The organism is Bacillus sp. 275, assembly GCF_001999205.1.
In the GTDB taxonomy this organism is placed as follows: Bacteria; Bacillota; Bacilli; order Bacillales; family Bacillaceae; genus Bacillus; species Bacillus velezensis.
In genome coordinates this window covers 57,672-115,342 of the sequence record NZ_CP019626.1, presented here as the reverse complement: position 1 = coordinate 115,342, position 57,671 = coordinate 57,672, and the positions used below count along the sequence as shown (strand labels likewise).

Below are 57,671 nucleotides of genomic sequence, written 5' to 3'. Positions count from 1 at the left end.
ATGCTTGGTCCGACGAAGAAATGGACGGCGTTTTAAAGAAAGTCGGCAAAGGGTATACCATCCAGCGCTATAAAGGTCTGGGAGAAATGAACGCAGACCAGCTCTGGGAAACGACGATGAATCCCGAATCGCGAACGCTCGTCAGAGTCAAGATCGACGATGCGGCACGGGTAGAGCGCCGTGTAACGACATTAATGGGAGACAAAGTAGAACCGAGAAGAAAATGGATTGAAAAAAATGTTGCCTTCGGATTAGATGAGGAAAGCAATATTTTAGAAAATGAAAACTTGTCGGTCGCTGAGGAGGTTTAATAGTGGCACAGCCAGAATTATTTCATGATTTACCTTTAGAAGAAGTAATCGGCGACCGTTTCGGACGCTATAGTAAATACATTATTCAAGACAGGGCGCTGCCTGATGCTCGTGACGGTTTAAAGCCGGTGCAGCGGAGAATTTTATACGCCATGCACGCAGACGGAAATACTTTCGATAAAAATTTCCGTAAAGCGGCGAAAACGGTCGGAAACGTTATCGGTAATTATCATCCGCACGGTGACAGCTCCGTTTATGAAGCGATGGTGCGGATGAGCCAGGATTGGAAAGTGCGGAATGTCCTGATTGAGATGCACGGCAACAATGGAAGCATTGACGGTGATCCGCCGGCTGCCATGCGTTATACGGAAGCGAGATTATCTTCTATCGCATCAGAGCTTTTGCGTGACATTGATAAAAATACGGTTGAATTCGTTCCGAACTTTGATGACACTAGTAAAGAACCGGTTGTTTTGCCCGCCATGTTCCCTAACTTGCTTGTCAACGGATCAACCGGGATTTCAGCGGGCTATGCGACTGATATTCCCCCTCATCATCTGGGTGAGGTCATTGATGCCGTCATTAAACGGATTGAATCTCCGGATTGCACCGTCGATGACTTGATGCAGGTGATTAAAGGGCCCGACTTTCCGACAGGAGGCATTATTCAAGGAGTCGACGGCATTCGGAAGGCTTATGAAACCGGGAAAGGCAAAATTATTATCCGCGGCAAGGCTGAAGTGGAATCCGTAAGAGGCGGACGGGAGCAGATCGTCATTACAGAAATTCCGTTTGAAGTAAACAAAGCCAATCTCGTAAAGAAAATGGATGAATACCGCATAGACAAAAAAGTCGAAGGCATTTCTGAAGTCCGGGATGAAACTGACCGCACGGGGCTTCGGGTGGTCGTTGAGTTAAAGAAAGAAGCCGATGCAAAAGGCATTTTGAATTTCTTATATAAAAACACTGATCTGCAGACAACTTATAACTTTAATATGGTCGCCATACATAACCGCCGGCCGATGCTGATGAGTCTTACGGCCATCCTGGATGCGTATATTTCCCACCAGAAGGAAGTGGTGACAAACCGCTCCGTCTTTGAATTGCAAAAAGCAAAAGAGCGGCACCACATCGTTGAAGGACTGATGAAGGCACTGTCTGTGTTAGATGAGGTCATAGCCGTCATCCGGGCAAGCAGCGACAAGAAAGATGCGAAACAAAACTTAATGTCTAAATTCACATTTACGGAGCCGCAGGCCGAAGCGATCGTATCCTTGCAGCTGTATCGTCTGACAAACACGGATATTACGGCGTTAAAAGAGGAAGCGGAAGAGCTCAGCAAGAAAATTCAGGAGCTCGAAGCCATTTTAAGTCATGATAAAAAGCTGTTAAAAGTCATTACAAGCAGCCTGAAAAAATTGAAAAAGACCTATGCTGACAGCAGACGGTCTGTCATTGAAGAAAAGATTGAGGAAATTAAAATCAATCTTGAAGTCATGGTAGCCTCTGAGGACGTATATGTGACAGTCACAAAAGACGGCTATGTAAAACGAACAAGCCAGCGGTCATTTGCCGCTTCTAACGGCCAGGATTTCGGTATGAAGGATACTGACAGGCTGATTCACCAATTTGAAATGAACACAACGGATGTTCTCCTGCTCTTTACCAATAAGGGAAGCTATGTTTATTGTCCGGTTCACCAGCTTCCCGATATCAGGTGGAAAGACATGGGGCAGCACGTAACGAACATCATCACGATTGACCGTGATGAAACCATCGTGAAAGCTATACCGGTAAAAGAATTTGATCCATCTTCATATTTATTGTTTATGACGAAAAACGGCATGGTGAAAAGAACTGAAATGACGCATTACAAAGCGCAGCGTTACTCGAAAGCGCTTGTTGCCCTTAACCTTAAAGGGGACGACGAGCTGATTGATGTTCATGTCACAGACGGCGGCTGCCAGCTGTTTATTGCCACCCGCCTCGGGTACGGTTTATGGTTCGGTGAAGATGAAGTAAATGTAGTCGGTGCCCGTGCGGCCGGCGTAAAGGGCATAAATGTAAAAGACGGTGATACCGTCGTATCAGGACAAATTCTGCATGAGACAGATTCGCTTGTCCTTGTCACACAGCGGGGAGCAATCAAGCGGATGAACCTATCTGAATTCGAAAAAACATCCAGGGCGAAGCGCGGTGTCATCATGCTGCGTGAGCTTAAAAAGAACCCGCATCGCGCAGTCGGCGTATTCGCGTGCGCTTTAGCCGACATGATCGCTGCGGAAACAGAAAAAGGCGAGAGAATCGAAATCGCCGTGAAGTCCTTGCGGGCGAATGACCGATACAGCAACGGTTCCTTCTTTACCGATGAAGATGAGACAGGGCCGGTAACAGATGTATGGCGTATCCCCGCATCTGATGTTTAAGAGTAAAATGAAAATAAAAAACCTCCGCTCATGGGACTGACCCCCGTTTTTGAGACAGGGATCAAAACACCTTTAAGCAGCCAGCTGTCGGTATGTGACCGGCGGCTGGTTGTTTAGTTTCGTTTGAATACGAATGTTGTTATAATAGTATATATAGGTTTCGACAGTTTGCTCTACGATGGTCGTCGTAGTGCTTTCCAACCTGTCGAGGTAGAACGTTTCAGACTTTAGTGAGGAATGAAACGATTCGATGGAGGCATTATCAGCGGGTGTCCCTTTACGGGACATGCTCATGGTAATGCCTTTTGTTTTAACAGCTTTCTGATACTCATAAGATGTATAAACAGAACCTTGGTCACTATGTAACACGCAGTTCTCTGGGAGTACGGGCAGCTGATCAAGTGTGTGTAAGACAAAATCTGTGTCCTGTCTATCGCCAATCGTAAAAGCAATCACTTCTCCATTGTATAAATCCAATATACTGGAAAGATACAATTGTTTCTGCCCATAAGGCAAATATGTGATATCCGTTACTAGCTTTTCCAGAGGGCGATCAGACTGAAAGTTCCGATCTAATATATTCTCGGCCACGGCATATGGCTGCCCATTCTTCTTGCGCTTTTTCACCTTAACCCGGCATTGCCACTGGTTTTTCTGCATAATGCGCTGAACCGTTTTATGATTAATACGCATTCCCTTTTTTAATATGGCTGTGATTTTCCGATAGCCATATCGATACTTATGTTCTCGGCACAACGTGCCGATTTGTTTTTCTAAATGGTATTTAGGGTTATCTTTCATCAGATTCTTCTTCCAACGATAATAAGATGCTCGTGAGATACCTAAATGAATACAGATATCCTGTATGGTCATTGTGCCGCGCAATGCTTCTACAAGCTCGACTGGCGTTTCGCTATCAGCTTCCTTTCCAATTCGTTGTACTTTTTTAACACTTCATTCTTTTGTCTCAGATAACGATTTTCTGCCTGCAGTTTCTCTAATTCGGAAGAATACTCTGGACCTTTTCCATAAGAATATTGCTTTCCGACAGGTTGTTCGAATCGATGTGTGTCCCCAGCTTTATACCACCTGACCCATGTCTGCACCTGCGTCTTATTCTTTATATTCAATTCCTGCATGATCTCCTTCACAGGCACGCCCGCCAATCTCATTTCTACAGCCTTCTGTTTGACTTCAACCGGATAACTCACTCTTGCCCTCATAGAAAAACACCTCCAAGTCTAATTTCGGATAACAACGATCCGTTTTCAAACTTGAAGGTGTTTTTTGTTTGTCTCATATTATGGGGTCAGTCCCCATTGAGCGGAGGTTTTACTATTTAGCTTTCATGGCTGCCGAATAAGTCAGTGATAGCGTGAACGACTTCGATTCCCTGCCATACAAATAAATTCAATGCAGTGAATGAAAACAACCCTAAAATCACCATTCGTAAGATAAACAACATGTTTAACAACCTCCTCATTTTATGTTACATAGATAGGCGATGTTGAACATGAAGCTCATCGAAATACGAGGACTGATAAAATTTAGCGATTAAAAAGCTTTTCTTTCGCTGTCTTCTCCGGGAAGCGGGGCGTCTCCTGTCTGATATCACGATCAGTGAGACAGAAGCGGCAAAAAGCGCCGTCAAGATATATGAGCCCGTCAGCGATTTTTTCTCATCATCAGCATTTTGGCCGGCCTTCATTTCGTGCATTTCCTGCTGGTCGGCTACCGCTTTAAAATGATGAGCAGTATCGAACGCATGGGGAATGGAGAGCAAATGAAAGCTTGCAATCGCTAAAAATAAAATAGAAGCTTTTAAAAACAAGATTTTTTTCAAATGTTCTCCCCCCTTCATAAGTCTGAATATTTTTATTATAATACCCTAATTTAAATGTAAAGTAAACATATTTATTAAATTTAAAAAATTATTATCCTGGTTAAGTATATACCATTCCATCCATCTTTTCATCTCTTTTTTCTTAAAGACCTATTTGTTATGATATGCACGCATTCCAAATGACGTGACAACATTTTTCGGGCTGTAAGATAAAAAACGGGGCATGACAGCAAAAGACGTGATGAAGAAACCGAAACATTTTCTTAAAAAAACTTCTCAACCACTGTTGTTGTGATATAATAATACTCGTTGTGTTAAAAGATCTAACATATGCAGCAAAAATGACAGTAAAAGATATGTAAAAGGGAGGTTAAACATGGAGGCTTTCATCAGTGAAATCATAAATGTTCCAAATGATTTTATTTGGAAGTATCTTGTTTATATTTTAGTCGGGATCGGATTGTACTTTACGTTCCGTTTTCGCTTTATTCAATTCCAATACTTTATTGAAATGTTCAGAATCGTCGGGGAGAAGCCGCAAGGAAATAAAGGAGTGTCTTCAATGCAGGCATTCTTTATCTCAGCCGCTTCTCGTGTCGGAACCGGAAACTTGACCGGCGTCGCGCTGGCGATTGCAACAGGCGGTCCCGGCGCAGTATTTTGGATGTGGATCGTAGCGATTGTCGGTATGGCTTCCAGCTTTGTGGAAAGCACCTTGGCGCAGCTGTATAAAGTGCGTTCCGGTGACGAATTCCGCGGTGGTCCGGCATATTACATGGCAAAGGGACTGGGCGCCCGCTGGCTCGGTATTTTATTCGCCGTATTGATTACCGTTTCTTTCGGACTTATCTTTAACGCTGTGCAGTCAAATACGATTTCTGTCGCGTTTGACGAAGCATTCCATGTGAATAAAACAGTTATCGCAGTCATTTTAGCTGTATTAACGGCTTTCATTATATTCGGCGGTCTGAAACGTGTTGTTTCCGTCTCGCAATTAATCGTTCCGGTTATGGCGGGACTGTATATTCTGCTTGCGCTGTATGTCGTGATTGTAAATATTACGGCGGTACCTGAGCTGTTTGCTGCGATTGTGAAAAATGCGTTCGGTCTTGAGCAGATCGTCGGCGGAAGCTTAGGAAGCATCATTATTATCGGTGCGCAGCGCGGCCTGTTTTCAAACGAAGCCGGTATGGGAAGCGCGCCGAATGCCGCAGCGGCTGCACATGTTTCGCATCCGGCTAAGCAGGGATTAATTCAGACGCTCGGCGTGTTTTTTGATACATTTATTGTTTGTACATCGACTGCCTTTATCATTTTATTGTACAGCTTTACGCCTAAAGGCGACGGCATCCAAGTGACACAAACCGCATTGCAGCACCACCTCGGCGGCTGGGCCCCGACATTTATTGCGATTGCGATGTTTTTATTCGCATTCAGCTCTGTCGTCGGCAACTATTACTATGGTGAAACGAATATTGAATTTATTAAAACAAGCAAAACATGGCTTAATATTTACCGCGTATTCGTTGTAGTGATGGTGGTGTACGGATGTTTGGCTGACTTCCAGATCGTCTGGGACATGGCAAACTTGTTTATGGGACTCTTGGCTCTCATTAACTTAGTGGCAATCTTACTGCTGAGTAATGTAGCCTACAAGATCTATAAGGATTATGCCGCTCAGCGCAAAAAAGGTCTTGATCCCGTATTCAAAGCCGAGAACACCCCGGAGCTCAAGCATATTGAAACATGGGCGGAAGAAGAAGGTACAAGCCCCGAACGTAAGACTGCTCACTGAGGAAACATGCATACAATTTTCAAAAAACTCCTTACATTTTGTTGTGAGGGGTTTTTTATGTGAAAAATCGGGTTATTTTTACTGAAAACAGATTTTTTTGAATTTATTGTATTTTTCTCTTGCGTGTGTAAGGGTTTTCATATAAAGTTTTACTAAACCGGTTTACCAAACCGATTTAGTCTTAAAAGAAAGGAGTATTGATGTGGCTTCTGATTATGGCATTTTTACGATCGGTGACGCGATGATCACTTTAAATCCCGCAAGCACAGGACCTTTGCGTTTTGTTACCCATTTTGAACGAAAAGCAGGAGGAGCTGAACTGAATTTTGCGATTGCATGCGCCAGATTGAATCTGCACTCAAAGTGGGTCAGCAGACTGGGGAAGGATGAGTTCGGCAGAGTGATTTATCAGTTTGCCAAAGGAGAAGGAATTGATGTGACTGACGTCTCCTATGTTGAAGGCTTTCCTACATCTTTAAATGTCAAAGAGATCAGAAATGACGGTTCAGGCAAGACGTTTTATTATCGTTTCAATTCACCAATTCTGACTCTTGCACCGGAAGATATAACAGAGAATATGTTTGACGGCATTCACATCGTTCATCTTACCGGTGTGTTCCTCGCGCTTGATAAGAAAAATCTTGAAATTGCTGAAAGGGTGCTTTCCCTCGCCAAAGCAAGGGGGATTCCCGTATCTTTTGATCCGAATATCAGGCTGAAGCTGTGGACGATCGAGGAGGCGCGTGCGGCATTTCATCAAATCTTTCCGTATACTGATATTCTTCTGGCGGGCCGGGACGAAATGAAACAGCTGACAGGTATAGGGGAAAATGAAGCATTAGCCCGGTTTGCAGAGACCTATTCAATCAGTCAGCTTGTCATAAAGAACGGTGAAGCAGGTTCTGCGCTGTATCATGATCATAAGTGGGTTCACAAAGAGGCTTTCCCGGTTGCGCCTGTTGACACGGTAGGAGCGGGTGACGGCTTTAATGCCGGCTACCTGTACAGTTATCTGCATGGTTTTGAACCGGAAAAACGTCTGGAGTTTGCCAATGCGGTCGGTGCGCTCGTCACCACAGTTTCCGGTGACAATGAAGGGCTTCCCTATCTAGAAGAGGTTCTGTCATTTGTAAACAAAGAGACTGTGATTGAACGGTAGCAAGCACAACTTAAAAAGCGGGTGAGAAAATGAAAGCGGTTCAAGTACGGAAAGCATTTGATCTGGTGGTGACGGAATGTGAGAAACCGTCTGTTGTCCACGCGGATGATGTTCTTGTCAAGGTGAAGCGGGTCGGAATTTGCGGATCAGATTTGCATATTTATCATGGGACAAATCCGTTAGCGTCCCTGCCGAGAGTAATCGGACATGAAGTCACAGGGGAAGTCGCAAAGACCGGTTCTCATGTCCGGCGTTTCAAGCCGGGTGACCGGGTAGTGGTTGAACCGATATCTTATTGCGGAACATGCTATGCCTGCCGGAAAGGACGTCCGAACGTCTGCAAAGCGCTTTCGGTGTTCGGCGTTCATGAAGATGGCGGGATGCGGGAATATATCGTGGTTCCGGAAAAGCAGCTGCATGCCGTTTCCCCCGATCTGCCCTGGGAGGAAGCGGTCATGGCAGAACCATATACGATCGGCGCCCAGGCCGTTTGGAGAGGCCGTGTCGAGAAGGAAGATACCGTTTTGATTCAGGGAGCGGGACCGATCGGAATCTGCATATTAAAAATGGCAAAGTTCAAAGGCGCTTCTGTCATGATAACCGACTTGAATGATGAACGCTTGGCATTCGCTGAAAAAAACGGTGCGGACGTTACCGTCAACGCGCAAAAAGAAGATCTCGTTTTGCGGGTGAACGAATGGACAAAAAATGAAGGCGCCAATGTCGTCATTGATGCCGTCTGTCTCCCCTCAACGTTTGAAACGTCCATTGACGCGGTGTCTCCGGCCGGTCATGTGGTTGTGCTTGGTTTTGATGAGAGGACTGCCGGCATTTCTCAGCTTCCGATCACAAAAAAGGAAGTCACGATAACCGGTTCAAGATTGCAGACGAATCAGTTTCCGTACATTACAGACTTACTGAATAAAGGCCTGTTAACGCACGGCGGTCTTATTACACATACATTTTCAGCAGATGACGTCCATCAAGCATTTCAGTTGATCGAACAGCACCCGGGCAAGGCGGGAAAAGCAATCATTACGTTTGATTAAAGGAGGAGCGAGAATGCTGCCTAAGTACGCCATTTACGAAAAACTTCTGCATGCACAAGTGGTGGCTGTCATAAGGGGACAAAACAGCCAAGAGGCGCTTGAAGTTTCAAAAGCGGCCATTTCAGGAGGTATCAGCGCCATTGAGCTTACATACACAACTCCTGAAGTGGAAGATGTCTTTAAGGAACTCCGGCATCAAGATATTCTTCTTGGAGCCGGTTCTGTAATGGATACAGAAACGGCGAGACACGCCATTTTATCAGGCGCCTCATTTATCGTCAGCTCTCATTTTGTAAAAGAGATAGCATCTCTATGCAACCAGTACAGCGTACCGTATCTTCCGGGATGCATGAGCGTGTCTGATATGGCTTTGGCGCTCGAAGCCGGATGTGATATGGTAAAGCTGTTCCCCGCTAATTCGTTTGACCCTTCATTTATCAAGTCGGTCAACGGCCCTCTGCCGAATGTCCGCATTATGCCGACCGGGGGTATCTCATTAAACAGCATGAATGACTGGCTCTCTGCCGGAGCGGTCGCGGTCGGTGTGGGAAGCGACTTGACAAAAGCATATCAAAAGGGCGGCTATGAAGCTGCCGTATCCCTCAGCAAAGAATACGTCTGCCGAAAAAACGAATATACGGGGGTGTAACATGAATATCACGTTTCGCTGGTACGGCCAAGGTAATGATACGGTGACCCTTGAACATGTCAGACAAATTCCCGGGGTCAAAGGCATCGTCTGGGCTCTTCACCAGAAGCCCGCGGGTGAAGTATGGGAAAAGGAGGACATTGAGGCGGAAGTCAGATACATTCAATCCTATGGGTTTCATGCAGAGGTCGTGGAAAGCGTGAATGTTCATGAAGCCATTAAACTCGGTCATGAAGAACGCGGACAATATATTGAGCACTATAAACAGACCATTCGCAATCTGTCCGAATTCAGCGTGAAAGTCATCTGTTACAATTTCATGCCGATATTTGACTGGACGCGTACCGATATGTTCCGCGCGCTGGAAGATGGGTCAACCGCTTTGTTTTTTGAAAAAGCGAAAGTGGAAAGTCTCCCTCCGGAGGAACTGATCCGCACGGTTGAAAAATCTTCTGATTTGACGATTCCCGGGTGGGAACCGGAGAAAATGGCCCGGATCAAGGAACTGTTTGAGGCCTATCAAACGGTCGGTGAAAAACAGCTTTGGGCCAATCTAGAATTTTTTTTACATGAAATCCTTCCTGTAGCGGAGGAACACGGCATTCAAATGGCCATTCATCCGGATGATCCGCCCTGGTCAATTTTTGGCCTGCCCCGTATTATCACCGGTGAGAAAAGTTATGAAAAGCTGCGAGAGATTTCAGATTCACCCGCCAACTGTATTACGTTGTGCACGGGTTCGATGGGAGCGGATCCCGCCAATGATATGGTGAAGATCGCCAAACACTATGCGGGAGTTGCGCCGTTTGCCCATATACGAAATGTGAAAATCTGCGATAACGGTGATTTTACGGAAACTTCGCATCTTACCAGTGATGGGTCCATTGATATTACCGGTGTGGTAAAAGAATTGCACGGCCAAGACTATAAAGGATATGTACGGCCTGATCACGGCCGTCATATCTGGGGCGAACAATGCCGGCCGGGTTATGGTTTATATGATCGTGCTTTAGGAATTATGTACTTGAACGGGCTGTGGGATGCGTTCTCGTCTCATGAGAAAGGGGTGAAGGGATGAGACCGATTCATGAACGTTTATCAGGAAGAACCGCTGTCATAACAGGCGGGAGCGGTGTTCTCTGTTCAGCAATGGCAAAGGAGCTTTCACGGCAGGGGATGAAAATTGCGATCGTCAGCCGGAATGCTGATAAAGCAGAGCGTGCGGCGGCCGAGATTGCTGATGCTGGAGGAACCGCGGTTTCTGTACCGGCTGATGTTTCAGCCCGTGATTCGCTCGAAAAGGCAAAAGACGAGATTATCAGCCGGTTCGGTTCTGTCAATCTTTTAATTAACGGAGCCGGGGGAAACCACCCTGATGCGATCACTGCCAGCGAGACGTATGAAGAGGATGAGCAGGGCACATCATTTTTTGATATGGACGAAACGGGGTTTTCCAGCGTATTTTCAACCAACTTTACCGGTGCATTTCTGGCATCGCAAGTGTTTGGAAAAGACCTTTTGAAGGCGGAATGTCCCGCGATTATTAATATTTCTTCTATGAGTGCGTATACACCGATGACAAAGGTGCCCGCCTACAGCGCGGCCAAGGCGGCGATTCAGAATTTTACGATGTGGATGGCTGTTCATTTCGCAAAAAAAGGGCTGCGGGTGAATGCCATCGCCCCGGGTTTCTTTTTGACTGCGCAAAACCGTGGGTTGTTATTACAGGAAGATGGAAGTCTGACAGACCGATCCAATAAGATTATGGCACATACACCGATGAAACGTTTCGGGAAACCGGAAGACCTTCTGGGAACGCTCCTGTGGCTTTCGGATGATTCATGCTCAGGCTTTGTCACCGGGGTCACCGTTCCCGTCGACGGAGGTTTTATGGCTTATTCCGGAGTGTGACAGAATCCATGTCCCTGTCAGATTGTAAACCATTTACTTCTGACTTATACTAGTGAAAAATGAAGACAGACGGGGATGAGTCTATGAAAACCATTACAATTTCTGATGTGGCGAAATATGCAAACGTATCTAAAAGCACCGTATCTCAATTTTTAAATCAGCGCTATGACTATATGAGCGAGAAAACGAAACAAAAAATAGAAGCGGCCATTCAAGAGCTGAACTATCAGCCGAATTTCGTCGCCCGCAGCTTAAAACAGAAATCAACATTTACAGTAGGTGTGGTGGTGGCTAATATTCTTCACACTTTTTCCACTCAGGTCATCAGGGCGGTGGAAGACTATTTTCATGAACAAGGATTTCATATTATTGTCTGCAATGCGGATGATGAACCGGAAAAAGAAAAGAAATATATTGAAATGCTGCGGGCTAAGCAGGTGGACGGAATTATTATTTTTCCGACGGGCGAAAATCTCTCTTTATATGAAAAGATGAAACGCGATACGTTTCCGGTCGTGTTTATGGACAGAACCATTGAAGAACTCGGAATTCCGACAGTGATGCTTGATAACCATCATGCAGCCGGTCTTGCCGTTGACCGGTTTATCGAAAGCGGCATTAAGAGAATCGCGATTATTACGACGTCTATTATTCGGGAAATCAGTCCGAGGGTAGAAAGGATTGAAGGGTATAAGAAGGCGCTTGACCGCCACGGTATGATGGTGCGGGACGAATATATCAAAACAGCCGATGCGGCTGATATTTCCAATGTTTTGTCAGAGCTGTTCTCACTTGAGGAGCCTCCGAAAGGGATATTGGCGGCAAACGATATCGTTCTTGTTGAGGTGCTGAAGTATATGAAGGAGCATGATATGGCAATTCCGGATAAGGCAGCCGTCATCGGAATTGATGAAGTTCCTTTTGCTGGTTTTTTTACTCCTCCAATTACGACGATCGTCCAGCCTGCGGCAGAAATGGCGCGAAAAGCGGGAAGCCTTCTTCTTCGTCAGATACAAGAAAAAGATGGCGGTGAAAAACGGATTCACCGCTATAAACCGGCGCTGCTCGCAAGGCAATCCGGATAACCGGTTTCACTGCATAAACCGGTTTACTCCGGCAATTTAAATGTCTGAATATGAGAGGGGGTTTTTTTATGTTCTCAAAAGATAGATTCCCTATTATTCTTCTTTTATTTTCAGCCGGGGTGATTAACTATTTAGACCGCTCAGCGCTGTCTATTGCAGCGCCGTTCATACAGCAGGATCTCACATTGTCGGCAACCCAAATGGGGCTGATTTTCAGCAGTTTTTCTGTCGGATACGCTGTGTTTAACTTTCTCGGCGGTGTTGCATCTGACCGGTATGGGGCTAAATTGACATTGTGTACGGCGATGATCGTTTGGTCTCTTTTCAGCGGAGCGGTTGCGCTTGCTTTCGGATTTGTAAGTCTTTTGATTATCCGTGTTTTATTCGGTATGGGAGAGGGGCCGCTGTCGGCTGCCATAAGCAAAATGGTCAACAATTGGTTTCCTCCGTCTCAGCGCGCCACGGTCATCGGCCTGACAAACAGCGGCACGCCGCTCGGCGGGGCGATTTCCGGCCCGATTGTCGGGATGATTGCTGTGGCGTTCAGCTGGAAAGTTTCCTTTGTCCTGATCATGATCATCGGTTTAGTCTGGGCGGTCATCTGGTTTAAATTTGTCAAAGAACGGCCGGCGCCGACGGAAGACGCCCCGGCAATGAAAGCGGAGATTCAACCGCATGAGCAGCATATCCCGATGACCTTTTATTTGAAACAAAAAACGGTTCTCTTCACGGCTTTTGCCTTTTTCGCTTACAATTACATCTTATTTTTCTTCTTAACATGGTTTCCGAGCTATCTGGTGAAAGAACGCGGTTTAAGTGTTGAATTTATGAGCGTGGTGACTGTTATTCCCTGGATTCTTGGATTTATCGGTTTGGCGGCAGGCGGAATGATTTCTGATTATGTATTCAAAAAAACCGCCGGAAAAGGAGTTTTGTTCTCACGGAAAGTCATTCTTGTCACTTGTTTGTTCGCTTCCGCTGTACTGATCGGATTTGCCGGACTTGTTACCACTACCGTAAGTGCCGTTATTCTCGTTGCTTTATCAGTCTTCTTTTTATATATAACGGGCTCTATCTATTGGGCGGTAATTCATGATGTGGTTGATCAAAGGAATGTCGGGTCAGTCGGCGGCTTTATGCATTTTCTTGCAAACACGGCCGGTATTATCGGGCCTGCTTTAACCGGCTTTATCGCGGACAAAAGCGGATCATTCTCCGGGGCGTTTTTGCTTGCAGGCGGATTAGCCGTTTTGGCCTCGGCTGCGGTAATCCGTTTTGTGCGCCCGATTATCATTCAAACCGCTTCTGAAGATAATAAAGACACGATACCTTATTCATAAGTCATCAAAGCCACTGAGGCTGTCCTGCCGATAACGGGATGGCCTTTTCGTTCTGCCGCTTGATCTGTTCCTATGATAATATAGGAATTGTTTACAAAAGAAGGGAAGAGGAGGGGACATGAAACAGAAGCCGATATATGTTGAAATCAATATTGCATCTGATATAGAAACGCTTTGGGAATATACGCAAAACCCGCATCTTCATAAGGAATGGGATCTGCGGTTTTCTGACATTACATATCTTCATAGGCTGCCAGATGAACCGCAGAGATTTCTATATGAAACCCGAATCGGTTTTGGGCTGAAGGTATCCGGCACGGGCGAATCAATAGGTGACATAAGGCCTCGCTCGTCAGAAAGAGTGTCTTCGCTCGCTTTTGCCTCTGATCATCCGCTGTCACTTATAAAAGAAGGCAGGGGCTACTGGAAGTATATAGAGCGGGATAACGGACAAACCGCATTTTTGACTCAATATCAATATGAAACGGCCCGCGGTCTGCCGGGAAGTTGGATAGACCGGTTTTTATTTCGTCCTCTGCTAAGCTGGGCTACCGCATGGAGCTTTGATGCGTTGCGGCTTTGGATAGAACAAAACAGACATCCGAAGATATCAGTCCGTTTCGGGTTTGTCTATGTCTTTATGTGTCTCGTATTCAGTCTGTATTGGTTTTTTCAAGGCTTTCATGATGGCTGTGCCGATGCAGAGATCGTGAGGGGAGCGCTGGAGACAGGGTTAGGGGTATTATGGCTGCTTCCCATGCGGAGAAAGTGGCTGATTCACACCGGGCAGTCAGTCTTCTTTTGTGTAACGGCACTGCTATATTCGGGCGGCGGATTCGTGATCTCATTAGGAGTGCTTACGATAGCCGCAATGATTCTTAAGCCTAAGCTGCCGAGCGCCTGGCATACAAAACGAAAGAGAGAAGTTAAATGACGGATTCAATGTATGAAAAAGCGATTACTCATTATCAATCACTGCACCCGATGCTGCAGAAACGGTACAGATTTGACGGATCACGCACGTTTTGCGGAGAAGGAATTATGTCAGAAATAAAGGGAGGTTCTTTTCTTGTCAGAATGCTTTTAAAGACAGGTGTTTTTTTCAGATGTTTTTTCTCAGAGAGGGGAAACGATATCCCTTTCACTATCGAAAACAAAAACAGGCAAAATGGCGTGGAATGGAATCGTACCTTTTTCTTTAAAAGCAAAACGCGTTTTTTTGATGCAGTCATGGAATATGATGAGCGGGAAAACAGAATTCTTGATTACTTCGGCAAACCCCGCATCCTACTGTCTGAACTGCATTTAGAAGCGTCTTCAGACGGAGGGCTTGTTATTACATCCGGTAGGCAGTGGCTCCTGATAGTCGGAAAGAAAATCCCGCTTCCGGCATGGCTGTGCGGCAGTTCAACCGTTTATGAGGCTTATGATGAGGAAATGAATTGCTTCAGCATAAAGGTTCATGTGAAAAACCGGATACTCGGCACGCTTTTCTCTTACCGGGGGACTTTCCGTGAAACAGAGGGGGAAACATGCTGAAGCGTCATCTCATGGTAAGCGTGATTTGCTTTTTGGGATTTGCGGCGGCTGAAGCTCCGCATATATCAGCTGCTGAGACGTTTGTTTTATTTTCCGTACTTTTTTTCGTTCCCGCTGTATTCGATTTTGCTTTTCGGCCGTCAAAGACCTTAGAGAATGTGTTATTACGAAGTTATCCTGTTGCCGCTTTATGTGCGGCGCTTGCGCTTGTCACAGACTTCAGTTTTTTTGCCGTTGTGTGGCTCATTTATACGCTTGGGCTGGCACTGTATGCTGTCCGGCGGCTGATGAAAACAAATATTCACAGAACAGAAGAGATGTCTGTTATGGCGGGTTTCATTTATTTGGCCGGGGGCGGATTCTGGTTCTTCGCATATGTCCTTGAGATTCCCGTTATGAATTTCGGTCCGCTTATCGTTCTGCTGACGGCGGTGCACTTTCACTATTCCGCTTTTCTCATTCCGATCTTTAACGGATTGCTCGGCAGGATCATACGGGAGAAACGGGTTCTTTACAGATGGAGCACGGTCATTATTTTGATTTCGCCGATCCTTATTGCCTTGGGGATTACATTTTCAAAAACACTTGATGTGATTGCTGTCGCTCTGTATCTGGCGGGTCTGTATGTAAATGCATATCTCGTCTTTACGGTGCCGTTTGTTACGAAAACAGGCAGGATCTTGATCAGGAGTTCTTCGGCTGTGTTAATGATCACAATTGCTTTTTCTTTGATATATTCGTACGGTGTCTACCGCGAGGAGGCAATGCTCACGATCAGCCAGATGATTTGGATTCACGGGGCCGTCAATGCATTCGGCGTTATCCTGCCGGCTTTGACGGGGTGGAGGTTGGAAAATCCGAGACCGTTTGATGAGGGCAGCGAAAGAACGTTCAGCCGTATTTACGGGAAGAGAACGATAGGCAAAGAATTTTTGACTGATATTCATGCAGCAAATGACATCCATTATACCGGCCTTCTGGATCAGATGAGAGAACTGCATTCTGAAGATTTTTCAACTGAAAAACTGGCGCCGGCCGTTAATTCCTTTTATGAAGAGACAATTGATTATGACATCATGGCAAAAGTGACGTGGAGCAGATGGTTTCGTCCGTTCGCGCGCGTGTACGAGCCGTTCAGCAGAAGAGCGGGGCAGATTCACCTGTCCATGACTCCGGATTGGTATATCATGCACAGTGATATTATAGGAGTTGACTCTGACAAAGACGGCAGAAAAAATGTCCGTGCGTGGATCAGAACAAATGAAAAGCAGGAAACCGTTTTTACTGCGCTGTATTCAGCGTACAGGGCAAAAGGGGAAGGATACATGAATATCTCTCTTCCGCTGCCGTACGGCCAAATGACGGGCATTTTAAAACCTTATGCGCGTAAGCAGAATCTTGTTTTGACAAGCAGACGGCGAAAAAGCGGAGCGGGTGATGAAGGGATTTATCTGCAGACGAAATGGGGGACGTGTCATCTTCCGCTGGCAGAGACATTTCTTATTTCAGCCCAGAGCGAAACCAGCCTGAAGGCCGTTCATCATATGTGGCTGTTCGGACTGAAATTTTTAACTGTGCATTATCGGATCACTCATGCTTCCGCAGGTAACCGAAGCAAATAACTAGCTGCAGCGCCGCCTGTTCATCAGGCGGCTTTTTCTCATCTACATGGGTTATATTCACCATTTTATTTGCGAGCTATTTGCGGCGGATGACACGAAAGGAGTCATGCGCTGGATTTCATTTATTCTCGTGTTAGCTCAGCTGTCAGGGATGAGCATGAGCGGTTATGTTGTCAGTGAATGGGGATGGCACGCGGCATTTTGGATCGGGAGCGGCCTCGGTCTTTGCCTGTCTTTCATGATTCGCGAAATGAAAACGACCGCAATGTTTGGCTTCACAATGGCGAGAAAGAAATCAGCTTGTTGTCTTTTCGTTTATGACTAAGCACGCACTGGCTCTGCTAGTGATAGGAACTTTAGTTCGCATATGCGAAAACTGGGTAACATTAAAGCTGTTTTATTGACTCGCAGCCGTTTTTATTTTTATCATTCCTTTTACCGTCAGCCCGATGGCGCTTTATCTGGTCCAGGTTTTAATAGTTTTTTCACTCGGGCATTATTTTTCCTTTGCTGCTTGGAATGTCGATTGAGTCTGTTCCGGCAGACATGAGAACAACATCGACGGGGGCATACCAGGCGCTTTATGCACTCGGTATTTTCGGAGGACCTTTGGCCGCAGGATTTTTTAATGATTGGCTGGGGTTCAGAGCCGGATTTTATTTCGCGGGGTGCTCGGGCTGGCGACTGTCATACTTGCTCATATGTGGGGAGCCGATGCGAAAAAATCGTCGGAAAAGTGCAGGGAAGATGCGTCAAAGTATTACCAGACATGATTTTTTTATATGCTTGCCTAAAGAAATGATCTCATTGCGAATAAATTTCCCTTCCGTCTCAATAACTAAAGTGTACTTAGTTATTGAGACAATAATTCATTCCGTCAAATCACATTACCAAGCACATTGATACATAGATTATAAAATTAAAAACAAGCATTTACAGGAGAGAATACCTCTCAAGATAAATAATTAATGGATTAATTGTTGTATTTTGGATAATTATAGGGTAAATTGGTAGTGGAAGAACAAACATAAGGAGGGGTGATTTGATGATAAAGCTTAATTCAAGAAACGCAACATGAGTCCAATGGCATCTTTGACAAAATTCTGACTCTAACAGTTCGTAGCTGGCCCGTAATAGGGCACAGGAAGAAACTCTCCTAAAAATAACTGGCCTCAAACATTTAGACACCACGAAATAGCTATCAAGCTTAAAATCTAACTTCATCAATAAGAACAAACATAAATAACCCGAAAATGGAAGGAGTATGTTTAAATATGAAGGTGCATTTTAAGTTCTGGTCAATTGCGTTTGTTTTAAGTATTGTTCTTTATGGAATTATCGGGACAGGCCAAGCACATGCCGCCCAAAAAGACAATGCAACCACAGATATTACACTCGATGCTAAGAAAGAAGAGGTAGCTTCTCAAATAAAAATCTATAATGAAGAAAATAATCAGATTCATCCTTACACGTTGAAGGAATTAAAAGATATGATCAAGCTACAGGAAGAAATGCCGTTGGATGGCTCATTTCATGTTTTATATTCAACATATACAAGCAAAGCCTTTAGTTTCAAATATAACTTTTCAATTGGTGGAGGAACATACGGGAAAGCATTTAAAAACCCTGGTACTTTGTTGATTACCCCGCAAGGGACTGCGAAAAAGTTCTCGGTAGCAGCAAAGTATGACAATGGGAAAGGTGGAGTAGGGGGCCAAGCAGGGAAAGTATCATTACCCGGCGGATGGACAGGCCAGATTCATATGAACTGGACTCATTTGAAAAGAGGAAAAAGCTATCACTTTAACTTTATTAATGACAGCAGCAGTGATGTAACTGTGAAAATTAAGGAAGTAATTGTGTGGTATAACTGGTAAAGAAGAGCAGGCCCTAAAAGGGCCTGCTTTAATTATAGGAGGCTAATAAGCTTCACAGGAAACCTCTGAATACAAAAAAAGAAACCCTTTTGCCTTGTCGGGTTTCGGAACACACAGTTTTTTATTGCTTTGTATCATTTAAATATTTTTGATGTTCCTTTTCCAAGACTTTTCTATCCTCTTTAATAACTTCGATTTTGTATTTCTCTTTTACGTCTTCAGACAAATTGTCATTTAAATATTCTCGCAGCTTCGTCTCGCTTTTGGTTTTATCCATTCCAATTGAAATAACCGGATCTGTTTCTCCGATTCCGTAGCTGACCAATCCGAATTTCTCCCAAGCATTGTCTAACACTTCATCTGGTGTTTTTTGATTACCGTTTACTGCATATAGAGCAATACTAAACATGAATAAAGAAGAGGCTACAACCAAGATTCCAACTACTGTTTTTTTCATCTGTTCCTCCTTTTTCTTGAAAAGTAAATATATCTCTCTTAATCCAAAGTATATCATAGGTTATTTTGATGGCAAAGTCACACCGTACCTCAAAATGTTAAAGAACTGAAACGGTGGGACGAAGAAGTTGCTATAATAGAAGAAAGAGTACAAAATCATACGTTGTTTTTTTATTCAATTCAGTAAAGTGGAGTTAGCAATAGATCGGCTTTTCGTAGTGGCGTTCGGCTCACCTCCATATCTGGAAAGAAGGGAGGTGAGAATATGGCAGTAGAAAGCGCACTTGGATTGATGTTTCAATTCGGAATCCTCATTGTAGGGATTCTAACGCTTGCCTATAGTTTCTCAAACAAAAAAAGTAAGAACGCCCCAGACTCCTACATCTTGGCGTTCCCACTCATAAACTAGACTTTTGGAAAAAAGCCGACTCCCTTACAGGAGCTATTCTATTGCCGATCGGAGATGTTACCAGCATCTTCGATCTTTTTTATTGTATGCTCTTTCTGTGTATTATATTCACAATATCATCAGAAAGGAGAAATATAATCATGTAATGCTTATTGAATCTATACTGATTGTATCTTTTCGTTGACCGAAAATCAACCGCAAAGATGTGAAGAATACGTTTCCATTAATTAGAATTGTGATAAAATATTAGGTAATGACAAATGAATATGACGCACATCTGATTGGGACTTCTGAAAAAGAATATGAAATAGTACGCATAATCCAAAATCAAAATTCTGAATATTTAAAGAAAGGATGAGGAAGGTGGAAACCAAAAAGATAGAGTTTGAAAAGGTTGCCCAAAGTCTTAATGAATGGTATACAGTTATCAAGCAAAACAATACTACTTGAAAAACAGATTATGAAACATGTACAGATGACATGATTCAATATTATTTTTATCTCTTTAATGGCCTGTATAACTTCTATCAGAAGGATTTTATCGAAGCAATTAACTTTTACAAAATCGCTGAAAGCAGACTCAGCAAAGTACCCGACGAAATAGAGAGGGCAGAATTCCATTATCAAACTGCGATTGCCTACTATGAAATTCGCCAGAACTTTTTCTCGCTCAACCATGCTGAAAAAGCGCTAGAAAGTTTCAGAGCAGTCGATAATTACACCAATCGTGTAATCAAATGCACCATGCTCTTTGCCATGAATAAAGTTGACCTACAGCAATGGGAGCAAGCGATCAGTTTGTATAAAAACGCAATACATATCGCTCAAAAAGTTAAAGACGGGCTTTCAGAAGGTTTAGGGCATTTTAATCTAGGTGTATGCTATGAAAGACAGGAACGCCTTGAATTAGCCAAGGAAAGCTTTTTAAGGGCTTTGGATATTCCTGAACATTGCGATTCCGTCTATTCCATTCGCTCAATGTACATGTTGAGTCGTGTTTTTTACAAATTAGGATCAATTGAATCAGCGCGGGTATGGAGAAGTAAAGCACTTGCATATGCTGATAAAGTAAACGAAGAAGTATACAGGGCAAAATTGAACCTCATATACTTTGTATACGATGCGACTGATCATGAGTCCTTTGATTTGAATATGAATGTACTGAAGGGGAAAAACTTGTGGTCGGATGTCGCTGACCTGTCTCTAAATGCAGCATTGTATTACAAAAAGCAGGAAAACGCTGATCTGTCATCTAAATACTTTGAGGAAGCTTGTACTGCTAAGGATCAAATAATAAAGTTTACGGAGGCGTTGTCATGAAAAAACGTACTGTTTTAATTACTGCTGCTATTCTCGGACTGCTTCTTGTGTCAGGAAATGATTATGGGACAAAAGAAAACGGATGGCTCGGCATATCAAACGGTTTCCAAACAGCCGAAAATGGAGCACTGGGATAAGAAGAAAAACGGATAAAAAGATCGCTGATAAAAGTATTTTAAGCCGGCCAAAGTGCCGGTTTTTTAATGAGAGAATGTCAGCTGCCAACCTTTATGTTAAAAGCCTTAATTAAGGGCTTATTTTTTGGACACTGATGAGGGAAAACTGCGAACATGAAAGGAGAGCTTATATATGAGTGCATCTAAAGAGCTTTATGCTTCTATGGGATGGAGTGAGCCGAAAAAGAAAGAAGACCCAATTTTTAAAGTCGGCCAACGGTTTACAATAAATTACGGATTTCGAAAAAACCTGAAAGGCACTTGGGAAATCATAAATGTCAGTGACTCTCCACACTATGAATGTGTTAAAATTTTAAAAAACGGCAAGCTTTCAAAAGAAGAAAACTTAAACTGCAAAAGACACTTTTATGTATCATTCATAAAACAAGCACTCGAACATTCAAAACTTTAAACAAGCATAAGAGGAGAGAAAAACAATGATTCAAGAACAAAGGTACATTAAACGAGTTATATGGTGAGGGAAAATACGAGTTTGAATACATCGCACAAGGCAAAGATGCTTGTTTATGCTTGGTATCAGCTCAAAATCGATTTGAGCTAGTTCGGCTGCATAATCAAAAGGCGGAAATACAAGTTAGCATAGATGCCAAATTCAATCCTGAGAAAATCAGGACAGATATCAAGTTAGTTATTGTTTTCACTCCATATGTTTTTGATTGCCTAAAAGGGACGTTGTACTCTTTACAATATTTATTTGCTTGTTGGCTTCCTGCATGTCTTTCAGTGAAAGGCGTAATAACTATAACAGCATCACTTTTCCTTACAGCAGAACTAATCTTCACTCCACTTTCATCACCTCTTAATAACTGATGATTGATGCCAGCTGAACCGAATAATTTTTTTAATTTTTCCTGTGTTTCGGTTGCGCCTTCAAGATCCCGAATTACGGTTTCTGGAATAAACAAAGAGGGGCGTGACTCTGAAAGTGATTGAAGTTCTCCGCCAACTGCTTTTCTTTGAAATTCATAAAGTGATTGGTTAACTATTTCATCTTTTTCATTAGTTGAGCTTTGATCGTTTTCGACAGATAATGTTTCCTCGACAGTCTGACTCTCAGGATCAGGGTCTTTATTTTCTAACGGCTGAATCCTTTGTAATATATCAAGCAACTCTAATCTTTCCTCAATCATTTGTTTTGATTGGGAAGAGTTATGCTTGTCTAACTCTTCAGCTATGCATTTCACTTCACTTTGAACAAAATTAAAGAGTTCCTTATACATAAAAGCACCTCAGTTTATGATTATACTTATATCATATAGGAAGTTGATTTAACCCTCAAATAGCTATAAGACACGGTTTGGGAAGAGGAGGAGGTTTTGGGCTATTACGATTAAACCTCTTGTATTCTATCAGTACATGTTAACAAGAATTATGAGTCTATCAAGCTCTGATTTGTCAATTATCTATATCCATTTTCCGAATAAATGCAAATATATTGTAAGATTATTAAGATTCTCATTGTAAACACTTTCTTAATATAGTAATTTTGATTTGTAATACCAAATAAACCCTAATTGGAAGGAGAGATTTCATTGAAAAAGAAGGTTCTTGCTTCAATTGTATTAGGTATAGGTTTACTAGGAGGACAAGCTGCTTTTGCCAGTCAGTCGAACGATGTCAATCATGGGGAAGTTAATCTGGACGAATCAAGAGATTTAATGAGCGCCATGAAGCTTGATAAATCAACACCGGGCGGCGGTACTTGGTATCATGGCTTCGAAAAAGGCCGAGTTCATTCCAATTACAATCATAAGAAAAAGACTCACAAATCGAGTGCTGCAGCTGGAGCAAGATTCTATGAAACTCAATGGAATACAAAAGATGAAGGGTATACTTACGCTTCTGTATATGAAACCCTTTTCGGAAACAAGGCTTTTTGGGATACAAAATAAAGCAAAGTGATTTTAAATTTTTCTTCCGGTGTGGTCAAACTTGAATACAAGTCAGCACCGGATTTCTTTTTATGGAGGCTGTCCAATGAAGAAAACAATCTACATATTGTTCATTTTGGTTTTGCTCTCAATGAATATGTCAAGCTATCATTACACTCTTAACAAACAAATCTATTACACTTTATTCTCAAATAAAGAAGCATTGATAATCAATTATACTTCAGAATTTAAAAGTGAGGACTTTGTAAAGAGATTGGTCGCCTTCTCCAAAGAAAACAAAGTGAACATTTCTCAATACAATTTCTTGGATGAAAAGAGCTTAAACATTTATTCTACAAACCCTGAAAATGAACCATCAATACATAACGGCAATAAACTTGTGTCAAATTTTCTAAGAGGCCATTCAGAGCAGAAGATGATCGGCAGCATTACTTTTCCACTCTCGACATGGAAAATCAGATATTTTGATTTTAACCAAATAAAGAATATAGGCATAGGAAGCAAATTTTATATTTCATCTAACGATGAAAAGGTATTGGAAAAAGCACAAAACCTTTTTGCTGACTATGGTGAAGTAAGTTTTGAAAACATCACTGAGAATACTGCTTTTATGTTTAACAAAACTTTGCTTATGCTGGTATTGCTCTCTATGCTGATTTTGTTTATTGGTGTCCTTTATTTTGTAATTAAAAATCGCAAACGGCTTCTGCTGCAAAAGTTATGGGGGTATTCCAAAGTTAAAACACTGATTTCTTACCCAGCAATGTTTTTGAAGTCTCTAATTATAATCATATTTTGCGGCGCAATTATTGTGGCTTTGCTAGCCTTTTCTTTCAGTTTAAATGACTGGCTGGCTGCATATCTTAGAATTTACATTAGAAACGCGGTTATTGGTGCGCTTATCATGATGGTATACACCATCATTGTTACCCTCGTCTTGTATAACAACAGCGACATTAGTGGCTCTATCAAAGGCAGCACACCGATTAAAAAATTCCAATGGTTATCTGTAGGCTTTAAAGTTGTTGTCACGATATTGCTTTTCAATATTGTTGCGTTTTCACTTTCTAACTTATTTGATCTCAAACAGCAGCTTGATAATCAATCGTACTGGAAAAAGACACAAAACACTTATAAGACAAGCTTTGCAAATACCGGGATAGACTATAGTGATTTAAAATTAGACAGGGAGAAAAATGTTAGAGTTCGCGCGTTGTATCATCAATTAGAGAAGCATAAAAACGCGTTCGTCATTGATGCACATAACTATGCTGTACTAAGGAAAGATGGAAAAAAACCTGTTTATTTTTACACCTTAAATACGACAAAGAAAAATGAAATTTACTCTCCTTCTGGACGAAGTATTACAATCAGCCCTAATTATTTAAAGGTGAATCCCATTATCGGCGCTAATGGGGAAGCCATAAGCCATAAGCAATTAAGGGTTGATTCAAATACATTGAACCTGCTTGTTCCACAAAAGTATGAAAAATATAAAGAAAAAATAATAGCTGCATACAGGGATCAGTTTTTCTTTGACAAAGTTGAATTAGATAATATGTATAACAAGGAGATGAATCAACCTTTAAACACCCTTAAAAAAGATGAATTGAAAATCAACATCATTTATACTAAAAATAGGCAGGATTATTTCACCTTTAATAGTGAGTTTGGGGATGCCGGCAATAAAAATAACATTGTTGATCCAATAGCTGCAATTTTCACGGACAACGTTGATCCATCTGTTATAGGTGCTTACTCAACCTCAAGTTTATTCTTTTCAGATTCTTCAAAAGGCATGGCGTATGACCGCATAGTTCCTTATTTGGAGAAGACCAATACGAGAGATCTAATTGATTCATCAATTTCGGTTTATCAAGAACTAAGCGACGGTATAGCAAGAATTCAGAATCAATTCTTGCAGAATTTAATTGGCCTAACAATAACAGTTATCCTCTCCATAGCCTTTCTTGTTGCTTATATTTGGTCGTATTACAGCGCAAATGCATATCGGCTGTACCTTAAAGAGCTTTTTGGATATTCATATTGGGCCAGAAATAAAAATTTAATCATCTTTTCCCTTTTAACCAATTGCCTTATAGGTTTAGGATGCAGTATTTATTACAAAATCTTTGAATTAACAATTTTCATCGCGCTGTTTATTGTAATCGAGCTGCTTATTCTTTATTTTCTGAGTGTCTATTTAAACAGGAGAAACATGAATAGGATCTTAAAAGGAGATAGAATATGATTACACTCAACAACATATCAAAGACGTTTGATGAAAAATCTGTTCTTTCGAATTTCTCTCTTCAGATAAAAGAAAATGAATTTGTTTCAATTGTTGGTAAGAGTGGTTCAGGAAAGACAACCCTTCTAAATATAATAGGCCTTCTTGATACTCCACACTCAGGAGATATTGAAATTTCAGGTTTTCGAAACCCTAAATCTAACGACGTGATGAAACTACGGAGAGAGAACTTAGGGTATATCTTTCAAAATTACGTGCTTATGGACAACGAAACAGTATTAACAAATTTACAGCTTTCGACGGCTTATGCAAAAGACTTCAAGAAAGAAAAGTTGACAGAAGCTTTAGAAATGGTTGGCCTGGATAAAAGCTTTTTAAAGAAAAAGGTTTATCAACTGAGTGGTGGAGAACAACAGCGTGTGGCCATCGCAAGAATTATTTTGAAGCCTTGTGATATTATCCTGGCTGATGAACCGACAGGAAACTTAGACGAATATAACAAAAGCATTATTTTGTCTTTATTCCATCAGTTAAAAGACATGGGGAAAACGATTATTTGTGTTACTCATGATCAAGAAATCGCCAATGGTTCGGATAGAGTGATCAATCTTTCATAAGGAGAGGTTCTAAATGAAACATATTACTTTTGCACTGTCTACAAGTGTCCTGATTATTATTACAGGGGTCGTTCATAGAGTAATCTTTAGAATGTTTGGCTTACCTTTTGATCAAGCAATAATTTTCTGGGGCGGATTTGTAGTTGTTTATTTTGTGTTAGCTCTGCTTTCTTCTTTACTCTTTAGAAATTTAGGTTCAAACAGCAGAAATTACGAGGCTTAATAAAGGCTTTAATGCTTCCTCACGAAGTATCAAGAAGGGTACATTTTGTTCTAGAAGAAAGGACCGGCCAACACGCCGGTTTTTTTATGTAAGCATATTTGCAAAAAGAATCGCTATCAGAAGCCCTTCGAAAAGTTTCAGAATTCAAGAATGGAAAAGAATCGCCATAATTTTTTATTTTTTCCAAAAATAATACTCTCATCTACAAAATATGACAAATTACCCTCTTGCAAGGTGATAAAATCAGGTTGCCTGCTAAGTGAGTAAGCAGCAGGCAACAAATCAAAAGGGGGCAATAAAAATGTTAAAAAGTAAATTCAAGAAGATAGCAGGAGCTACAGCACTGGTGGGGGCCTTGCTAGTATCTGGAGTACAAACGGCTGATGCAGCAACTAAACCAGGAAATTTAATCCCAATTCGAAACAAACAATTTGATGATAAGGTTGAAGAATACAGATGGCTTGGTAATGATACTGTTAGAATTTTCTTTAGAGACAGTGAAGGAAAATATTATTGGGAAGATTTTGAGTGTGTAACTACAGAAGGCGGAGTTTGTTACGTATATGAATGAATAAGTCTTATTCATAGTATATAGCGAAGATAAATCGTAATAAGTCCTATTTTTTCTCATTTTGTCTCAATATCTAAGTATACTTAGGATAATGAGACAAAATTTTTTATTTACTATTCAACTTCCTAGAATATATATTATGTAAACTAGAAATTGTGAAGAGAATATAAAAGTGGATCCATATTCTAAGAACATCCCCTTTTTGTAAGGTAATATTAAAAAACCTCTACGTCCTTAATAAATTAAATTGGTCATAAAGGTTTTTCAGTTTGAGTATTTTAATCGGTTATGTCACTTGTTGCTGGTCTTCTTGATCAAGTCCACGCCATCGTATGCCAGACTTTCCATACTTGCAGCCTTCTGCAGTATGTAATGATCAAAAAAGTTCTTCGTATAGTCTGTAACAAGATTTCGCATCTCCATGGCATCCCGTTCACCTCTAAGTTCCTTATTCACACTGGTAAACACGATGTCGCAGTAATCTAAATGCGCAGCACGATCAACAGAGAAATAATAGGTATCCATGCTATTGTTAGCGCCAATGATCGCATTCATGTTATAGTTCGGTTCAGAAAACAGCAGCAAAAAGGGTTTCTTAAGGTCGCTGCCCTGAAGGCCGAACGCTCCGCTATCCAAGCCAATCCCGCAGATGAACCGTTCGTCGTCCCGGCAAACAATCGCCGTCGTAGGCCCTCCATAAGAATGTCCGACTATGCCCATGCCGATGTCAAGCAACAATCTGCCCTTAAAGATGGAATTCAGCTCTCCAGAGTCCAATTTGACAAGATAATCGGCTACATACCTTACATCTTCTGCCTGTAATTCACTATACTCTGTTAACTTGTCAAGTATCGGCAGTGTAAGCACGTTTTGACACATCTCAATGGCAGTTTCATCGTCGGGCCGCATCTCCATCTTACCAGCCAAAGCCAGCATCTCCGGATCTTCAGAAAACGCCATAATGACATCCGAAAAATCCTTTGATACATTAAACAGGCGCCCATCTTTACGCTTATACATCGTGCTATTTTGATGGCCGATGCTTACTACAACATATCCCATGCTTGCCAAGTCTGTACAGATCACTGTACCCCATTCTGGAGAACCGCTCCCGCCGCAAACATAGAATAACACCGGATAGCGTTTTTCCTTCCCGGAGAGAGCAAGGCCGTCGTAACATTGGGTCTTGATATCTATAGAGTAAGCATCCTTCAACGCAGTGAGAAGCGGCTGCTCATCAAGCATTTCGCAGACTTCAGGAAACATGTACGCTGATGTAGTCTTCCCTTCGCTGCTGTCGGACGGATAGTACACAAACGCCGTCAGTTCTCTTTTTGTATGATCTGATGCCGTGTACTCAAAATCCATCTGGGTTCGGCCGACAGTATAGCCGCCAATTGGCTCTGGAAATGCTCATACTTTTTCATTCTCTTGTTCCCCCTTACGTAATAAAAGTGGCGGATGTGAAATACACACATTGCGCTATAAACGCTTTTCAAAACTGTGAAACGATTACATCATATGTTCAGTGAATCATAGCTACTCCTTGGCTTTCTTGAGATTGCTAACAACATTTGTACAGGCCCATATACTGTTTCAGAGTTTCATCCGCCCCGTAAACCTCCTTGTATTGCTGTTTAAGATGACAAAAGCGGACATCGTTTCTGATGTCCGCCACTTAACTAATTGGGTTCTGTTCCCCAAATCAGTTTTCCTTGATGATATAATGTGATTTTTTTCGTTGTTTTAAACGTATTTGATTGGAAAAAGGAATAATCGCCGCTTTGTGCATAATTGCTCCAGTCATCATTGTGAAGACGAAGCTGAATATTCCCTGTGCTTGCTCCCGGTGACAGCGTTCCTGTTTTAAACCCCAGTTCCAGATAGGTATCTGCACCTTGCTTAGGTTTATGCAGCGTCACAAACTTGTGGGTCAGATTGCCGCATCCCATCTGCGCGTAGTCACAGTCAACGTTTTGGCCTTTGTTTTTCGCGTTATACCAATAACGGGCAGTGACATCTTTTAAATCAACCGTCGCATTGCCGTTATTTTTTATGTGAAGCTGCGGGCGGATTTGGTTGCTGTTCACACTCCCATCCCCTGCTTTGTATTGTACGGAAATGCCTTTTTCCTGTGTGGGGTTATCTTGTGCTGGCGTTTCAGGGCCGTCCTTCGTTGAATCTTTGTTGCCGCGAATGTTTTCTCTTACGAATGTTCCTGAAGCAGTTAAATCTGTAAGCGGCCAGCCGCCTGTTTTAGATGCTCCCGGCTTTAAAGCCGAAGATGATTCCTGCTTATCAGAAAGATTCCAGTTCACCCAGCTGATGTTCTTGCTGTCGAGATAATTCAGCCATTCCCGCGACTGGTCTAGGAATACACCGCCATTTCCAGACGCGTCGCTTGTTCCCCATTCCGTCACGAAAATAGGCGCTCCTTTGCTGAGTGCGTAGTTTGCTTTATCCCGTAAAAATTGCCCGTGTGTGCCGGCATAAAAATGAAGCGCGTACATGACGTTTGCATCTTTTAACTGGTCATCGGCAGCATCATTCACATCCTGGCTCCATGTACCGGTGCCGACAATGATGATGTTGTCTGGATCATTTTTGCGGATAACGGAAATCACTTCTTCCGCATACGGTTTAATATCACGCTTCCAGTTCACGTCACCGTTTGGTTCGTTTGCAATTTCATAAATGACGTTCGGCGTGTTTCCGTAAAGACTTGACATCTCCTTGAAAAATTCTTTTGCCTTCTCTTTATTTTGGTTTGGGTTGCCGTCATTTAAAATATGCCAGTCAATGATGACATATATCCCAAGTTCTTTTGCCGCTTCAACCGCTTCTTTTACTTTATTTTTCACGGACGGGTTGTCAATATAACCGCCATCTGCCGTATACATCGCCGCGCGGAAAACGGTTATGCCCCAATCGTCTCTCAGCCATTTTAAGCTGTCTTTATTGACGAAATCGCCATACCATTGCAATCCATGTGAACTGATCCCTTTCAATTGTACCGCTTTGCCGTCTCGGTTTACGAGCTGTGTACCTTTTATGCTGAGCTGACCATTCTTGGCTGCTGGCGTTTTTGTCCCTGCTGCTGATGCCGGCGAAGGCAGCAAGCCGCCCATTGTCAATACCGCAATCAATAAACACGTAATAAAAATAGAAATTGACCGTTTCATATCTGATCTTTTCCTCCTTCGCATCATTTTGGCTCTTTCTTATGAGCTCGAACTCATTGTAAAAATCTTTCTCATGATTGTCTATCAACCTAATTTCTTGTTTTTGGGAGGTGTAAAAGCCTGTCAATTTGCCCTATCTCTATTGAATAAGACACACCTGACACATATAGAACAAAGAAAACCGGGCTGAATCGGGACTTTACACGTCATTTTTCAATCGAATCGAAAAATTAAATGTATTTCCAACGTAGACACGCTGAATGTGATGAGTCTCAGTATGGCATTGAATCTTATGATTGCTGTAAGAAGACGAGTCCTTGTTAATTTAAGGTTGATGTAAGGTTCGGATTAATACGGGTTAAGGTTCGAGTTGTACAATAAGGTTGTACTTCAGTGAGGGATTCAGCCAGAAGAATTCCCCCTTCAATAAATCATAGAGGTGAAAAGGTTTGAGAGAAAATAAAATGTTGTCTTCATTATGTTACTTCAGTATATTTTTTGCGCCGTTTCTGTTTCCGATTATCGTCTATTTCTTAGGCCAGGACGATGTGAAATATCATGCGAAAAAATCTTTGTGGACGCATCTGATTCCTTATTTGATTTTTGGAATTGGCATCATCGCTTCAGGTTTACTTGGTATGAATGACATCAGGCACGCCGGGCCTTTCCTGCTTGCGACGTATGCTGTTACATTCCTTGTGGCGATCTATTTTTTCATTTGGAACATTGTCAAAGGAATCAAAGTGTTTTCGGAACAATAGGAAAAAACGGTTCTGTTTTTAATCAGCAGAACCGTTTTTTTGTATAGCCATTATGATAATTGTATATCTATCGTTGTCCCTTCTCCCGCGGTGCTGTGAATGGTGATGTCCCCTCCGTGCTTTTGGATAATATCCTTTGCTATGGCCATTCCAAGACCAGAGCCTGCATGCGTCGTTCCTGTATTTGTCCCCCTGTAATAGCGATCAAACACTTTTTCCAGCTCCTCTTCTTCTATCCCTTTGCCATTGTCCTTAATTGTCACATGAGTCCGTTCTTTTTGTTCAAGCTGTACAACGATCTTCACATCAGGATCATTGTGAACGAGGGCATTTAAAATGAGATTCGTGACCGCTCTCCTAATCAATATCGCATCAAGGTTCAGCATCAGCTTTTCCACGTTCGTTTGAAGTTCAATGGACTTATCCGCATATCTAGAATCGTTTAACATATCAATTAACGTTTCCCGCAGCAGCGATACAAGGTTTACCCGTTCTGTATGTAACATCACATCGTTGTTTTTCAGCCTTGTCGTTAAATTTAAATCTTCCATCACATCTTTCATATAGAGGGATTTACTCTCAATGATCTGGGCGTACTCTCTGATCTGTTCGGCTGTGAGATGGTAATTTGGATCTTGGATGATTTCTGCATAGCCTTGAATAGATGCTAATGGTGTTTTAATGTCATGAGAAATATGACTGATCCACTCTTCACGCATTTGCTCTAATTTATCTTTTTCTTTTTTGCTTGAAGATAGTTGTTCCGATAAATGATTGACATTATAGAAGACATCTTTATAAATGCCTTTGGATTTCATTTTGATCGTATAATCTCCATTAGCTAACCGCTGGATTCCTTGAATGACACGGCCGAGCGGTTTTGTGAGCTGCCGGCTGAATAGATAGCCAATGACTAACGCGATCAATGCATCTATTGATAATAATATGATGGTCCCTGCATTGAACTTCGTCACAAATTCCTTGGTATCATATGAGAGGACAAATTTTCCGAGAGAGGGATTTTTAAACCCTATAAAGTAACTGTACTCCTTGCCGTTTACTTTTTTTTCGCCGGCGTAAATGGTTGATAATAATTGTTCATCCTTATATTTATGTAAATTTACAATTTCAATAGGCGTATATTTTTTCTTCAGTCCTTTAGGTTCTCTATCATGATAAACATCCTGTCCGTTTTCATCTAATATTTGAATCCATGCATTCTGCTCTTTTAAAGCTTTTTGGCCCTCTTTGTTTACCGTGATACCATTGTTCGATAACGTGACATATTGTCGGAATGATCTTGTGAAAGTTTCCGGTGTACTTTCTTCGTCATGTTGGCTGTTCGCCTGGAAAACGAGCCAAAACATAAAAATAAATAAATTAATGAAGACTGTAATGATGGTCACGATAATGACAGAGACCATATATCTGCCTGTTAATCGCCAATTCATCCTTATGCATCCTTTACAACAAATTTGTAGCCTAACCCTTTCACAGTGACGAGAAAGTCTGGTTTTGACGGGGTGTTTTCTATTTTCTCACGGAGCCTGCGTATATGAACCATCACCGTGTTGTCAGAACCGAAGAAATCTTCTCCCCATACAGCTTGATAGAGTGTTTCTTTACTGATCACCCGATTGGGATGCTGCAGAAAATAGGTCATAAGCATAAGTTCTTTAGGTGTTAACTCAATAGCCGCTCCATTTTTGGTGAGCTCGGCTTGTTGTTGGTTTAATTCAAATGGCCCTTTTTTTATTACGGTTCCGGTTTGAGAAGGCTGTAAGTAAGAGACCCGTCTCAGCTGCGCTTTGACCCGGTATGCAACTTCCTTAGGGCTGAAGGGTTTTGTAATGTAGTCGTCCCCGCCGATGGCAAGTCCTACAATTTTATCCGTTTCCTCCCCCTTTGCAGACAAAAAGATAATAGGAACGTGTGAAATGTCTCTTATTTGCTTGCAGATATCATAGCCTTCACCGTCTGGCAGCATGATATCCAATATCACCAGATCGGGATTTTCTTGATGAAATTGAGCCAATCCGTCACGGGCAGTCGAAGCGGTCACTACGCGATCAATGCCTTCTCTTATTAATACGGTTTTGATCAGTTCCAAAATTTCTTTTTCATCGTCTATGATTAATACTTTGCTGTGAAGCCGTGACATATATTGATCACTCCTTGAAGTCATTGTCATTATTATACCCAATGTCCGTGTATCGTTAAAAATCAACACTTCTCTCCCACAGAAAATAAGCCAATTTTCTTTATTGAGTAAGAAAATTGGCTTATTGCGATGCTGATGCCTTTAACGCTTTACAACAAATGTTGTCACGCTTTGAGCCGGAAGATGGGACCAAAAATGATTGTCCGTTACTTTGAGATCCGTTCCAGGTTGAAGATTGCTGCTGCTGCTCGTGATCCATCTGGATACTTGCGAAGCAGTTCCATTCTGCAACACAAAGTTTTGGTTGACCCCTGTGTTATTTTTATTAATGGCAACAATCACGACTTTATTGTCTCCTTTATAGGCTGACACGTAAACATTCGGTTCAGGATTTTTCGTTGCATCAATCCTTACATAGCCAGGGCGCACAAATTTTGAGAAATGAGCCATATTGTATCCGCGTTTGCTGATCATCCCATCTTCTTTCATAGGGCCGTATGATCTGCGGATGTACCACCACACATAAGCTTGAAAATCTCCCTCTACCATTGAATGATGAATATGCTCTGAAACACCTAAAGCCTCAGGCCAGCGATCCGCTGAATTGTTGTCACTATTCGGATAGTATACCTCCGTCATCCATAGCTCTTTCCCTCCTCCTTTTTGTTTGAAAAGAGGATAAGGAAACTGACTGACCTGAGTGCCGTACAGGTGGGTTCCGAGGATATCCATATTCCTAAGCGCCTGCGGATCATTCAAAATGGGGTCCGATATATTTTTCAGGTATTGAAATGATTCCGGCGCAATCACGCGGGCATTAATGGAACCGGCATTCTCTCTCATGAAACGCAGGATTTCCTGGGGCGTCCACCATGTCCATTCGTGAGCGTAATCAGGCTCGTTTTGCATAGAAATCGCATACAGATTCACACCATTACTCTTCATGAAATTAACGAAATCGTTAAGATGCTGCGCGTATGCGGCGTACTTATCGTATCTCAGCCGCTTAGCTGTTGTGTCACCATTATGATTGAAAGTCTCAACCATATCGTTTGGCGGATTCCAAGGGGAAGCAAAAACGATTGCTCCATGTTTGATCGCACTTTTTGCAGTCTCCACTTCCTTGTACCAATTATTTCTATTTTCATCTACATGAATTCTTAAGACCGAAAAACCTAACTGATTCTGTCCATTGCCAAAAGCGGTCTCCCGTTGAGCCGCAGTCAAGTCTCCAATCCAAGCCGGGTGGTTCATTCCTCCAAAACCGCGAATCACTTGTCTTTCTGCAGATATATTAACTGTTGCATCACTTGCTGCTGAAACTTCAGTAACTCCCGGTCCTAAGAGCATGACGGACAGCATTGTGAAACATACCAATAATACACAAATTGTTTTTTTTACGCTCGACATCATTTTTTCCTCTCTTTCATATGTCTTTTATGGACTTAGAAAACGTTTCTTTGCTTATCTTTGTGTAAACTGCCAGTAATCAACGTTAAACAAGTTTCCGGTACCAGTTCCCGTAAATACAAAGAATACGTTGTGAACACCTGTTGCGCCGCTTACCGCAGTTTCTATTTCTCTCCAAGATTGCGTTCCGCCTGTGGAAGGGACATTCAGTGTTCCCGCAAGCTTACCTGTTGGACTATCGAGACGCACTTCTATTTTTCCGCCAAGAGCGGATGCTACATTTGCTTTAAACGTCCTTGCACCGCCTGACCCGAAGTCTGCATTTCCTACAGCAATCCAGTCTCCGTTATGAATGTTTGTGACATGTTGATTATTGAACGGCCCGCCGGGTGCAGAGGAATTCTCTGTCAAAATCCGTCCATTCCAGGCAAACGTTTCCGCTTCTACCCGGTTGTATGGATTCAAGTTAGAAAGCTGTTTTACGCCTGTATAATTTGCCGCCACCTCTTGAATCGATCCGTCTGGATTATGCACAAGCTTATTAATATGGGGAGAACGGTATCCTTTGCCGGCCCCGAACAGAGCGGAGCTGACAGTTTGAGTATGATACACCGTGTACCACTCGTTTTTAAAATTGAAAACGGCATGATGGTTGTTTCCGCCGCCTCCGAAAAATGCACCCGGATTTTTCAGGAAGTGCCCTCTATATGTAAAGGGACCCATGGGACTTGAGCTGGTCATGTAGCCGATCTCACCTGGGGGTTTATCGGCCGGGTGCGCGCCGCTGAAATTGATGCAATAGGAATAGTAATATGTCCCGTTATATTTGTGCATTCCCGAATCTTCAAACATGAAAGGCGCATCGATCGTAGATGCACTTCCGGCAACACTGGTCATATCAGGCCCTAATTTCATGACTCTTGCTGTTTTAGGGTTTGCCCATTGCTCCTGCGTTGGATTTGAACCTCCAGGGATGCCTCCGCCGGCATATAGGTAACCGGTACCGTCATCATCTACGAATACTGCCGGATCAAAAAGCCATACAACGCCGGACATTCCTGGTGTACTTGGCGTCACCAGCGGTTTTCCGATCGGATCTGTCCATGGGCCGGTCGGGCTGTCTGCGGTGAGAACCCCGATACCTCCGCCGCCGTTTGCGAAATAAAGGAAAAATTTATCCTTACCGTTGATCTTTTTCACCGCGGCTGACGGGGCCCATGATGCTCCTGCCCATTTGGCAATCCCCCGGCCGCCATTCATCCCATTGGCACCCGCTGCTGGAATCGCTCCGTGATCTGTCCAGTTCACCATATCCGCTGAAGATATGACGGATATTTTATTCAAATTGGCAAATGAATTATCCTTAATCGTGCCGTCGCTGTTATATTCATAGTCATCGCTTGACATATAGATGTAGACTCTTCCGTTATAGGTCAGCGCAAACGGATCTGCGCCCAGATGATGGTCTATAAGCGGATTTGAATTCCCAACATGTTTTGCAATTGGAGTGCTGGCAGCATACGCAGACTTCCCAGTGAAGCAACTCAATAATAAAGCTAGGACCCATAGGCATACGCAACATTTTTTACACATAACTTTACACTCCTCCTTTTTCTTTAAATTTAAGTAACTTTTACCATTTGAGAACAAATTGCCGTACCGGCAGTAAAAAGCAGACTCCGCAGTTAAGCAACTCAATAATAGAGCTAGTACCTATAAACATACGCTACACTTTTTTCTAATAACTTGACATCCTCCTTTTTCCTTAAAATGTATGATGATTTTTTTACCATTTGATGACAACAGGTCATGGAGAACGGCTCTGGAGTAAACCTTGCGAACACAGGAGTATGACTCTCGCCTTTTTAATAAAAACGCCGCTGAGTGCCAGGCCAGCGGCGTTTTACACTTGATCATTTACATTTTGTCAAACTTTGCGTCCCCCGCAAACGATCCCATTGACAGTTGTTCTTCAAGAACAAGTCCGTGATGATGCCGTTCTTCAATCCGTTTAATAATAGATCGAATGGCTTCCGCATTTTCTTCGATATTGTGAGGTTCAAAGATCGTCACGTGATCTCCTTTTAATTTGTACTCAAGATAATGCTGTGCTGTTGATTGTGTCCAGCCCCTATCATCGGTTACATCGCCGCATAGCAAATGATGGATGTTGGCGTTAACGGCGCCGGAATTGATCACTTCATTGTGGTACGCAAGATAGCCTCTGATTTTATCCTTAATCGAAGGAATGGTTAATATTTCTCTGTAATAGTCCGGAATAATGTCCATATTCAGATGGACGATCTCTTCGATTTCCTCTTCCGATAAATGAGTTACAGAAGTGGTTATTTTAGAATCCAGCATAATCACATCAGATACGGTGCGGCCTCGCTTCTCCAAAGCTTTAGCAGCCTCAAAAGCCAAATTCGATCCCGAAGAGTAACCAAGCAAAACAAAAGGCCCTTGTTCCTGAATGCGTATCATGCTTTCTGCATATCGGTCAACGATTTCTTTCTCATGAGACGGCTCTTCTAAGAAATCAGCAGCATAGACGGTGCTGACGCCGTCAAGTCTTTTCGCCATTTCATTATAAACGAGTCCATATCCGATTAAAGGCGGGAAACAGAACACAGGGATTGAATCTTCCTGGTTCAGCTTGACGAATACGTTATGATCCGTCTCGGATTCGAAAACTGCCGCTTGAATGGCGCGTGCCATTGTTTCGATGGTAGGAAAATCGTATACGGCTTGATAATGCATGTTGAGTCCCATACCGGCGTTAATTTGATGAATGAGCTGCAATACTTTAAGTGAATGGCCGCCAACGTCAAAGAAGTGATCTTTAATCCCGGGGTCAGGCAGAGCTAAAATATCCTTCCATATATCGGCCAGCTGCTTTTCAATTAACGTTCCTGGCGCTGTGTATTCGGTTCCGGTAAGCCTATTTCCCTCAGGAGCCGGCAAAGCTTTTCGATCGATTTTTCCATTAGCAGTTATCGGCATCTTCTCTACTTGTACAAAATAAGCCGGAATCATATACGCAGGCAGTTTGTTCAGCAAATGACGCTTCAGCTGCGCCGTATTTAATGACTCGTCTCCTGACAAGTAAGCGCACAGCTGCTTTGAGCCCTCTTTTTCAATCGCGATGACGACCGCTTCTTTGACAGCATCGAGTTGTAATAAAGATGCTTCAATCTCGCCGAGTTCTATCCGGTAGCCTCGGATTTTCACTTGATGATCGATTCGTCCCAAATACTCGATATTTCCGTCCGGCAGCCATCTTGCCAAGTCGCCTGTCCGGTACATCCGCTTCCCTGCTTCAAATGGGTGAGCTGCAAACTTCTCAGCTGTCAGCTCCGGACGGTTCAAATAGCCCCGAGCGAGCCCGTCTCCGGCGATACACAGCTCTCCTGCCACACCGAGCGGCTGGAAATATTCCGATCCGGGCTGTACGATGTACAATTGAATGTTGGAAATCGGTTTACCTATCGGAACGGAGTTAAGCGTTTCTCCCGCTTCACATTCAAAATACGATACATCGATCGTCGCTTCGGTCGGTCCGTATAAATTAATGATTTGAGCCTCGCCCGCCGGTGTGATCATGCGATGAAACCCGGCAACGTGCGCAGGCGTCAAAGCCTCGCCGCTTGCAAATACATATTTTAATGACGCCAGCTTTCTCTTTAATTCCTCGTCGGATTTCTGCTCCATGGACTCAAGAAAAGCATGCAGCATCGCAGGCACAAAATGCATAATGGTGACATTTTTCTGCGCAATCGTATCTAAAATGACGTCAGGGTTCTTTTCTCCTCCGTTTGACAGCAATACCGCTTTAGAACCAGTCATCGACCACCAGAACAATTCCCACACCGATACATCAAAGGTGATTGGGGTTTTTTGCAGAATGACATCCTGCTTATCCAGCGGGTAATGTTCCTGCATCCAAACGAGACGGTTGATTACGGATCGGTGTTCCACCATAACCCCTTTCGGTCGGCCTGTTGATCCCGAAGTATAGATAACATAAGCTAAGTGATTCGGTCCGGCCGTCTGTTTCAAGTTTGAACCATCTTCCCAAGAGAATCGCGGATCTTCCAGGTCAAGCACTTTTCCCGTAAAAGGCACGCTTTTCCTCAAGTGACTCTGTGCTAACAACAGCTTCGTATCCGAATCCTCCAATATATAGTGAATCCGTTCTACCGGATAGCTCGGGTCGATCGGCATATACGCGCCGCCGGCTTTTAGGATTCCGAAGAGTCCTACGATCATTTCCAAGGAACGTTCGGCCATAATCCCGACCGGCTGATCCGGCTGCACGCCTTCTGATTGCAATGTCCGGGCAAGTTGATTCGCTCTTTCATTCAGTTCCCGGTATGTCAGCTGGCTTTCCCCGTATACGACAGCCGTTTGATCAGGCGTACGCTGTGCTTGTTCCTCAAACAATTGATGAAGCGTCTTTTCCTTTGGATAATCTGCTTCCGTATCATTAAATGCCTCTATAAGGAGCGAACGTTCATCTCCCGTAAGTATATCCAAGTCTTGGACGCGAATCGCCTGACTGTTCACCATCTGCTTAATGATTTGCATAAAATACTCTTCCATCCGCTTGACACTTGCATGATCATAGACGTTGCTATTGTATACAAAATGAATGTCGATTTCTCCAGCCGGCATGACAATGAAATTGAAATCGTAATGGGTATGCTCTTCCATATGGAAATTGATAATGTCCAGCGCGTCACGATTCGGTTTCATATGCTCCATTTGTTTCTCGACCGGATAATTTTCAAATACCATGATATGACTGATCAGCTGCTGCTTTTGTTCGGTTTGAGCCTGAATTTCATACAACGGAAATGTATCATACGCCTGAGAAGCCAATGCCTGCTCCTGGCTCATTTTCAACACTTGTTCCACAGTCATTCCAGGCTGAGCGGTAATACGTACGGGAATGGTGTTGATAAATAAGCCGACCATGGATTCAATACCCGGAATTTCTGCCGGGCGTCCGGATACAACCGACCCGAAAACGACATCCTGACTGTTGTTGTATCTTTGCAGCAATAGCCCCCACGCACTTTGAATGAATGTATTCACGGTGACGTGATGCTTGCTTGCAGTCTGTCTGATTTCTTCTGACAGCTGCTTTCCGAGCCGGCATGCAAGCCTTTGTTTTTGATATTTCTTGGCTTGGTTTGAGACAGGTTCTTTCAGTAAAACGGTTTGTCCTTCATAACCGTCCAAATATTTTTGCCAATAGGCCAAAGCGTTCTGATGATCCTGGTCTTTTAGCCATTCGATATATCGGCTGTACGGGGTGACGGCTTCCCGCTCCGGTTTTCTTCTCTCAAGAAGCTCATAATAGGTTTCAAACACTTCTTTCGTAATAAGAGGCAGACACCAGCCATCCATTAAAATATGATGGAAGCTCCATATCAATCGGACTTGGTCGTCCTCTGTACGAAGGATTGATACGCGCATTAACGCATCTTGGGTAAGGTCGAATCCTCTTGCCTTATCTTTTTGTACAAAGCCGGCAATGAACACGTTTCGTTGTTTATTCTTCATGCTTCGAATATCTTCAACAGTTATTTCGATCGGTTTTTTTCGGAATACGATCTGTAAAGGCTGATCTTTCCATTCCGTATAAAAATGAGTCCGGAGAATCTCGTGTCTTTCCGCCAGCTGCGACAAACTCATTGTAAATGCCTCAATATCCAAGTCGCCTTTGAGGTCAAAAGCGGCTTGTTCAAAGTAAGCTCTGGAAGCCGAATCGATTAAACTATGGAACAGCATACCTTTCTGCATGGGAGTTAAAGGATATATATTTTCAATGTCGCCGATATGCTGTGTTTGCTTAACAAATTGATCTAATTCCTCGATTGTTATGTCCTTCAGCGAAATATCGCTTGGCGTCAGGTGAATGTGTTCTTGAGCTGCGCAATGTTCGATGACTTCTTTTAGGCTTTTCTTTAAGAGAGCTGCACATGTTTCCATTGTTTCTCTTCGATATTGTTTACCGCTGTAACTGATGGCCAATGACAGCCGACCGTCTGAGATCATGCCGTTAATGTCAAGCGTATAGGCAATGGGGTGCCTGTCGCTCGCAATTTTCCCTCCGGAGTAAGGAGATACCTCGATTCCTCCATTTTCGAAATCTTGATCAAATTGTCCGAGGTAATTGAAGCTGATTTCCGGATGTCCGGTCCATTCTGATGCCTTCGGATGATCGGACAAATATTTCATCAGGCCATATCCTATTCCTTTTTGGGGAATCTGACGCAGCTGTTCTTTCACCGTCCTAATCCGCTGGGAGATGTCCCGGTCCGCCTGGATTTGAAGAGAAACCGGGTATTGGGTTGTGAACCAGCCCACCGTACGTGAAATATCAACGTCTTGAAAAACAGATTCCCTGCCGTGTCCTTCCAGATGAACATGAATTTCTTCATGCCCCGTCCAGCGATGAACAGCCATTCCGAGTCCGGTCAGCAATAAATCATTAATGTCAGTCGTATAGGCACGGTTCGATTTTTTTAATAAACGCTCGGTTTCTTCCTCTGTCCATTGGACGATGATCGTTTCCCGGTCTTCGGCCAGACCGGTCTCCTGCTCATTATCCTCTGGCAATTTGTGTTGCGAGATATGTTTCTGCTCAAGCCAATATTGATTTTTCGCTTCAAATTCCGGGCTTTCTGCATAACGTTTCAATCGTTCAGCCCATAACAGATAGGAATCCGTCTTCTTAGAGAGCGTGATCGCTTCTCCGTTTTGGAGCTGCTCATAAGCTGACGTTATATCCTCAAGTAAAATCCTCCACGATACGCCATCTACAACCAGATGATGAATCGCAATCAGCAAATGATCGCCATCCTGACATTGAAACAATCCCAGTTTCATGAGCGGACCATCGGCTAAATGGATGGATTGCTGAATGTCATTGGCTATCATTTCTATCGTTTCGGCAGGGTTGTTTTCTTCGAGTAAAGAGAATACGTCGAGGCTGAATAATTCTCCTTCACTGATCCCGCGGGTTCTGGCTTCGTATTCATGATCTCCCTGAACATAGACCATGCGCAAAGCATCGTGATGCTCGGCAATCTTCTTCATGACTTTCTGAAGCTTCGATTCGTCCAACCCCTCTTTAAAATAAAGCATGACAGATTGATTATAATGGTGCGGATCAGGGTATTGCCGGGCGAAAAACCAATGCTGAATCGGCGTCAATAAGGTACGGCCTTTGATTTCCCCTTGTTCTGCGATTCGGGTAACGGGCTTAATAAAAGGAGCAAGCCCGGAGATCGTCGGGTGTTTGAACAAGTGTTTGATGTCAAGCTTATACCCGGCTTGATATAAGCTTGAGGTTACCTGAATCGACTTAATCGAATCTCCTCCCAGCTCAAAGAAATGGTCATCGATTCCGACCTGTTCTGCGCCTAATACCGATTCCCACACCCCGGCCAGTATTTTTTCCAGTTCTGTCCGCGGAGCTGTATAAGGATTGCCGGTGAGATTTCCCGTTGGAGCAGGCAGCGCCTGACGATCTATTTTTCCGTTGGAAGTAAGCGGCATCGCTGCCAGCTGTACAAAATAAGCAGGGATCATATAGGACGGAAGCTGCCGGGACAGGTGCTCCCGAATTTCGCCTGCGGTTAAAGAATGCTGTGCGGTATAATAGGCGCACAAGGATGTTTCCCCGTTGGTTTCTTGTGCCGTAACGAGAGCTTCTTGAATCGGCGGTATTTGGAAAAATGCGGATTCGACTTCCCCGATTTCAATGCGGTAACCGCGGATTTTCACCTGGTGGTCGATCCGGCCTAAATATTCGATATTTCCGTCCGGCAGCCGTCTTGCTAAGTCTCCCGTCCGGTACATTTTCACCTCTGGTACAAAGGGGTGCTGCAAAAATCTTTCCGCCGTTAATTCCGCTCTGTTCAAGTATCCTCTGGCGATGCCGTCCCCGCTGATATATATTTCTCCCGGGACGCCGGCCGGCACCGGCTTCATGTTCTTATCCAGCACAAAAATGTTCATGTTGTCCGCGGCGGTTCCTATCGGCACTGATTCCCGTCTGTCGTATTGCGGATCAAAGGAATAAATCATACAGCCGACGACTGTCTCTGTAGGCCCGTATTCGTTAAAAATTTCGATTTTTCCGCCGAATTTCCCGCTGATGCTTCGGGCGAGCCGCGTGCTTAAATTGTCACCGCCGACAATGAATTTCCGAATGGTGCACTCAGCAGGGATATTTATCTCCTTCAATAACTGCAAGTGCGCCGGGGTCAGCTTGATAATATCCGCCCTTGAATCCTGAATAATGGAATCAAGCAAGGCAGCACTGTTTTCTCCTCCGTAGACAATAATGGCATTTCCTGTAATGAGCGGAGTAAAAACAGACGTTATCGTCAGATCAAAAGCGATGGACGAATATAGGGGAAAGTTGGTTTTTTCCCCTTTGACATAGACCCGGCGGGCCCACCAAATATAATTGGTTAAGCCCTGATGCTCAATTGCCACTCCTTTAGGCTTGCCTGTGGAGCCTGACGTATAAATGACATAGGCCAAATCCTTCGTACTGCTGATCGGTTCCAGGTCAGAGCCGTCTTCGTGGTAAGAGCTTTCCTGATCGAGGAAAACCATTGTGCCCGCAAGTTCCAACTGTTTTTGAAGATGGCTCTGCGTCAGGACGATATCAGCTTGGGAGTCTTCTACTATATACTGTATGCGATGCTTCGGATAATCCGGATCAATTGGCACATAGGCCCCTCCCGCTTTTAAAACGGCCAGTATTCCCACGACCAGTTCGATCTCATGTTCGCAGATAATCGCAGTGAGCCGATCCGTCTTTACCCCCTTTTTCCTTAACGTTCGGGCTAATTGATTGGCACGTTCATTGAGCTGACGATATGTGAATTGCTTTTCTCCGTAAATAACGGCTGCTTGATCCGGTGTTCGTTTCATCTGTTCTTCGAATAACTGATAAACCGTCTTATCCCGCGGATATTCAGTTTTCGCAGTTTGATTGTCAACGAGAAGTGAATGTGTCTCCGATTCTGGCAAAATATTCACTTGACCGAGGGGGAGCTCAGGCTGAAATAATATGACAGAAAATAGCCGGTTTAAATGTCCGAGCACCTGCATCATATACTGACGGTCATAGACTTGTTCATTAAAACATAACTTTATGTCAATCAAGTCTTCACCCATAGCAAACTGGAATAAAGCATCTGCAGCAGCCGTTTCTATGAAACCATCAGGATGAATTTGCTCTAGTGAAACGACTGTATCGATGATTGGCAAATGATTTGCATTGTAGTTCAGCCTCAGCTGTCCGGCCATTTTATCAAAGGGAACGTCCTGATATAAGATCGCTTCGTCCAGCGTATGTTTCAATTCATGGAAAATTGATTTAAACGTACTGCCGGAATTGATATGCTGTTTGATTAACATGAGCTGGTCTGAACGAAGATCTTCATCAGTTTCGTCTTCAAAGGTTGGAACCCCTGTAATCACGCCTTCTTCCCCCGTGTATTTGTATAAAAGGGATTCAATTCCGATCAGGAGAACCAGATAGACGGCCATTGGCGTTTGGTTCGTCATGGTCAGGATGCGCCGTGATACATCCGCACTCAATGAACTGTGAATACAGTCAGATCCACTTGTTATATCACGCTTTACTGTTGAGTCGGACATTTGAAACGAAGGGAATGCACTAGGACGGTCTTCCGTGTGAAACATTCGGCCCCAGAACAACTCCTGTTGTTTGAATTCTGACACTCATATCCCTCCAGTTGGTTTCATTCCTGTTTTCAGGCGACTGGCGGCAGCCGCGGCATTCATGCCGGGACAGCCGCTGCCCCTGTGATTAGAAATCCAATTCGATTGTGCTTGCGAGATGTTTACTTTTGTTTACTTTTTCGCTTAATTGAATGTCTTTTAAAGGAATGGATGGGTTTCTCATAATCGCCGAAAGGATCATGACGTAATCCTTGGCCAATACAGCAATGGTTTTCTTTTTAAACAGTTTCGTACAGTAATCAAAACTGCCCTGAATCTCATCTTGATCTATTAAGAAGTTCAGCTGTAAATCAAACTTGGCTGCCGTCTCTGTTTGTTCATAAGGCCTGACTGCGAGAGAGTCCACTTCAATATCTGTTTGTTCGGTATTTTGCAGGACAAACATCGTATCAAACAATGGATTGCGGCTTAAGTCCCGTTTCACACCCAGTTTTTCAACTAATTCTTCAAAAGGATACTCTTGATGTTCAAAAGCCTTCAGCATGGTTTCTTTCGTTTCCGTTATATAATCCAAAAATGTCTTTTCCGCCATTGGAGCGGTGCGGATGGCTAATGTATTGACAAACATTCCGATAATGGGTTCCAAATCCGCATGCGGTCTCCCTGCAATAGGTGTACCGACAACGATATCATCCTGACCGCTGTATTTTGCCAGCAGTATGGAATAGGCCGAGAATAGAATCATGTAAGCGGTCGTTCCGGTCAATTCTTCCAGCTGCTTTATCCCTTGGGTGACAGTCTTATCGAGCGTAAAATTGTGCCTTTTCCCATCAAAGCTTCTAACCGGCGGTCTCGCAAAATCTTTCGGCAGCTCGAATGACGGGAGCTCTTCATGAAATACACCAAGCCAATACTCTTCCTGGCTCTTGATTCGTTCTCTTTGTTCTTTTTGATGTTTCCATTCCGTAAAGTCTTTGTACTGAATACGGAGCGGAGCTAACTCTTTGCCGTCATACAATTGAATCAGTTCTTCGACAAAAATATTCATGGAGGCGCCGTCCGTGATAATGTGGTGCATGTCAAACATGAAAATATGCAGGTCTTGTTCTAACTCGATGAGTCCGACCCTGAGTAATGGAGCTTGGCTGAGATCGAACGGCCGCACGAAGGCCCGGAAACATTCCTCAACCTCGTCGGCTGTTGCTTTGTATCTTTCCATCGAAAACTCCACTTGCGATTTGATCACCTGCACCGGTTCTCCGCGGACCATTTCAAAACCGGTACGCAGCGATTCATGGCGCTGGATCAGTCTTTGGAAAGCGGTTTGCAAGCGATTCATGTCGAGTTTTCCTTCTAATGTAAGAATTCCCGGCATATTGTAGCTCAGTTCTCCGCCTTCTATTTGTGTTGACAGGTAAACCATCTTCTGCACGGACGATACGGGATAGACATCTTTTGCTTTGGCTTTCGGAATATAGTCCGGTCCGTTGGTTTCAGCTTCTGCAATAGCCTGTGCCATTTCTTCAACTGTCGGACATTGAAAGACTTCTCTTAATGAAATGTTTTTGCTGAATTGCTTATGAATTTTGGCGATGAGCGTCATCCCTCGCAACGAGTGGCCGCCCAAATCGAAAAAGTTATCTTTTACACCTATTTCTTTTACCTTCAAAACGTCTTGCCAGATGCATATCAGCTGCTCTTCCATATTCGTCCGCGGAGCAACGTAGTCAGTCCCCGTTTGCAAACCTGCTTCAGGCATCGGTAATGCTCTTCGATTTACTTTTCCATTGCCGGTTAGCGGCAGTTTCTCCAGCTGGATGAAGTATGAAGGGATCATATATCCCGGTATTTGGCCAGCAAGTTTTTCTTTCAGCTGACTGATCGAGAGTGATTGCTCTGCTGTAAAATAGGCATACAAATCGCTTTGGCCATCGGTATTTTCTTTTGCTAGGACAACTGCTTCCTGTACGTGCTTGAGAAGAGCGGCTTCCACCTCACCGAGTTCAACCCGATAACCGCGGATTTTGACTTGATGGTCCCTCCTTCCCGCATATTCAATGTTTCCCTCGGGAAGGTAACGAGCCAGATCGCCTGTTTTATACATCCGTTGATTCGAGTCATATGGGTGCGGAACAAAAGTTTCGAGCGTCAGAGACTCCCTGTTATGATAGCCTCTGGCCAAGCTCACTCCTGAAATACAAAGTTCACCGACGATTCCGACAGGCTGAAGCGTTCCGGCTTCATTCAAAATGAAAATCTCCGTATTTGAAATCGGTTTTCCGATCGGCTGAAGCTCCTGATCTGTATCAGGATCGACGGTATACATGGTCACAACATGCGTCTCCGACGGACCGTAATGATTATGCAATGTGACTTGGTGTCGTGCCAGCATGTCACGCAGCATCCTTGTTGCGATGAGCTGTTCTCCCGCAGCGATGATGTGATCCACGCACTCGGCAAACGGTTCGAAATAGTGTTTCTCTGAGGCAAGGAGCTTAAGGAACGCTGTCGGGAGAAATGCTGTTTGTATCCCGTGCGTTCTGACAAAATCATTGAGCTGCCGTATGTCACGTTTTGCCTCATTGCCGATGATAAAGAGTGTTCCTCCGCTTGAAAGCGCGGAGAACATTTCTTGATAGCAGACATCAAAGCTCATTGCGGCAAATTGCAGCACTCTGTCAAAGCGAAGCTGCGTATGATCCTGCTCATAAGCGAGCAGATTCGTCATCGTCTTGTGCTCCAGCTGAACGCCTTTCGGCTGCCCTGTTGTGCCTGACGTGTAAATAACATACATTAAATCATTTTCCGAGCAGGAAAGGTTAAGATTGTCTGTTCTGCCTTGATATAGTAACGGATCATCAAGCAGAAGCACTTCTCCTTCAAAGAGCGGCGGAATAGCGTGACCTGCACAAGTCAAAAGCACATCGGCACCGCTGTCTTTTAGCATAAAAGCCCGCCGTTTTTCGGGAAGCTCCGGATCGATAGGGAGAAATGCTGCGCCGGCCTTTAATATGGCTAAAATGCCGATGATCATATGTGCTGAGCGATCCGTGAGAACGGCAACAACCTGATCAGTGCAGGCACCCTTATCTTGAAGAACGCGCGCCAGCTGATTGGAACGTTCATTCAGCTGACGATAAGTCAGCGTCTGATTTCCAAACATGACGGCTTCATGATCCGGGTTACGCTCAACCTGCTGCTCAAAAAGCTGATGAATCGGTGTCGGAATTCGTTTTTCCCCAACTGCAGTATCGTTAAAGAGTTGCTGAATGTCTCTTTCCTCTTCCTTGGTCATCATATTTAAACGAGCCAGCTCGGCCTCAGGCTGTTTAATAATCGAATCAACCAGCTGTTCAAAATGCCCCATCATCCGTTCGATCGTTTCCGGTTTAAACAGAGCCGTCAAGTATTCCATCGTGAACTGAATACCCGCCCCTTCTTCCACAGCAGTTAAAGTTAGATCAAATTTCGCCATCGTATGTCCGTTTGGATATGGTTTGAAAGTGACGTCATTTATCTCTAACTGTTCCTGCTCCGTGTTTTGAAGCACAAACATGGTGTCAAACAATGGATTGCGGCTCAAGTCTCTGGCGATATTCAGTTGATCGATCAGCGCTTCGAACGGATAATCCTGATGTTCATAAGCTTTTAATGCATTCTCCTTCACTTCGGACAGATACTGAGAGAACGTCTTCCCTTTTTCAGGGTAATTTCTCATCGCCAATGTATTGACAAACATTCCGATAATCGGTTCCAAATCGGCGTGCGGTCTTCCCGCTATAGGACTGCCGACAATAATGTCTTCCTGGCCGCTGTATTTTGAAAGCAATAATGTATAAGACGCAAGGAGCACCATATATAAAGTCGATTCAGTTTGGGATGCCAGCTGCTTTAATCCGTCGCTTTTTTGCTTATCAAGCGTAAAATGCATTGTGGCTCCCGCAAAATCCCGTGCCGACGGCCGGATATAATCGGCCGGCAGATGAAGGACAGGAACGTCGCCGCTGTACAGCTCTAACCAATAGGCTTCTTGTTTTTGAATCTGCTGTAATCTCGCTTCGCCGGTCTGCCATACCGCGTAGTCCTTGTACTGGATGCGCAGGGGCGGTAATGTCTCTCCTTCATAAATCCGGATAAATTCTTTGATCAATACGCTCATGGATGTTCCGTCAGAAATAATGTGGTGCATATCAAACATCAGAATTCCGCGGTCAGATTGAAGTTCAATCAGCCCTACGCGAAGCAGCGGCGGCTCATCCAGGTGAAAAGGACGAATAAATTGGCGGATATAAAGGTCCGCATCAACTTCTTCCCCTTGGTACCACTCTGCTTCAAACGCCGCGTGATCCAAGACATACTGAACAGGTTCTCCGTCAGCCATTTTAAAACCGGTGCGCAAAGATTCATGGCGCAAAATCAGCGTGCGGAAGGCTTGCTGCAGCTTGTCACGATCAAGCTTTCCTTCCACAGTCATCAGTCCCAGCATGTTGTAACTGAGTTCTCCGCCTTCCAAGTGATTCAGGATGTACAACCGTTTTTGTGCTGAGGATACCGGATAATAAGGTCTTTTTTCAATTGCAGGAATCGCGGCATACCCGGTCAGCTCCGTCTTCGTGATCGTCCGTGCGAGCTGTTCAATGGTTGGGAAACGGAAGACGTCCCGCAAAGGAATTTGGACATGCATTTGCTTTTGTATTTTTGCAATCAGCGCCGTTGCCCGCAGGGAGTGTCCGCCGATCTCAAAAAAGTGATCTCTGATCCCCACCTGCTCTAGTCCAAGGACATCCTCCCAAATTGCTGTCAGCTGGATTTCTGCCGAAGTTTGCGGCGGGACGTACTCTATGCCGCTGTCACGCTTTTTGACCGGAGCCGGCAATAACTGGCGATTCAACTTCCCGTTTGGCGTCAGCGGCATCTTATCCAGTTGCACAAAATGAGCCGGGATCATATATCCGGGTAAATGCCGGGCCATTCTTTCGCGAAGTTCACTGATCTGTATTGTCTTATCTGCTGCAAAGTATCCGCACAAGTAATATTCATCATCTGCATCTTTAAGGGCAGCTGCGGCGGCTTCTTGAATATCAGGAACGTTCAGCATCACCGATTCGATTTCACCGAGTTCAATCCGAAAACCTTGAATTTTCACCTGATGATCAATCCGGCCGATATATTCAATATTTCCATCCGGCAGAAGGCGGGCCAGATCACCGGTTCTGTACATTCGGTCCTCCGGTACAAACGGATCGGCAACAAATTTTTCGTCCGTCAGTTCCGGCAGGTTCAAGTAACCCCGCCCGACACCGTCCCCTGCAATATACAGCTCGCCTTGGACGCCCTTCGGCTGCAGCCGTTTTTTTGAATCAAGAATGTACATTCGGTTTCTGCCTAACGGCTTGCCTATAGGGACATAGTTTTGGCTGCGTGCCCAAGCATCGGAAGAACATTCAATGTTGAACAGAGACGCGTCTACGCAAGTCTCCGTAGGCCCATATACATTAGTAATCCCAGGCGCAGCGTCATGCTCGCCGAATAATTGCTTGAGCTTATTTACCGTCGTTTTGGAAAGAGCCTCTCCTCCGATTAAAAGATGCTGAAGCGTGACTCCCTGCAAATCACCTGCAGCTATCAAAAGCTTTAAGTGGGCAGGTGTTCCGTCAGTGATGTCAATCGAATGCAGCCGATAGTAACGGCATAAGGCAGCACCGTCTGACACTATCTCTTTCGGAACAATAAACAAGGTATGGCCTGACAGCAAGGAAGCATACATTTGCTGAACAGAAGCATCGAAATAATATGGAGCGAGCATGGCTATATTCAGCTCCGCATCATAGGCAGAGTATACTTGGCGGCTCAGCCCTTCTATCAGGTGGATGACCTGGCGATGTTCAATTAACGTGCCTTTAGGCTTGCCTGTCGTGCCGGAAGTATAAATGGCATAGGCCAGTTGACTGGACTGATAAGAGAGTGCAAGACTGCTGTCTTTTTCGTGATAGAAATGTTCCTCCATGAGATCGATACATGTTCCTGAGAAGCCGATGTCATCCTGCAGCTTCCCGCAGTAAAGCAATACGCTGATGCTTGAATCATTTAAAATATAACGGATGCGTTCAGACGGAAAATCAGGATCTATCGGCAAATATGCACCGCCCGCTTTTAAAACTCCCAAGATGCCTACAACCATCTCAAGCGAGCGTTCAGTCATAATGCCGACAAGCTGATCCGCCTGCACTCCTTTTGCCTGCAAGGTTCGAGCAAGCTGATTGGCACGCCGGTTCAGTTCTTCGTAGGTGAATTGTTTACCCTCGAATACAACCGCTGTATTGTCCGGAGTACGATGCGCCTGTTCCTCGAACAACTCATGAATCGTTTTTTCACGCGGGTAATGCATGTCATTAGACTGAAAGCGGCTGAGCAGATATTCTTTTTCTTGCTGAGTGAGAAGCTCCAAATCTTCTATTTTGACAGACGGCTGCCGCAATACTTGCTGCATGAGTTTTTCAAAATGACCTCGGAGCCGCTCCACTTCTGATTTTTCATATTCGTTTTCATTAAAACCGAAATGAACGGCCAGCTGTTTGCCAGGTATGACAACCACATTCAAATCATAGTGGGAGTGTTCCTGCATATGAAAATTCGTAATGTTCAGCTCCGTACCATGATGTCCCGTCTCTTCGACTTGCTGCCCTATCAGATAATTTTCAAAGATCATGATATGATCAATTAAATTTTGCTTTTGTTCCGTTTGGGCCTGTATTTCGTATAAAGGATAGGTATCGTACGATTGGGAAGCCAGCGCGTTTTGTTGAACCATTTGCATCGTATCAGCAAAAGTGCTGTCCTCATCGCAGCGGATGCGAACCGGAATCGTATTGATGAACAGACCGATCATCTGTTCCACATCAGGAATTTCCGCCGGCCTTCCCGACACGACACTGCCGAAGACAACATCTGCGGACCCGCTGTATTTCTGTAATAAAATTCCCCATAACGTTTGGATCAACGTATTTAACGTAACCTGATACTGATTTGCGATCTGCTGTAATTGTTTTGTCTGTTCGTGATCAAATCGGCAGATCACATTGGCATAGGCGTATTCTTTTTGTTCATGCTGCGCTATTTTATGAAGAAGCGTGGTTTCACCTTTATATCCTTCAAGATACCCGCTCCAGTACCGCTTTGCCGCTCCCTGATCTTGGCGGTCAAGCCACTCGATATAGTCGCTGTAAGGAGCTGCCGATGGCGGTTCTGGTTCCCTTCCTTCCTGTAAGGCGCTATAATGATCAAACACTTCCTTCGTGATAAGAGACAGGCACCAGCCATCCATCACAATATGATGGAAGCTCCAAATCAAATGATATTTGCGGTCTTCCATACGGAAAATCGCTATGCGCATCAGCGGATCCCGAGCCAAGTCAAATCCTTTTGCCTTGTCTTCTCTTTGATAGGCTGCGATTGCATCCTCTCTCAGGTGCTCCTCTCTATCACGCAAATCTGCAAAATGAATTTGCGGTGTTTGCGTTTTATAGACAATTTGTAAAGGAGTATCGTTCCAGCCGCTGTAAAAACGGGTTCTGAGCACGGCGTATGTTTCAAATAATCGTTCAAGGCTTGCTTTAAACCAATCAATCTTTAACTCTCCCTGCAAATCGAACGATGCTTGTTCAAAATAAGAACTTGAGGCCTCGTCCAGCAGGCTGTGAAAGAGCATTCCTTTCTGCATCGGAGTGAGCGGATACACGTTTTCAACCTCACCTGCATGCGGCAGTTGAATGAGGAGCTGATCCAATTCGTCAATGGACATGCCTTTTAACAAAATATCGCTTGGCGTCAGTTCCGATTGTTCTTTATGGACGCAATGCGTAATGATTGTCCGCAGGCGGCTTTGAATCGTTTCCGATAACCGCATGATCGTTTCTTTTGCGTACTGTTTGCTGCTGTAGCTGATCGTAAGCTTCAGCCGGCCCTCGGTGATCATTCCGTTTATATTCAATACATACGGTCTTTCTTGATGTCCGCTTGAGTCTGAACCGCAAGAATAAGAAGATAATTGAACCCCATGCTGCTGTAAATCTTGGTCAAACTGTCCAAGGTAGTTAAAGCTGATCTCGGGATTGAGTTTCGATGGCATTCCGCCGCTTAAGTACCTTGCTATTCCATATCCGATCCCTTTAAACGGAATTTGGCGCAATCCTTCTTTGGTCGTCTTGATATAATCAGAGATTTCTTTGCCCGGCTGCGCGTGCAGCACAACCGGATACAGACTTGTAAACCACCCGATCGTGCGGGAGATATCTATATCTTGTATAATCTGTTCTCGGCCGTGTCCCTCTAAATGAATCGGAATTTGTTCCAGTCCTGACCAATGCGATATGGAAAGACCCAGAGAAGTTAAAAGCAAATCGTTTATTTCCGTGTGATAAGCGCGATTCGCTTGTTTTAATAAGAGCTCCGTTTCCTCTTTCGTCCATTCCACAGTTGCTGTTTTGCTGTCTTTTGCAGTTGTATGGGTTTCATGAAAATCTTTAGGCAGCGGTTTGACTTCGGTTTGTTCGATTTTTGTCCAATATTCCTGTTCTTGTTTTATGCTTTCACTTTGCGCATATTCTGAGAGTCTCTTAGCCCATAATTGGAAAGAGTCTGTTTTTTGCGGCAGTTGAATCACTCGCCCGTTCTCGGCTTGTTTGTAGCCGCTAACGATATCTTCCAGTAAAATGCGCCATGAAATCCCGTCTATAATCAAATGATGGATGGCAATGAGCAGATGATCTCCATTTGCGCATTGAAACAACCCGGCTTTCATTAACGGCCCATCACTTAAATGCATACTGCTTTGTATCTCATCAGCTTTGGCTTCAATTGTACGTCCCGGATCGGGATCTTCTTTCAGATTCAGGACTTCTAAGCGGTACAGTCCGCTTTGGGCAATTTCTTCATTCTGTGCCTCACAGCCATTTTCCGTAGTCCGGAATGTCATGCGGAGCGCATCGTGATGTTCAGCAAGCTTTTGCAGGGTTTGATGAAGCTGCGTTTCCTGAAAACCTTCCGGCGCATGCAGCATGACGGCTTGATTGTAATAATGCTGATCTGTCGTTGTTTGTTCGAAGAACCAATGCTGAATAGGAGTCAGGCTTACTTTTCCTTTGACCTCACCTTGATCGGCTATACGCAGATTCTGCTTGATATGCGGACTCAATTCAGCAATTGTTGCATATTGAAACAAGTCTTTGATTTCCATTTTGTATCCTTGCTGATTTAATCTGGAGGATACTTGAATGGATTTAATGGAATCTCCGCCAAGGTCAAAGAAATTATCAAGAATACTGACGTTTTCAGCGCCTAATACCGATTCCCAGGCAGAAACTAATATTTCTTCAGCTTTTGTTCGGGGAGCTTTATACTCTGCTCTGTCCTGCAGCTCGAAATCCGGAGCCGGCAGCCCTTTTCTGTTTATTTTTCCGTTAGAAGTTAAAGGCATTTCATCAAGCTCGATAAAATAAGCCGGAACCATATAACCCGCCAGGCTGTGTGACAATTGTTTCCGGAGCCGGGCTGCCGTTATTTGTCCGCCGCTCACGTAATATGCACACAATTGTTTAAACCCGTGGACATCCTCTCTGGCTGTGACGACAGCTTTCTTGATCGCTTCTTCTTGAAGCAGTGCCGCCTCGATCTCGCCTAATTCGATACGATAGCCTCTGATTTTCACTTGTTCATCTATTCTGCCCGCATATTCAATGTTTCCGTCCGCCAGCCACTTCGCCAAATCTCCGGTCTTATACATCTTCGCTCTGGGTTCAAACGGGTCATCGACAAATTTCTCTGCCGTTAATTCGGGACGGTTCAAATATCCTCTTGCCACACCGGCGCCGCTGATATAGATCTCCCCCGGGACACCGATCGGCGCGGGTTTCATATTCTCATCAAGAACGTAAATGCTCGTGTTTGCCGCAGCGGTTCCGATCGGTACTGATTCCCGCCTGTCCTTTGCGGGATCATAACGGTAAATCATGCAGCCGACAACGGTTTCCGTCGGTCCGTACTCATTGCATATTTCAATCCGGCCTTCGAACTGTTCATGAATGCTGCGGGCTAACCGGGTGCTTAAGTTTTCCCCGCCCACAATCATTCTTCTGACAGCCGTTTGATCGGCAATGTTCATTTCTTTCAAAACCTGCAAATGGGCCGGGGTCAATTTAATGATATCCACCCTCGGGTCCCGCACAATCGATTCAAGCAGAGCTGTTTTATCCTCTCCGTCATAGACGATGATTGCATTGCCTGTGACAAGCGGCGTGAAAATAGAAGTCACCGTCAGATCAAAAGAAATTGACGAATACAATGGGAAGTTGGCTTTCTCGCCTTTTACATAAACTTCTTTCGCCCACCAAATATAATTGGTCAAGCCTTCGTGCTCGATTAGTACGCCTTTTGGACGGCCTGTGGAACCTGACGTATAAATGACATATGCCAAATGACTCACATCTTTTATCGGAGCAAGGTCAGAGCCATCATGGTGATAAGAACTTTCATCATCAAGTAAAACCGTGGCGCCTTCATAGGCAAGCTGTTTCCTGACGTCCCGCTGCATTAAAACGATTCCGGCTTGGGAGTCATCCAGCATATACCGGATGCGGTCTTGCGGATATTCCGGATCTATAGGTACATAGGCTCCGCCTGATTTTAAAACGGCAAGGATTCCGACCACCGATTCGATGCTGTTTCTTGTGATGATGGCTACAGGCTGATCCGCCTGCACTCCTTTCGCTCTTAACGTTCGCGCCAGTCGGTTGGCCCGCTTATTGAGCTCTCCGTACGTGAGCTGCCTGTCCTTATCAATGACGGCTGCTTGATCGGGCGTACGCTGCGATTGCTCTTCAAATAATTGATGAACCGGCGTCTGCGGGAACGGCGCGGCCGTGTCGTTAAGCGTCTGCAGAAGGGTTCTTCTTTCGCCTTCCGTTAACAATTCCGCTTGATCCACCCGGATATCCGCATCTGTCACGACTTGATGCAGGATTTGCATGAAATGTTCCCGAACCCGCTCTATGCTTGCCCGCTCATACACATTTGCGTTGTATTCAAAAGAGATGTTCATCTCGTCGCCCGGAATAACAGTCAAATTAAAATCGTAGTTGGTCTGTTCTTCCATTTGTACGTTGGAAATCGTGATGGATGTTCCGTTTTGGCGGCCTATACTTTCCATATACTGATCAACCGGATAATTTTCGAATATCATTAAATGTGTAATTAAATCTTGCTTTTGCGTTGTACGCGCTTGAATATCGTACAGCGGGTGTGTCTCAAATTGTTGAGACGCTACAGCCCTTTCCTGCGCCTCTTTCATAAGCCCGGCAAACGTTGTCCCGGCTTCACATCGGAACCGGACGGGAATGGTGTTAATGAATAAGCCGATCATGGTTTCCACGTTTGGAATTCCAGCAGGTCTTCCGGATACAACACTTCCAAACACAACGTCCCGGCTGCGGTTATATTTCTGCAGCAAAACCGCCCATGCCGTCTGCAGCAGCGTGTTCAGCGTGACATGATGCTTGCCGGCCGTCCGCTTCATTTTCGAAGTGAGATCGGAGCTTATGTCACACGTCACTTTTTCAGGAACGTATCGTCCGTCTTCCGTTGCATGGTGATCCTTAGGAAGGCCGGTTTGCTCCTCATATCCTTCCAAGTACTTATCCCAATAAGCCGCGGCCTCTTTCGCATCTTGCCGGCCGAGCCATTCAATATATTGACTGTACGGAGTAATTGACGATTGTTCAGGCTGCTTTTGCTGAAGCAAAGCAAAGTAATTCTCGAAAATTTCTTTTGTAATGAGCGGCAGACACCAGCCGTCCATCAAAATATGGTGGAAACTCCAGATAAAACGGTATGTCTTTTCATCCGTACGAAGGATGAATAACCGCATTAACGCGCCTTTTTCTAAGTCGAACCCCCGCATCTTATCTTCTCTGGCATACTGCTGAATCATCGCTTCTTTTTGTGATTCCTTCATCTCTCGTAAGTCATTGAATTGAAAACCGATTTTTTTCGTTTTGAATATGATTTGGAGCGGCTGATCCTTCCAGCCTCTGTAAAAATTCGTGCGGAAAATATCATATTTTTGCGATAAGCCGTCCAAGCTTTTTGAAAATGAATCAATTTCCAGATCTCCATGCAGATCAAACATCGTTTGCTGAAAATAAGCACCTGAATTCGGATCAAATAAGCTGTGAAACAGCATGCCCTTCTGCATCGGCGTTAATGGATAAATATTTTCCGCTTCGCCTAATTCACGCGTCTGCTCCAAAAGCTGTTCCAGTTCGTCGATTGAGATGTCTTTTAACAGGATGTCACTTGGTGTGAGAGAAGTCTGCTGCCGGCTTACGCAATGTGCAATGACTTCTTGCAGACTTTCTTTCAACCCCCGGGCAAATTGAGCCATAGTAGATCTTTCGTATTGTTTGCTGCTGTAGCTCAGTGTCAGTGATAATGTCCCTTCGGCAATCATTCCGTTCAAATCAAGCACGGCCGTTCTCTCTTGTTTTTCGTTCATTGATAACCCTGTGGAAAAAGGCGAGATGCGCAAAGCCTGATGCTTCAGGTCTTGGTCAAATTGTCCCAAATAGTTAAACGATATCTCCGGTTTCAGCTGCAGGCTGTCGGCTTCCGGATGCCCGGATATATATTTGATGATGCTGTAATTCATTCCTTTGTCAGGGATGCGGCGCAGCCCTTCTTTTACGATCTTGATCCGCTGCGACAGGTTTTTTCCGGCTTCCATCCTCAGGACGACAGGGTACTGGCTTGTGAACCATCCTATCGTGCGGGAAATGTCAGCATCCGGAATAATCGGTTCTCTCCCGTGGCCTTCCAAATTCACGACAATGTTTTCCGTGCCAGTCCACTTGTGAACAGCCAGCCCTAACGAAGTCAGCAGCAGATCGTTGATATCCGTGTTGTAGGCGCGGTTCGCATGTTTTAATAATTGCTCCGTTTCCTCTTTTGTCCATTGAATCGTCACTTCTTCGCTGTCTCTTAATAACGATCCTTCGCTGATAGTGTCCTTAGGCAATGGCTGAGGCTTTATACTTGAAAGCTCGGCCCAATACGCAATCTCCTCTTCCATATCGGTTTCCGCCGCATATTTGGACAATTGATCGGCCCAGGATGGAAACGAGTCTGTTTTTTGCGGGAGCTGGATCGTTTGTCCGCGTTCTGCCTGCTCATAACCGCTTGCAAAATCTTCGAGTAAAATACGCCAGGATACTCCGTCAATCAGCAAATGATGAATTGCAATCAGCAAATGATCTCCGTCCGGACATTGGAACAAACCGAGCTTCATCAATGGCCCTTTGTCTAATACCATGCTGCTTTGAATCTCATTCGCTTTATCGGCAATCGCTTGAGCCGGATCGGTTTCCTCTTTATAATTCATCACTTCCAGATGGTATAGTTCACTTTCATCTGTTCCTGTAATTCGCGGAGCGTATCCATCCGGCGTTTTTTCAAAAATCATCCTCAAGGCATCGTGATGTGACGCGATCCGTTCCATCGTCCGGCGAAGGGGGCCCTCTTTAAAGCCTTCCGCCGAATATAACATGACGGCCTGATTGTAATGGTGTGCATGCGGCATTTTTTGCTCAAAAAACCAATGCTGTATCGGGGTCAGCTTGGTTCCGCCATTCACTTCTCCTTGATCAGCCACCCTGCTGACCGGTGCTACAAACTGACTGAGTTCAGCAATCGAGGGGTGTTTAAACAAATGCTTCATATCAACCTTGTATCCGGCTTGATACAATCTGGATGACACCTGAATTGATTTAATCGAATCTCCGCCAAAATCAAAGAAATTATCCAAAATTCCTATACGTTCTGCCCCTAATACT

General features: G+C 43.9%; 39 protein-coding genes and 1 pseudogene (2 of these 40 cut by a window edge). 27 read left to right on the top strand and 13 right to left on the bottom strand.

Annotated features, from left to right (window positions below; genetic code table 11):
• Nucleotides 1–311, top strand: partial view of a DNA topoisomerase IV subunit B gene (gene parE, locus BZ167_RS00325; protein ID WP_007611767.1) — the final stretch only. The gene continues 1,657 nt to the left of window position 1, outside the view; the window shows 311 of its 1,968 coding nt (coding positions 1,658–1,968); the start codon falls outside the window, past its left edge; the stop codon is at nt 309–311.
• A gap of 2 nt (nt 312–313) precedes the next feature.
• Nucleotides 314–2,737 (top strand): DNA topoisomerase IV subunit A, encoded by a 2,424-nt coding sequence (gene parC, locus BZ167_RS00320; RefSeq protein ID WP_053573356.1) that lies wholly within the window; start codon nt 314–316, stop codon nt 2,735–2,737.
• 72 nt (nt 2,738–2,809) lie between these two features.
• On the opposite strand, the gene BZ167_RS00315 is transcribed toward parC, so the two are convergent.
• The 3 genes from BZ167_RS00315 to BZ167_RS00310 all read right to left on the bottom strand — a co-directional run bounded on the left by BZ167_RS00315 (nt 2,810) and on the right by BZ167_RS00310 (nt 4,580).
• A protein-coding gene (locus BZ167_RS00315) for an IS3 family transposase (protein ID WP_148660071.1) occupies nt 2,810–3,960 on the bottom strand; the annotation gives its coding sequence in 2 pieces (ribosomal slippage) (nt 2,810–3,687 and nt 3,687–3,960; 1,152 coding nt in all).
• Between the two features lie 116 nt (nt 3,961–4,076).
• Nucleotides 4,077–4,202, bottom strand: coding sequence for a hypothetical protein (locus BZ167_RS20570; protein ID WP_013352436.1), 126 nt, complete (start codon nt 4,200–4,202; stop codon nt 4,077–4,079).
• Nucleotides 4,203–4,226: 24 nt separating this feature from the next.
• Nucleotides 4,227–4,580 carry a hypothetical protein gene (locus BZ167_RS00310; RefSeq protein ID WP_003153956.1) on the bottom strand — a complete coding sequence of 118 codons (354 nt, stop codon included), beginning with the start codon at nt 4,578–4,580 and terminating at the stop codon, nt 4,227–4,229.
• A 376-nt stretch (nt 4,581–4,956) separates the two neighbouring features.
• On the opposite strand from BZ167_RS00310, the gene BZ167_RS00305 reads away from it, so the two are divergent.
• From BZ167_RS00305 to BZ167_RS00235, 15 genes and pseudogenes are all read left to right on the top strand, one after another.
• Nucleotides 4,957–6,375, top strand: coding sequence for an alanine/glycine:cation symporter family protein (locus tag BZ167_RS00305; RefSeq protein ID WP_077391900.1), 1,419 nt, complete (start codon nt 4,957–4,959; stop codon nt 6,373–6,375).
• 202 nt (nt 6,376–6,577) lie between these two features.
• The gene (locus BZ167_RS00300) at nt 6,578–7,534 is read left to right on the top strand and encodes a sugar kinase (RefSeq protein ID WP_077391899.1); all 957 of its coding nucleotides are present in this window, start codon (nt 6,578–6,580) and stop codon (nt 7,532–7,534) included.
• 29 nt (nt 7,535–7,563) lie between these two features.
• Nucleotides 7,564–8,583, top strand: a complete 1,020-nt coding sequence (locus BZ167_RS00295) for a zinc-binding alcohol dehydrogenase family protein (RefSeq protein WP_015417554.1) — start codon at nt 7,564–7,566, stop codon at nt 8,581–8,583.
• Nucleotides 8,584–8,596: 13 nt separating this feature from the next.
• Nucleotides 8,597–9,232: a bifunctional 2-keto-4-hydroxyglutarate aldolase/2-keto-3-deoxy-6-phosphogluconate aldolase gene (locus tag BZ167_RS00290; protein ID WP_033574811.1), complete on the top strand. Its 636-nt coding sequence runs from the start codon at nt 8,597–8,599 to the stop codon at nt 9,230–9,232.
• Between the two features lies 1 nt (nt 9,233).
• Nucleotides 9,234–10,310: a mannonate dehydratase gene (gene uxuA / locus BZ167_RS00285; protein WP_061860587.1), complete on the top strand. Its 1,077-nt coding sequence runs from the start codon at nt 9,234–9,236 to the stop codon at nt 10,308–10,310.
• Nucleotides 10,307–11,143 (top strand): SDR family oxidoreductase, encoded by an 837-nt coding sequence (locus BZ167_RS00280; protein ID WP_039251381.1) that lies wholly within the window; start codon nt 10,307–10,309, stop codon nt 11,141–11,143. Before uxuA ends, BZ167_RS00280 begins: the two co-directional genes overlap by 4 nt.
• An 83-nt stretch (nt 11,144–11,226) precedes the next feature.
• On the top strand, nt 11,227–12,228 hold the full coding sequence (locus BZ167_RS00275; RefSeq protein ID WP_077391898.1) for a substrate-binding domain-containing protein: 1,002 nt from the start codon (nt 11,227–11,229) through the stop codon (nt 12,226–12,228).
• Between the two features lie 68 nt (nt 12,229–12,296).
• Entirely contained in the window at nt 12,297–13,568 is a 1,272-nt protein-coding gene (locus tag BZ167_RS00270) for an MFS transporter (RefSeq protein WP_053573351.1), read from the top strand.
• Between the two features lie 118 nt (nt 13,569–13,686).
• Nucleotides 13,687–14,502, top strand: a complete 816-nt coding sequence (locus BZ167_RS00265; protein WP_015239940.1) for a hypothetical protein — start codon at nt 13,687–13,689, stop codon at nt 14,500–14,502.
• Complete coding sequence (locus BZ167_RS00260) at nt 14,499–15,107, top strand: DUF4166 domain-containing protein (RefSeq protein WP_015239941.1); 609 nt, start codon at nt 14,499–14,501, stop codon at nt 15,105–15,107. Before BZ167_RS00265 ends, BZ167_RS00260 begins: the two co-directional genes overlap by 4 nt.
• A complete protein-coding gene (locus BZ167_RS00255) occupies nt 15,101–16,729 on the top strand; it encodes a YndJ family protein (protein WP_077391897.1) in 1,629 nt (542 codons plus the stop codon). Before BZ167_RS00260 ends, BZ167_RS00255 begins: the two co-directional genes overlap by 7 nt.
• 106 nt (nt 16,730–16,835) lie before the next feature.
• The gene (locus BZ167_RS00250; protein WP_077392202.1) at nt 16,836–17,054 is read left to right on the top strand and encodes a hypothetical protein; all 219 of its coding nucleotides are present in this window, start codon (nt 16,836–16,838) and stop codon (nt 17,052–17,054) included.
• Nucleotides 17,055–17,248: 194 nt separating this feature from the next.
• Nucleotides 17,249–17,347: pseudogene (locus BZ167_RS20685) on the top strand (hypothetical protein); the annotation flags it as partial.
• A gap of 14 nt (nt 17,348–17,361) precedes the next feature.
• Nucleotides 17,362–17,502, top strand: a complete 141-nt coding sequence (locus tag BZ167_RS20265; protein ID WP_155515257.1) for a hypothetical protein — start codon at nt 17,362–17,364, stop codon at nt 17,500–17,502.
• 501 nt (nt 17,503–18,003) lie between these two features.
• Nucleotides 18,004–18,606, top strand: coding sequence for a hypothetical protein (locus tag BZ167_RS00235; RefSeq protein WP_060674251.1), 603 nt, complete (start codon nt 18,004–18,006; stop codon nt 18,604–18,606).
• A gap of 121 nt (nt 18,607–18,727) precedes the next feature.
• Here the strand turns inward: BZ167_RS00235 and BZ167_RS00230 are convergent, their stop codons facing one another.
• Nucleotides 18,728–19,063, bottom strand: coding sequence for a YolC/YozM family protein (locus BZ167_RS00230; RefSeq protein WP_031379082.1), 336 nt, complete (start codon nt 19,061–19,063; stop codon nt 18,728–18,730).
• Nucleotides 19,064–19,327: 264 nt separating this feature from the next.
• Between BZ167_RS00230 and comI the strand changes: the two genes are divergently transcribed.
• The 4 genes from comI (at nt 19,328) to BZ167_RS00220 (ending at nt 21,379) form a co-directional block, all read left to right on the top strand.
• Complete coding sequence (gene comI / locus BZ167_RS20680; RefSeq protein ID WP_219622380.1) at nt 19,328–19,471, top strand: competence inhibitor ComI; 144 nt, start codon at nt 19,328–19,330, stop codon at nt 19,469–19,471.
• A gap of 480 nt (nt 19,472–19,951) precedes the next feature.
• The gene (locus tag BZ167_RS00225; RefSeq protein ID WP_226998557.1) at nt 19,952–20,791 is read left to right on the top strand and encodes a tetratricopeptide repeat protein; all 840 of its coding nucleotides are present in this window, start codon (nt 19,952–19,954) and stop codon (nt 20,789–20,791) included.
• Nucleotides 20,788–20,928: a hypothetical protein gene (locus tag BZ167_RS20260; RefSeq protein WP_172437931.1), complete on the top strand. Its 141-nt coding sequence runs from the start codon at nt 20,788–20,790 to the stop codon at nt 20,926–20,928. Before BZ167_RS00225 ends, BZ167_RS20260 begins: the two co-directional genes overlap by 4 nt.
• A gap of 172 nt (nt 20,929–21,100) precedes the next feature.
• Nucleotides 21,101–21,379 carry a hypothetical protein gene (locus BZ167_RS00220; protein ID WP_060674253.1) on the top strand — a complete coding sequence of 93 codons (279 nt, stop codon included), beginning with the start codon at nt 21,101–21,103 and terminating at the stop codon, nt 21,377–21,379.
• A 163-nt stretch (nt 21,380–21,542) separates the two neighbouring features.
• Here the strand turns inward: BZ167_RS00220 and BZ167_RS00215 are convergent, their stop codons facing one another.
• On the bottom strand, nt 21,543–22,208 hold the full coding sequence (locus tag BZ167_RS00215; RefSeq protein ID WP_031379079.1) for a DUF2325 domain-containing protein: 666 nt from the start codon (nt 22,206–22,208) through the stop codon (nt 21,543–21,545).
• A 312-nt stretch (nt 22,209–22,520) separates the two neighbouring features.
• Here BZ167_RS00215 and BZ167_RS00210 point away from each other — a divergent pair, with 312 nt between their 5' ends.
• From BZ167_RS00210 to BZ167_RS00190, 5 genes are all read left to right on the top strand, one after another.
• The gene (locus tag BZ167_RS00210) at nt 22,521–22,880 is read left to right on the top strand and encodes a lactococcin 972 family bacteriocin (protein ID WP_031379078.1); all 360 of its coding nucleotides are present in this window, start codon (nt 22,521–22,523) and stop codon (nt 22,878–22,880) included.
• A gap of 85 nt (nt 22,881–22,965) precedes the next feature.
• The gene (locus tag BZ167_RS00205) at nt 22,966–25,131 is read left to right on the top strand and encodes a DUF1430 domain-containing protein (protein ID WP_077391894.1); all 2,166 of its coding nucleotides are present in this window, start codon (nt 22,966–22,968) and stop codon (nt 25,129–25,131) included.
• Nucleotides 25,128–25,748, top strand: a complete 621-nt coding sequence (locus tag BZ167_RS00200) for a putative bacteriocin export ABC transporter (protein WP_060674257.1) — start codon at nt 25,128–25,130, stop codon at nt 25,746–25,748. The genes BZ167_RS00205 and BZ167_RS00200 overlap by 4 nt, the downstream gene beginning before the upstream one ends.
• Before the next feature lie 13 nt (nt 25,749–25,761).
• Nucleotides 25,762–25,971: a bacteriocin-like WGxF protein gene (locus BZ167_RS00195; RefSeq protein ID WP_031379075.1), complete on the top strand. Its 210-nt coding sequence runs from the start codon at nt 25,762–25,764 to the stop codon at nt 25,969–25,971.
• Nucleotides 25,972–26,230: 259 nt separating this feature from the next.
• Nucleotides 26,231–26,542 carry a hypothetical protein gene (locus BZ167_RS00190; protein WP_155515258.1) on the top strand — a complete coding sequence of 104 codons (312 nt, stop codon included), beginning with the start codon at nt 26,231–26,233 and terminating at the stop codon, nt 26,540–26,542.
• A gap of 291 nt (nt 26,543–26,833) precedes the next feature.
• Here the strand turns inward: BZ167_RS00190 and BZ167_RS00185 are convergent, their stop codons facing one another.
• Together BZ167_RS00185 and BZ167_RS00180 are read right to left on the bottom strand one after the other, a co-directional pair.
• Nucleotides 26,834–27,910 carry an alpha/beta hydrolase gene (locus BZ167_RS00185; protein WP_077391893.1) on the bottom strand — a complete coding sequence of 359 codons (1,077 nt, stop codon included), beginning with the start codon at nt 27,908–27,910 and terminating at the stop codon, nt 26,834–26,836.
• Between the two features lie 314 nt (nt 27,911–28,224).
• A complete protein-coding gene (locus BZ167_RS00180; RefSeq protein ID WP_061860591.1) occupies nt 28,225–29,724 on the bottom strand; it encodes a cellulase family glycosylhydrolase in 1,500 nt (499 codons plus the stop codon).
• A 449-nt stretch (nt 29,725–30,173) separates the two neighbouring features.
• Between BZ167_RS00180 and BZ167_RS00175 the strand changes: the two genes are divergently transcribed.
• Nucleotides 30,174–30,485, top strand: a complete 312-nt coding sequence (locus tag BZ167_RS00175; protein WP_007410147.1) for a magnetosome magnetite crystal formation protein family — start codon at nt 30,174–30,176, stop codon at nt 30,483–30,485.
• 50 nt (nt 30,486–30,535) lie between these two features.
• On the opposite strand, the gene BZ167_RS00170 is transcribed toward BZ167_RS00175, so the two are convergent.
• The 6 genes from BZ167_RS00170 to BZ167_RS00145 all read right to left on the bottom strand — a co-directional run.
• Complete coding sequence (locus BZ167_RS00170; protein WP_060674263.1) at nt 30,536–31,936, bottom strand: sensor histidine kinase; 1,401 nt, start codon at nt 31,934–31,936, stop codon at nt 30,536–30,538.
• Between the two features lie 2 nt (nt 31,937–31,938).
• Nucleotides 31,939–32,646, bottom strand: coding sequence for a response regulator transcription factor (locus tag BZ167_RS00165; RefSeq protein ID WP_017417897.1), 708 nt, complete (start codon nt 32,644–32,646; stop codon nt 31,939–31,941).
• A gap of 141 nt (nt 32,647–32,787) precedes the next feature.
• Complete coding sequence (locus tag BZ167_RS00160; RefSeq protein WP_077391892.1) at nt 32,788–34,059, bottom strand: glucuronoarabinoxylan endo-1,4-beta-xylanase XynC; 1,272 nt, start codon at nt 34,057–34,059, stop codon at nt 32,788–32,790.
• 51 nt (nt 34,060–34,110) lie between these two features.
• Entirely contained in the window at nt 34,111–35,649 is a 1,539-nt protein-coding gene (locus BZ167_RS00155; RefSeq protein WP_061860593.1) for a glycoside hydrolase family 43 protein, read from the bottom strand.
• 324 nt (nt 35,650–35,973) lie between these two features.
• Nucleotides 35,974–43,830, bottom strand: a complete 7,857-nt coding sequence (locus BZ167_RS00150) for a non-ribosomal peptide synthetase (RefSeq protein ID WP_077391891.1) — start codon at nt 43,828–43,830, stop codon at nt 35,974–35,976.
• Between the two features lie 88 nt (nt 43,831–43,918).
• On the bottom strand, nt 43,919–57,671 hold the 3' portion of the coding sequence (locus BZ167_RS00145; RefSeq protein ID WP_077391890.1) for a non-ribosomal peptide synthetase. The gene runs 2,336 nt beyond the window's last position; the window shows 13,753 of its 16,089 coding nt (coding positions 2,337–16,089); its start codon lies off the right edge, out of view — the gene reads right to left on this strand; it ends in the stop codon at nt 43,919–43,921.

Coding starts and splice junctions, on each gene's coding strand:
- BZ167_RS00255 (WP_077391897.1), top strand. CDS start 15,101: ATGCTGAAGCGTCATCTCATGGTAAGCGTGATTTGCTTTTTGGGATTT.
- BZ167_RS00220 (WP_060674253.1), top strand. CDS start 21,101: ATGAGTGCATCTAAAGAGCTTTATGCTTCTATGGGATGGAGTGAGCCG.
- BZ167_RS00195 (WP_031379075.1), top strand. CDS start 25,762: ATGAAACATATTACTTTTGCACTGTCTACAAGTGTCCTGATTATTATT.
- BZ167_RS00225 (WP_226998557.1), top strand. CDS start 19,952: ATGATTCAATATTATTTTTATCTCTTTAATGGCCTGTATAACTTCTAT.
- BZ167_RS00295 (WP_015417554.1), top strand. CDS start 7,564: ATGAAAGCGGTTCAAGTACGGAAAGCATTTGATCTGGTGGTGACGGAA.
- BZ167_RS20570 (WP_013352436.1), bottom strand. CDS start 4,202: ATGTTGTTTATCTTACGAATGGTGATTTTAGGGTTGTTTTCATTCACT.
- BZ167_RS00250 (WP_077392202.1), top strand. CDS start 16,836: ATGCGCTGGATTTCATTTATTCTCGTGTTAGCTCAGCTGTCAGGGATG.
- BZ167_RS00155 (WP_061860593.1), bottom strand. CDS start 35,649: ATGTGTAAAAAATGTTGCGTATGCCTATGGGTCCTAGCTTTATTATTG.
- BZ167_RS00270 (WP_053573351.1), top strand. CDS start 12,297: ATGTTCTCAAAAGATAGATTCCCTATTATTCTTCTTTTATTTTCAGCC.
- BZ167_RS20260 (WP_172437931.1), top strand. CDS start 20,788: ATGAAAAAACGTACTGTTTTAATTACTGCTGCTATTCTCGGACTGCTT.
- BZ167_RS00265 (WP_015239940.1), top strand. CDS start 13,687: ATGAAACAGAAGCCGATATATGTTGAAATCAATATTGCATCTGATATA.
- BZ167_RS00290 (WP_033574811.1), top strand. CDS start 8,597: ATGCTGCCTAAGTACGCCATTTACGAAAAACTTCTGCATGCACAAGTG.
- uxuA (WP_061860587.1), top strand. CDS start 9,234: ATGAATATCACGTTTCGCTGGTACGGCCAAGGTAATGATACGGTGACC.
- BZ167_RS00235 (WP_060674251.1), top strand. CDS start 18,004: ATGAAGGTGCATTTTAAGTTCTGGTCAATTGCGTTTGTTTTAAGTATT.
- BZ167_RS00305 (WP_077391900.1), top strand. CDS start 4,957: ATGGAGGCTTTCATCAGTGAAATCATAAATGTTCCAAATGATTTTATT.
- BZ167_RS00160 (WP_077391892.1), bottom strand. CDS start 34,059: ATGATGTCGAGCGTAAAAAAAACAATTTGTGTATTATTGGTATGTTTC.
- BZ167_RS00185 (WP_077391893.1), bottom strand. CDS start 27,910: ATGGATTTTGAGTACACGGCATCAGATCATACAAAAAGAGAACTGACG.
- comI (WP_219622380.1), top strand. CDS start 19,328: ATGGCAGTAGAAAGCGCACTTGGATTGATGTTTCAATTCGGAATCCTC.
- BZ167_RS00165 (WP_017417897.1), bottom strand. CDS start 32,646: ATGTCACGGCTTCACAGCAAAGTATTAATCATAGACGATGAAAAAGAA.
- BZ167_RS00230 (WP_031379082.1), bottom strand. CDS start 19,063: ATGAAAAAAACAGTAGTTGGAATCTTGGTTGTAGCCTCTTCTTTATTC.
- BZ167_RS00275 (WP_077391898.1), top strand. CDS start 11,227: ATGAAAACCATTACAATTTCTGATGTGGCGAAATATGCAAACGTATCT.
- BZ167_RS00280 (WP_039251381.1), top strand. CDS start 10,307: ATGAGACCGATTCATGAACGTTTATCAGGAAGAACCGCTGTCATAACA.
- BZ167_RS00205 (WP_077391894.1), top strand. CDS start 22,966: ATGAAGAAAACAATCTACATATTGTTCATTTTGGTTTTGCTCTCAATG.
- BZ167_RS00180 (WP_061860591.1), bottom strand. CDS start 29,724: ATGAAACGGTCAATTTCTATTTTTATTACGTGTTTATTGATTGCGGTA.
- BZ167_RS00200 (WP_060674257.1), top strand. CDS start 25,128: ATGATTACACTCAACAACATATCAAAGACGTTTGATGAAAAATCTGTT.
- BZ167_RS00170 (WP_060674263.1), bottom strand. CDS start 31,936: ATGAATTGGCGATTAACAGGCAGATATATGGTCTCTGTCATTATCGTG.
- BZ167_RS00260 (WP_015239941.1), top strand. CDS start 14,499: ATGACGGATTCAATGTATGAAAAAGCGATTACTCATTATCAATCACTG.
- BZ167_RS00215 (WP_031379079.1), bottom strand. CDS start 22,208: ATGTATAAGGAACTCTTTAATTTTGTTCAAAGTGAAGTGAAATGCATA.